This window comes from Paraburkholderia sp. BL10I2N1 (assembly GCF_004361815.1).
Lineage (GTDB): Bacteria > Pseudomonadota > Gammaproteobacteria > Burkholderiales > Burkholderiaceae > Paraburkholderia.
On sequence record NZ_SNWA01000001.1, the window covers coordinates 1,141,601 to 1,198,603 of the forward strand.

Here is a 57,003-nt window from a genome sequence, read left to right on the forward strand (position 1 = left end):
GCTGTAGTGACGTCGGCGAGTCCGAAGCAGGTGCAGGCGACGTTAATGGACGGCAACACCATCACCATCCAGGGCGATGGTCTGCGCTTTGCGTCCTTCGCACTCGGCCCGCGTGCGCAACCTAACCAGCGCGTGCGGCCCGGAGCGATCATTCGCGTTGTCAGAAGCGATGACGACGGCTGGGCCATCACGCAGTTGCCGCAGCTGGAAGGCGCGTTCGTGTCGGCCATTCCGCAGGACGGCGCGATCCGCGCGCTCGTCGGCGGCTTCGACTTCAACAAGAACAAGTTCAACCACGTCACGCAAGCCTGGCGTCAACCGGGTTCGAGCTTCAAGCCGTTCATCTATTCCGCGTCTCTCGAGAAAGGACTTGGACCCGCAACGGTAATCAACGATGCCCCGCTTTTTTTTAGTGCTGCCGAAACTGGTGGCCAGGCCTGGGAGCCAAAGAACTACGGCGGCGGCTTCGACGGTCCGATGACGATGCGCACTGCGTTGCAAAAGTCGAAGAACATGGTGTCGATCCGCATCCTGAGCCACATTGGTACAAAGTACGCACAGCAGTACATCACGCGTTTCGGTTTCGACGCGGACCGTCATCCGGCCTATCTGCCAATGGCGCTAGGCGCCGGGCTCGTGACGCCACTGCAGATGGCGGGCGCGTTTTCGGTGTTTGCCAACGGCGGCTACCGGATCAACCCGTACCTGATTGCGGAAGTGACAGACCAGCGAGGTATCCTCGTCGCGCATGCGCAGCCGCTCGTTGCTGGTCAGAGCGCGCCGCACGCCATCGAACCGCGCAACGCCTACGTGATGAACAGCCTGCTGCTGAGCGTCGCGCAACGTGGCACCGGCGCCAGGAGCAATGTCCTGAAGCGCACCGACCTCGCGGGCAAAACGGGCACGACCAACGATTCACGCGACGCGTGGTTCGCCGGCTACCAGCACACGCTGACCGCGATCGCCTGGATCGGTTACGATAACCCGCGCAGTCTCGGCGACAAGGAAACGGGCGGAGGCCTCGCGCTACCGGTGTGGATTGAGTATATGGGCAACGCGATGAAAGGCGTGCCCGAGTACAAGATGCCGATGCCGGACGATGTCGTGACAATCGGCGATGAGCTGTATTTCGACGACCTCACGCCGGGTCACGGGTTCATTTCGACCGTCGGCGTCAGCCAGGCGACGCTTGACGAGGCAAACGGCGGCCCGTCGGGGGCCGCACCGCAGCAGGTGGGCGAGGAGGAAAAGCAGAACATCATGAACCTGTTCCGCGGTCACTAGACCCGACCGTCACCTGGCTGCTTCGAGGCCGCCGCGCACTCCTGCGCCGCGGCCTGCTTACTTTTCGGGGGCATGCCGGACGCCTGGAAAATCGCGCGCCGCCTGTTGCTCTCAGGGCTTGAACGTCACCGGTTCGCCGGCCTGTTGCGTCGCGTAGTCCGACAACGCAGCAAAAAACTCGGTGCTGCTGCGCGTGTCACGCCAGGCACCGTCGACGAACCGGAAATGGAAGCCGCCGGCTTTTGCCGCGATCCAGATCTCTTTCATCGGCGGTTGAAGATTCACGATGATCTTCGTCCGGTTCGCGAATTCGAGCGTCAGAACATTGCCGCTTCGTTCGAGTTCGATATCGGCATCCATATCGTCGATTGCGCGCTCCACGGCGGCCAGAACGGCCTCGGCGCGGGTCAGGTATTCACTGTCGGACATGCTAAACTCCAGCGATTAATTATTCAGGGACGGTCATGCGAGTCGTATTCAGGATGAGCGCGATTGTAGCGGCTTTGGCAATTCTCGCAGGCGCTGCACTCGGTGGTTGCGGACAACGCGGCGCGCTCTACTTGCCTACTGTTCCGCCGCTGCCACCGAAACCCAGCGCACAGACGCAGCCGGCTTCGCCCAACGAAGTACCTGGAACCGCTTCAGACGCAGCGCCTGCATCTGCTGCTGTCTTCGGTACTGTGCCTGATACGTCAGGTAACGCGCTTTCGTTGTCGCCGGATACCGAGCTTCGCACGACACCAGGTTCAGGCGAAACGCCTTCGACCGTACACCCGGCTTCCGGTGCGTCCACCGATCAATAAGACTTTCGCATGACTTCATCCGCATTTGCTTACGTCGACGGCGTCCTGCACGCCGAAGGCGTGCCCGTCGTCTCGCTCGCCGAACGGTTCGGCACGCCGCTCTACGTCTATTCGCGCGCGGCGCTCACCGCGGCGTGGCAAGCCTACGCGGGTGCCTGCGCGGGACGTCGCGCAGCCATTCACGTTGCCGTGAAAGCAAACAGCAACCTCTCCGTCCTCAACGTGTTCGCACGCCTCGGCGCAGGTTTTGACATCGTATCCGGCGGCGAACTCGCACGCGTACTGGCAGCCGGCGGCAAAGCGGAGAATGTCGTGTTTTCTGGCGTCGGCAAAAGCGCGGACGAAATGCGTGAAGCGCTTGCGGCTGGAGTGAAGTGCTTCAACGTTGAATCGATTCCCGAGCTGGATCGCCTGAACGAAGTGGCCGGTTCGATGAGCAGGAAGGCGCCCGTGTCCCTGCGCGTGAATCCTGACGTCGACGCGAAAACGCACCCGTACATTTCCACCGGCCTCAAGTCGAACAAGTTTGGCGTCGCGTTCGACGACGCGCGCACAACCTATCGCGCCGCCGCTGCCATGCCAAATCTTGAAGTCGTCGGGATCGACTGCCACATCGGTTCGCAGATCACTGAAGTCGAGCCCTATCTCGACGCGATCGACAAGCTGCTCGAACTCGTCGAACAGATCGAATCGGATGGGGTGAAGATTCGCCACATTGATGTGGGCGGCGGCCTTGGCATCACGTACGACGATGAAACGCCGCCGGACATCGGCGTATTTGTGCGCACGCTGCTCGACCGGATCGAAGAACGCGGTCACGGTCATCGTGAAGTGTATTTCGAGCCAGGCCGGTCGCTAGTCGGCAATGCGGGCGTGCTGCTCACGCGCGTGGAATTCCTGAAGCCGGGCGCGGAGAAGAACTTCGCGATCGTCGACGCGGCAATGAACGACCTCGCCAGGCCGGCAATGTACGAAGCCTTCCACAAGATCGAACCGGCCGTGAAGCGCGATACCGAAGCGCACGTGTATGACGTCGTCGGGCCGGTCTGCGAAAGCGGCGACTGGCTCGGCCGCGAGCGGCAACTCGCCGTCGAAGCGGGTGACCTTCTGGTGATCCGCTCGGCGGGCGCCTATGGTTTCGTGATGAGTTCGAACTACAACACGCGCCCGCGTGCCGCGGAAGTCATGGTCGATGGTGACAAGGTACACGTTGCACGCGTGCGCGAAGAAGTCGCGCAACTATTTGCTGGCGAGTCGGTTCTGCCAGGCTGATGGCAACTGCCGCATTGAAAAAGGCGATGCGTTCAATGCATCGCCTTTTTTTGTTAATTCAGCGCCGTCGCTCGATCTCGTCGTTGACACCGCGCATCGCCATCCGACCACGCAGCCACTCGACCAGTCGCCAGCCCAGCAACGCAATGACGATCGCACCGTAGATCCTGGGCAGCAGCAGATCGTGCTTGCCCGCCTTCATCCACCAGAAGTGCAGGATTGCCAGCACGCCGATTAAATAGATCGCCCGGTGCAACGTCTGCCAACGACGCCCGAGCTTGCGCACCATTGCCTTCGGCGACGTCACAGCCAGCGGGATCAGCAGCACGAACGCGGCAAAGCCTACGGTGATGAACGGACGCTTGCCGATGTCTTTCAGCATCGCCGCGACATCGAACCACTTGTCGAACCAGATATAAGTCGTGAAGTGCAGCGTCGCGTAGAAGAATGCATAGAGGCCGAGCATGCGGCGAAAGCGCGCCAGCGCGTTCAAGCCCGACAGCCGTCGCAGTGGTGTGACAGCGAGCGTGATGCAAAGGAAAACGAGCGTCCAGAGACCGGTCGAACGCGTGACGAATTCGATCGGATTCGCGCCGAGACGGTCCGTCAGACCGAAGAAGACAATGCGTGCGAGCGGATACCACGCCGCCACAAACACGGCGACTTTTGCCGGCACAATCCAGCGGCTGCCGCCGGCTGCGGGACGCCGCGCAGCCGCAGGTCCGGCACGGAGGGGGCCTGAATCGGCGACAGATTGCGTATCGATAGCCATAGCCGTGCCAGTCAGAAGTTCTTCTTCAGGTCCATGCCCTGATAGAGCGACGCAACCTGGTCGCCGTAACCGTTGAACATCAGCGTCTTGCGCTTCGGCGTGAAGAAACCATCCTCGCCGATACGCCGCTCGGTCGCCTGGCTCCAGCGCGGGTGGTCGACATTCGGGTTCACGTTCGAATAGAAACCGTACTCCTGCGAAGCGTACGTGTTCCAGCTGGTCGGCGGTTGTTTGTCGACAAAGCGGATTTTCACCAGCGATTTCGCGCTCTTGAAGCCGTACTTCCAGGGCACGACGACCCGCACCGGCGCACCGTTCTGGTTCGGCAGCACCTGGCCGTAGACGCCCATCGTAAGGAGCGTCAGCGGATTCATCGCTTCGTCCATCCGCAGGCCTTCTGAATACGGCCAGTCGAGTATTGGCTGCGACAGACCCGGCATCTGCGACGGGTCGGCCAGCGTGATGAACTGCACGTATTTCGCGTTGCCCGTCGGCTGCGCACGCTTGATCAGTTCCGACAGCGACACGCCAACCCACGGAATTACCATCGACCAGCCTTCGACACAACGATGCCGATACACCCGTTCCTCAAGCGGCGCCAGCTTTAGCAGGTCGTCGATATCGTAGACTTTGGCGTTCTTCACCTCGCCTTCGACGCTCACGCGCCACGGCCGCGGTCGCAGTGTCCCGGCGTTCTGCGCGGGGTCCCCCTTGTCGGTGCCGAATTCGTAGAAGTTGTTGTAGGTCGTGATGTCCTTGAACGGCGTGACCTTGTCCGGCACGACGAGTTTCGGGTTCGTTTTGGCCGGGAGCTTCTGCGCCTTTCCGTCCGGCGACGTGTACGCGGCCAGCGCCTCACCATTGACGCCGATCAGTCCCCCCATTGCTGCTGCACCGGCGGCCTGCAGAATGCGCCGACGGTTCTCGAATATCGGACGCGGCGTAATTTCGCTGCGCGGGATGTCATCCCCGCTGAGTCGAATCCGCTCGTTTCGTTTGATCCACATGGTGCTGCTCCTCAATGGCCCTCGGGGCCACGTTGATGATCGTCGACTTTGCATGCACGGGTACTACCCCGACAAACAATCTGGGTGCACGAAAATTCCGTTCTGCAATAAAAAAAACCGCCGGCGCGAAGCGCCCGGCGGTTTTAAGTCGGCGGAAACCGGCAAATCTTACAGTTTTCCGTAGCTATGCAGCCCCGACAGGAACATATTCACGCCGAGGAAGGCGAACGTGGTGACCAGCAGCCCCGTCAGCGCCCACCAGGCGGCGACGTGGCCGCGCAGGCCCTTCATGAGCCGCATATGCAGCCAGGCTGCGTAGTTCAGCCAGACGATCAGCGCCCACGTTTCCTTCGGGTCCCAGCTCCAGTAGCCGCCCCACGCTTCGGCCGCCCACAGCGCGCCGAGAATCGTCGCAATCGTGAAGAATGCGAAACCAACCGCAATCGACTTGTACATGACGTCATCGAGCACTTCCAGCGCCGGCAGGCGGTCCGCCAGCACGCCGCGCTGCTTCATCAGGTACGCCACACCCACCATTGCCGACAACGCGAAGCTGCCATAACCGATGAAGTTGGCCGGGACGTGGATCTTCATCCACCAGCTTTGCAGCGCGGGCACGAGCGGCTGGATCTGCTGTGCGTCGCGCGCGATCGAATACCACATCAGGAAGCCGACGGCCGCGCTGATCACGAGCAGCACGAATGCGCCGAGCGCACGCGTGCTGTAGTGCTGCTCGTAGTACAGGTAGAAGAGCGCCGTGATCAGGCTGAACAGCACGAACACTTCGTAGAGGTTCGAGATGGGAATATGGCCGACGTCCGCACCGATCAGGTATGACTCGTACCAGCGCACCATCAGCCCGACGAAGCCCATCAGCACGGCGGCCCAGGTCATCTTCGAGCCGATCGCGGCGCCCGTCGCCGAGCGCGACAGCATGCCGATCCAGTAGAAGAGCGTCGCGAGGACGAACAGCGAACTCATCCACAGGATCGCCGACTGGCTCGACAGGAAATATTTCAGGAAGAACGCGTTATCCGCACGGGCGAGATCGCCGTGATACAGCTGGATGGCAAACAGCGACAGCACGGCGATACCCGCGATCAGCAGACGCGCGGGCTTCCAGCGCCAGCCGAGCACCACGAAAACCGGCACAGCGCACACCAGCACCAGCTTGTCGTAATAATTCATGTACGGGTAATACCGCGAAAGCGCAAAACCCGCACCGGCAACCATCGCAAGCGCGAACAGCCAGTCGAAAACGCCAAGACGCTTCAAAAACGGACGATCGTCAAGGAGCGCTGCGTGATCCGCCATATCGGCGAGGCCGCTGCGACGCGAAGACGTAGGGGGGGATGAAGAAACCTGAGACAAGTCCATGATCTTACCGGGTCGAATCGTGTGAGCCTGCCGACTTCGGCGCACCCTCAGGCGCGGTGGCGGCGGATGCATCGGTGGGGTTGACGCCCAGCACGACGCCGACTGCGTCGCGTGTCTGAGCAAATTCTCTCTCGAAATCGAGTGTCTTGCGCGCGCTCGACATCGCCATCACGACGTTCACGCCGTGTTCAGTATCTTTGAGCCAGAACCAGAGGCGCCTTTCACGCACGTAGAACATCGAGAAGATGCCCAACACGAGGAGCAAGCTGCCAAGATACACGACTTTTTTGCCGGGCGCGCGCGTCAGCTGGAATACCGAGGCCTGGATCTGCTTGAAGGAATCAAGCTGCAGGTAGACCGGCGATCCATACAAAAAGCTGTCAGATAGCGCATTGATCGAGCTTTGCACGAAGCGGGTGGCGTCCGCATCCGGCTTCACATCCGGTTCACCGGCCTGTTCGCGGGACAGTTGCCACAGATCCCACATCGAGCCTTCCAGCATGCGCAGAAGCAGGCCTGCAGCCTTTTCCTGCTCGGCCTTCGGTATCGAATGGTCAATGAACGCAGCAATCGCCTGGAATCCGCCAACGATCTGCCGGTTTGAAGCCTTGCCTTCAGTTTCGTCCGCGCCCGCAAAGAGGGTCAGCACGCGGGATGCGCTTTCTTCGAGATGCTGTTGGAGCTCCTGATTCGAGCCCGGCACCGAGCGCTGTGCAAAGCGGTGTGCGGCTTGCGCGCGCATCGTCGGGTTTTCGAGCGTCGCGCGCAGATTCATCCATTCCTTGACGGTGCCGCCGGCGTCGGCGGGAATGCGGAGGTAGCGGAACGGATCGTCCGGATTCGTGCGCATGCCGGCGAGGAACATGCGCTCGCCATTCACATCGACGGGCAGCATGTAATTGTTGTACTCGCGCGCCTGGCCGTCCTTGTCGCGCACCTTATACTGCACCGACGGTCCGACGTTGTGCAGATCCATCGGCTTCGATGACTTCGCGCCGGAGCCGAGGCGCTCGTCAAACGCTTCCTTCAGCGAGTGATGCGCGGCCACGCCGCGCACGTCGTTCGCGCCACTGCCGTTCGAGATATTTTCGACGTTGATCGCACGGAAATCGGTAAACTCGACCGTCTGTCCATCCGCGCCTGGCGTCGACGCGATGAGCGGAGCCGTGCCGCCGATCGCGCCGCCGAACGGCTCGGTCTTCGCGGTGTTACCCGTCATCGGGTAGGCCGTCATCTGCATTTGTGAGCCGCCGTCCTGGAAGCTGGACTGATAGATCGACACGCCGTCGTATTCGAACGGCTTGTTCACCTCGACGCGCGCGGGAATGCGCGCGCCGGTCTTATGATCGATCACGACGATATCGCTCGCGAAGAGCTTCGGCATGCCGGTCGAGTAGTAGTCGACGATGAACTTGTTCAGTTCGATCGAGAACGGCAGGTCCTGAATCAGCGAGCCGTCCTGCTGGTTCAGGATCGCCGTCGATACGTGTTGCCCTTCCGGCACCCAGGCGTAGCCGCGGAACGTCGGATTCGACTGCGACATGCGGTGTTCAGGCGGGATGTCGTTGATGACAGTGTTGCTGCGGATCGGCGTCTTGTCGAAGAGCCACATCTGCAGCTTGATCGGCAGGTTGCTGTCAAGCAGACCGCCGAGACAGATCACGACAATCGCAAGGTGCGCAAAGATGTAGCCGATCCGGGTCATCGCCCCGCGCTTCGCCGCGATCAGCGTGGCGCCGTCCGTTTCGCGCGTAACGAATTTATAGCCGAGTTTGCCCGACAGCTTCGTCAGCAGTGCGGCGGTCTGCGCACGCGTGCCGTGCGCCGCGAACTCGCCCTTGTGATGAAACGCGCGAAGGCTGCCTTCGCGGACCTTGACCTTCCAGCTCTTCATGTCAGCGATCATTTTCGGTGCGTTGCGGATCACGCACAGCGAGACCGACACGATGAGAAAACCGAGGATCAGCATGAACCACCAGGCGCTGTACACGTTGTACAGGCTCAGCGAGCGGAAGATGTCTGCCCAGAAAGGGCCGAACTGATTGACGTAGTTGGGATATGGATCGTCCTGGGTGAGAACGGTGCCGATAACGCTCGCGATCGCAAGAATCACGAGCATTGCAATGGCGAAGCGCATCGAACTCAACAACTCGACCGCTCTGCGCATCGCGCGGTGGCCCGACTTCAACTGCAAACCCGACGTGGTGACGCTCATTCAAACTCCGACTGAACAGCAAAAAAGGGTGGAGGGCCATCGCCTCGTGACGACGCCCCCACCCTTTTCTTGTTTTTACCGGCCTGGATGGGCCAGTTGCACCTGCGTGCGGACTTCCTAATGCAAGCCCGCGATGTAATCAGCGACTGCCTTGATCTCGCTATCCGACAGGCGGTTCGAGACCGTGTGCATCGCTTCGTTGTTGTTGCGAGCACCGGGCCCCTGCTGGAACGCAGTCAGCTGCGCGACCGAGTAATCCGACCACTGTCCCGACAGACGCGGGTACTGGGACGGAATCCCCTGCCCCGTCGGGCCATGACAGCTCGCACACGCCGGCACACCCTTGTCCGCAATACCGCCGCGATAGATCCGCTGACCCATCGGAACCGTATTCTTGTTGTGTGCGTAGCCGGGTTTCGGTACCTGTGCTGCGAAGTACGTGGCCACGTTGATCATGTCCTGATCGGATAGCGCGGCTACCATGCCCGCCATGATCGCATTGTTGCGCGCCGGCTGCTTTGCGCCGGGCTGAGTCTTGAAATCCATGAGCTGCTTCACGAGGTACTCGGGATGTTGACCCGCGAGCTTCGGATACGAACCACCGGCACTGTTACCGTCCGCACCGTGACACGACGCGCAAACCTGCGCCGCAATTGCCTGCCCCCGATTCACGTCCGGTTTTGCCGGATCTGCTGCTCTTGCCCCCGCTACCCAACCCAAACCTGAAAGACCTGTCGCTACCTGAAGCACCATCAGAGACTTGAACAGTCGATTCATTCGCACACCCTGTTTCGTCTTGTGGGAATTAGAGGTTCTGCAAAATACGACGGCGACCGCTTGAAATGCACTGCATGAAACAGATCAACGCTTGCACGGTTTTTACCGCTGATTTTCACCGCGGAGGCTCGCTCCTCGCCCCACAGGTCTTCAGTAAACCGCCGTATTGTACAATAACTCGCTAATCGCGAAGACGCCAGTCGGGCTTGTCCCGTCCCCAATCCGGGCCACCGGGCGTCTCACACCCTGGTTCCCTCATGTCCTTCCTGCTCCACCAAGCCCGCTTCTTCACGACCGTCAATCATCTGCGTGATCTGCCGGCGACGTCTCAACCCGAGGTCGCCTTTGCCGGGCGCTCCAATGCCGGGAAGTCGACCGCCATCAACCTCCTGTGCAACCAGAAGCGCCTCGCCTTCGCCAGTAAAACGCCAGGGCGCACCCAGCACATCAACTATTTCTCAGTGGGGCCCGCGGCCGAGCCGGTCGCTCATCTGGTCGATCTGCCAGGCTATGGCTATGCGGAGGTTCCCGGCGCTGCGAAGACGCACTGGGAAGCGCTCCTGTCCGCTTATCTGCAATCGCGAGCCCAGTTGCGCGGCATGATTCTGATGATGGATTCGCGTCGCCCTCTGACCGACCTCGATCGAACGATGATCGAATGGTTTGCACCTACCGGCAAGCCGATCCATACCCTCTTGACGAAGTGCGACAAATTGACGCGCCAGGAAAGCGTGAATGCGCTGCGTTCGACACAAAAGGGGCTCGCCGAGTATCGCGCCGCCGGCTATCAAGGCGAGCTGACTGTACAGCTGTTTTCCGCCTTGAAACGCATTGGGCTGGACGAAGCGCACGAGCTGATCGAAAGCTGGGTGGCGCCCACGTCGGCCGACGAAGCCGTTGCGGCGGAATAAGCTGGCACTACTTTTCGTCGCCCATAAAAAAACCCGCCGCTAGTGACGGCGGGTCAAACAGCCTAATCGAAAAAACGACAGGCACCCGCTCAGGGAGGAGAAGCGGGGAGGTCAGCGCAAGGCGCCTTGCTCGAACGCTATGATATACCATTGTCTCAAAAAGGTTTCGGGAAGGCGGAGGGGCAGGTTTTTCTTCAATCTCCACGCACGACATTCGATATGAGCTTCTATCCGCACCACCGTCCACGCCGCATGCGCCGTGACGATTTCTCGCGTCGCCTGATGCGCGAAAGCATTCTCACTACCAACGACCTGATCTATCCGGTGTTTGTCGTCGAAGGCACGAACGTGCGACAAGCTGTGCCTTCCATGCCGGGCGTCGAGCGCGTGTCGGTGGATCTGTTGATAGGCGTGGCCGAACAATGTGTCGAACTTGGCGTGCCGGTCATTTCGCTGTTCCCGGCCATCGAGCCATCGCTGAAGACGCCGGATGGGCGCGAAGCCACCAACGCGGCGGGCCTGATTCCGCGCGCGGTCCGTGAACTGAAAAAGCATTTCCCCGACCTTGGCGTGCTGACGGACGTGGCGTTGGACCCGTATACGAGCCACGGCCAGGATGGCGTACTCGACGAATCGGGCTACGTGATCAACGACCAGTCCGTCGAGATCCTGGTCGAGCAGGCGCGTGCGCAAGCTGAAGCGGGCGTTGATATCGTCGCTCCGTCGGACATGATGGACGGCCGGATCGGCGCGATTCGCGAGATGCTTGAAAGCGAAGATCACATTCACACGCGGATCATGGCTTATTCGGCCAAGTTTGCGTCTGCCTTTTACGGTCCGTTCCGTGACGCCGTCGGTTCAGCGACGAACCTCGGCAAGAGCAACAAGATGACGTATCAGATGGACCCGTCGAATTCCGACGAAGCCCTGCGCGAAGTGCGCATGGATATCGAGGAGGGCGCGGACATGGTGATGGTGAAGCCGGGTATGCCGTACCTCGACATCGTCCGCCGTGTGAAGGATGAGTTCCGTTTTCCGACCTACGTGTATCAGGTGAGCGGCGAATACGCGATGCTTAAGGCCGCATCGCAGAATGGCTGGCTCGATCACGACAAGGCGATGATGGAGTCGCTGCTGGCATTCAAGCGCGCAGGTGCCGATGGCGTGCTCACATACTTCGCGCTCGATGCAGCGAGGATCCTGCGCTCGCAGAAGTAATCGCGCGGCTCGCGTTGACCGATTAATGCATGTAAAGAGGCGTTTCGCTCAGAGCGAAACGCCTCTTTTTTCGCGCTGTTAGGGTTGCCAGGCGGGGTCGTCGCCCGGCCGATCGAAATCGACGGCTAGGACTTCGACGCTGCTGCGCGATCAAGACTGCGCAGGAAAACATCGGCTGGTTCATATCCCACCACGCGCAATACCTCCTTGCCGCCCCGATCGAAGAAGATGATCCCGGGCGGTCCAAACAGGTCGAAGCGCTTAAGCAACGCCTGATCGTCTGTGTTGTTGGCGGTGACGTCCGCCCGCAGCAGGTGAAGTTGCTGCAGTTTCGCGTGCACACGCGGGTCGTTGAAGGTGAATTTCTCCATTTCCTTACAGCTGACGCACCAATCCGCGTAGAAGTCGAGCATCGCCGGCTGAGCAGCTGTCCTGACCGCCAGATCCAGTTCCCCGGAAGAGCGAACTGGCGCGAACGCGGGTTCGTCCACTCGCGCGCCGGCAGGCGCCTGGCCACGCGCCGCAAGCACAGCCAGCGGACGCAGCGGATCGGACGAACCGGCGGCAACGCCGACCAGCAATACCGCCGCCCAGATAGCGAGCGCCGCGCCCACGCCGCGGCCGAGCCTGCGCCATATTGAGCTTCCACCCGCGTTCGGCGTGAAAAGTCCCAGCGCGGCGGCCGCCACCAGCAGCCAGAGCGCGCTCAGCAGCATTTGGGCCGCTGACGCAAGCACGGGCCAGACGATCCACAGTGCAGCCGCGAGCAATACGACCCCGAAGAATACCTTCACGCCGTCCATCCACGTGCCGGCGCGCGGCAACAACGTCCCTGCGCCAACTCCGATGACCAGAAGCGGCACGCCAAGTCCTATGCCCATCGAAAACAGCGCGGCACCGCCAAGCACTGCGTTGCCCGTGTGTGCAATGAACGCAAGAACGGCGAATAGGGGCGCCGTCATGCACGCACCGACCACGAGTGCCGATAACGCGCCCATCCCCGCCACGGCCACGAATTTGCCTCCCGAGCGCCCTTGTGATACCCGCGATGCGCCATCCTGCCAACGCTGAGGAAGCGCGAGGTCGAAACCCGCGATCAACGTGAGCGCAAAGGCCGTGAGCAGCACCGCGAACGCCCCCAGCACCCAGGGATTTTGCAACCACGCCCCGAGGCTCTGTCCGACAAGCGCAGCGGCAACCCCAAGCGCCGTGTAGACAAGCGCCATACCGATTACGTAAGAGAGCGACAGCGCGAACCCGCGCGCCCGCGTTACCTTGGCGCCCTCGCCGATGATGATTGCTGAGAGGATCGGAATCATCGGATACGAACACGGAAGAAGGCTCAACACGACGCCCGCGACGAAATACAGCCCCATGATGGCAATGAAACCGCCTCCTTGCAGCAGGGATGCCGCGTAGTCGGCGCTCGTCGCGCGTTGATACCAGGATTCCCCTTCGGACGGTTCCGAGGCGGTGGTGAGCGACGACGCGCCGGCAACAGCGTTTGCGGCCGGATCGACCGCCTTCAGTGCTGCGCCGGTCACGTGATACGCGCGTTCCATCGGCGGATAACAGATACCCGCATCGGCGCATCCCTGCGAGGTGACCGCCAGATCAAAAGCACCTGAGGCCGATTTGACCGGGATATGGATCGTCAGGTCACCGCGATACGTTTCAACGTTTTTCTGAAATGTATCGTCGAACTTGACGTGCCCGGCAGGCAAGCGGGCGTTGCCGAGGCTCACGGTTCCGTTACGTGTCGCGAAGTTGAAGCGCTCACGGTACATGTAGTAACCGTCGGCGATTTTGTAGTGAACAACGACTTCGCCGGGTTGCTCGCTCGCGCTGAATTTGAAAGCGACGTCTGGGTCGAGAAAATCGTCCGCAGCGTGGACTGCGCCGGCAAACGGCAGCGCGAGCAGGAAACACAGTGACAATGCGACGGCACGCAACACTACGCGCGCATGCCGGTTCAGGCGGTTAAACATGGAGAGAGCGTTGAGTTTCGGCATTGACCCACTGGCCGTATCCGGCTGAGGCTGTCGCTTGCCACGAAACGATTTCGGGTGTGTCGTACGGATGAAGCGTCTGGATCAACTGTTCGAGTTCCAGCGCCCGTGCGACGCCTGTTTTGAAGAGCAACTGGATTTCATCGGCGGATTCGAGCTTGCCCTGCCAGCGATAGTTCGAACGCACCGAGCCGATTTGTGTCACGCATGCAGCGAGCCGGGTGCTCAACGCCGCGGACGCGAGTTTTTGCGCAGTTTCCGCATCAGGCACAGTCGTCAGGATCAACGTCACATTCACGCTCACAATCGGCTCCGCTGGGTCAGGAGGAATCCAGTGACCCTATCGTATCACCCGGAGCAACGACGCCGCTTCGAACCGCAGCAGCGCCATGTGGTCGCGGAAAGCAAAAAAGCCAGGCGAATGCCTGGCTTTCTTGTTGGGTATTGCCGCGATCCTTATTCCGCTTCCTGCACGTTGTCCGCTTCAACGACATCCGGGCGGTCCAGCAGTTCGACCAGAGCCATCGGCGCGTTGTCGCCTACGCGGAAACCGAACTTCAGGATGCGCAGATAGCCACCTGGACGATTCGCGAAGCGGGGACCGAGCACGTCGAACAGCTTCGTGACCGAGTCACGATCGCGCAGGCGGTTGAACACCAGACGACGATTTGCCAGCGACGGCTTCTTACCGAGCGTGATCAGCGGCTCGACGACTTTACGGAGTTCCTTCGCTTTCGGCAGCGTCGTCTTGATGACTTCGTGCTCGATGAGCGAGTTGGACATGTTACGGAGCATTGCCAAACGGTGGCTGCTCGTGCGGTTCAGTTTCCGCAGACCATGACGGTGACGCATTTCAATTTCCTTGATTCAAAGTTTTGGTCCAGCTCTTCTATCGCGCTCGCCCGATCCTGAGATCGGCGGACGCACGGGCCGGTAGTGAAATAGCAAAACGCGGATTCTAAAGGAAAATCCGCGTCTTTGCCAGTCGCGGTACAGCGTGCCACTTACTTGTCGAGGCCAGCCGGCGGCCAGTTTTCGAGCTTCATGCCGAGCGTCAGACCCCGCGAAGCGAGCACTTCCTTGATCTCGTTCAGCGACTTGCGACCCAGATTCGGCGTTTTGAGCAGCTCGTTTTCCGTGCGCTGGATCAGGTCGCCAATGTAGTAAATGTTCTCGGCCTTCAGGCAGTTCGCGGAACGAACCGTCAATTCGAGGTCGTCAACCGGACGCAGCAGGATCGGATCGATCTGCGGCGCACGCGACGGTGCTTCCGCCGTGGCTTCCGTGCCTTCCAGAGCTGCGAATACCGACAATTGATCAACCAGAATACGCGCCGATTGACGGATCGCTTCTTCGGGCGAAATCACACCGTTGGTTTCGATGTTCATCACGAGCTTGTCGAGATCGGTACGTTGTTCGACACGCGCGCTCTCCACTGCATAGCTCACGCGGCGAACCGGCGAGAAAGACGCGTCCAGCACGATGCGGCCGATGATCTTGGCCGACTCGTCGCCATAGCGACGCACGTTACCCGGCACATAGCCGCGGCCCTTTTCCACTTTGATCTGCACATCGAGCTTGCCGCCCTTCGACAGATGCGCAATCACGTGATCCGGGTTGATCACTTCGCAATCGTGAGCGAGTTCGATGTCGCCAGCGGTAACAACGCCTTCGCCTTCCTTGCGCAGTGTAACCGTCACTTCATCACGGTTATGCAGCTTGAACACGACACCCTTCAAGTTCAACAACAGGTTGACCACATCCTCCTGCACACCGTCGAGCGTCGAGTATTCGTGCACAACGCCTGCGATCGTAACTTCAGTCGGCGCGTAGCCAACCATCGACGAAAGCAACACACGCCGAAGCGCGTTACCCAAGGTGTGGCCGTAACCGCGTTCAAACGGTTCCATAACCACTTTCGCATGGCTCTCGCCGAGCGATTCGACTGCAATGATCTTGGGCTTCAACAAACTGGTTTGCATAGGTTTTCCTTTTCAATACCCTCGGCTCGTTACACCGATAAGGCTGACCGGTAACAACCTGAAAATAAACAGCCGAGGCTCCCCCTTGCGCAACGCAATCGGGGTGCCCCGGCCGTCAATCCGATTACCGCGAATACAATTCGACGATCAGGCTTTCGTTGATATCGCCAGCGATGTCGCTACGTTCCGGCATTTGCTTGAACGTACCTTCGAACTTCTTCGCATCGACAGCGACCCAGCTCGCCAGACCGCCCTGCTCAGCCAGCGACAGCGCTTCGACAATACGCGCCTGCTTCTTCGACTGTTCGCGCACGGCAACCACATCGCCCGACTTCACTTGCAGCGACGGAATGTTAGCGACCTGGCCATTCACCATGATTGCCTTGTGGCTCACGAGCTGGCGCGCTTCAGCACGCGTCGAGCCGAAGCCCATGCGGTACACGACGTTATCGAGACGCGACTCGAGCAATTGCAGCAGGTTTTCACCCGTGTTGCCCTTGCGCCGGTCGGCTTCGGCGAAGTAACGACGGAACTGGCGTTCGAGAACACCGTAGATACGCTTGACTTTTTGCTTTTCGCGCAGCTGCGTGCCGTAATCGGACGTACGGGCGCCCGAGGTGCGGCCATGTTGGCCCGGCTTGCTGTCAAGCTTGCACTTGTCAGCGAGCGAACGACGGGCGCTCTTCAGGAAGAGGTCAGTGCCTTCACGGCGGGAGAGCTTGGCTTTAGGGCCGATATAGCGTGCCACTTTGCATTCCTTCTATGATAAATCACGCGAATTTAAGTTCGCGCTAGTCCGAACCCTTTGGGTCGAACGGTGGGCTTAGTCAATTCAATAACGCGAGCAGCCTGCCGCCGCGTAAAGCGGCAACAGGCGCTAGCAAAAACGGCGTCTTAGATACGACGACGCTTCGGCGGACGGCAGCCGTTGTGCGGAACCGGCGTCACATCGGAGATCGCGGTGATCTTGATGCCAAGACCATGCAGCGCGCGCACCGCAGACTCACGACCAGGGCCCGGGCCCTTGATCCGCACTTCGAGGTTCTTTACGCCGTATTCCATCGCCACGCGGCCAGCCGATTCCGCTGCAACCTGCGCTGCAAACGGCGTCGACTTACGCGAGCCTTTGAAACCCTGGCCACCCGACGTTGCCCAGGCAAGTGCATTGCCTTGACGATCGGTGATCGTGATGATGGTGTTGTTGAACGACGCGTGAACGTGAACCACGCCCTCGGCGACGTTCTTCTTGACCTTCTTGCGAACGCGTTGCGCCGCGGAGTTGTTCGAAGCCTTAGCCATTACGTTTTCCTGTAACTGTCAGTTCCGCTTACTTCTTCAGCGATTGCGCTGCACGACGCGGACCCTTGCGCGTACGGGCATTCGTACGCGTGCGTTGGCCGCGCAGGGGCAGGCCCTTGCGATGGCGCACGCCACGATAGCAGCCGAGATCCATCAGGCGCTTGATGTTCATCGTCGTTTCACGGCGCAGATCGCCTTCAACGATGAACTTGCCGACTTCTTCACGCAGCTTTTCGAGATCTGCGTCGTTCAGGTCTTTGACCTTTTTCGAAAATGCCACACCAGCAGCGACGCAAATGTCGCGCGAGCGCGTGCGGCCGACACCGTAAATCGCCGTCAGGCCGATTTCGGTGTGCTGGTGGTTCGGGATGTTAACCCCTGCGATACGAGCCATTGTTTTTCCTCAAACAAAAAGCGCAAGCAAAAGCGCGGCGTTCAGCCTTGACGCTGTTTGTGGCGCGGATCAGAGCTGCAAATCACGCGCACAACGCCCTTGCGCTTGATGATCTTGCAATTGCGGCAAATGCGCTTAACCGATGCCATCACTTTCATGATATTACCCTTTTTTCAAATCACTTCGCCCGGAACACGATCCGCGCACGCGACAGATCGTAAGGCGTCAATTCAACCGTCACCTTGTCGCCCGGCAGAATACGGATATAGTGCATCCGCATCTTGCCGGATATGTGTCCCAATACGACATGGCCGTTTTCCAGCTTTACCCTGAAGGTAGCGTTAGGCAGGTTTTCGATGACTTCACCCTGCATCTGGATTACATCGTCTTTGGCCATAAGTCCTTTCAACGCATCGGGACGCCGCCGCCTTTGAAATTGGCTTTCTTCAGCAGCGATTCATACTGTTGCGACATAACGTACGACTGCACCTGCGCCATGAAGTCCATTGTGACGACGACAATGATCAGCAGCGACGTTCCACCAAAATAAAACGGCACGTTCCAGCGCAGCACCAGAAACTCCGGCAGCAAGCAAACGAACACGATGTAGATCGCACCGGCCAGCGTCAGACGCGTGAGGATGCGGTCAATATATCGCGCCGTCTGATCGCCCGGACGGATGCCCGGAACGAAAGCGCCGCTTTTCTTCAGGTTGTCGGCCGTTTCCCTGCTGTTGAACACCAGTGCGGTGTAGAAAAAACAGAAGAACACGATCGCCAACGCGTACAACAACACGTACACCGGTTGGCCAGGCTTGACGGCCTCGGCCACGTTATGCAGCGTGTCACCGAACCAGCCGGTACGCGACCCTGAACTAAACCAGTTCAGGATGGTTGCCGGGAAGAGAATGATCGACGATGCAAAGATCGGCGGAATCACACCCGACATGTTCAGCTTCAGCGGCAAATGCGAAGACTGGCCGCCGTAAATCTTGTTGCCGACCTGGCGCTTGGCGTAATTCACAAGAATCTTGCGCTGGCCGCGTTCGATGAACACCACCAGATACGTCACAGCAGCAATCAGAAACACCACAATGATCGCGGAGATGATGCTCATCGAGCCGGTTCGCACCAGTTCGAACAGACCACCAATTGCGTTCGGAAAACCGGCCGCAATCCCGCCGAAAATAATGATCGAGATGCCGTTGCCGAGCCCGCGTTCTGTGATTTGCTCACCCAGCCACATCAGGAACATCGTGCCCGTGACAAGCGTCACAACTGTCGTCAACCGAAACACCATGCCCGGATCGAGTACCAATCCCGGCTGGTTTTCCAGCGCGACTGCAATGCCAAACGCCTGGAAGGTTGCCAGCAACACAGTGAAGACCCGCGTGTACTGCGTAATCTTCCGCTGACCTGCCTGCCCTTCCTTCTTCAACGCTTCGAGCTGCGGCGAAACAATCGCCAGCAACTGCATGATGATCGACGCCGAGATATACGGCATGATCCCAAGCGCGAAAATCGTGAACCGCGAAAGTGCGCCACCCGAAAACATGTTGAACATGCCAAGGATGCCGCCCGACTGGCTTTGGAACAGCTTCGCCAGTTGGTCCGGGTCAATACCCGGCACCGGAATATGCGCACCGATACGGTAGACGATCAGCGCCATGAGCAAAAAAACTGCCCGTCGACGCAGATCGCCAAACTTCGCCGCGCTTCGACCGGGTTTTGCGAGACTCGGGCTGTTAGCCAAGTACGTTCTCCGATGCAAATGCTAGTGACGGCAATCGACTTGCGCGTTACTCGGCAAATGAGCCGCCGGCCGCTTCGATAGCAGCGCGCGCACCCTTCGTCGCACCCAGACCCTTCACAACGATCTTGCGCTTCAGCTCGCCCGTCGCGATGATCTTGGCGCTCCTCGTCAGCTCGCCAACCAGACCGGCTTGCTTCAGAGCCAGCAAGTCGATTTCGTCGACCGGCAGCTTTTCCAGATCAGCGAGACGCACTTCACCGACGAATTCCTTCGTCAGCGACGTGAAGCCACGCTTCGGCAGACGACGTTGCAGCGGCATTTGACCGCCTTCGAAGCCAACCTTGTGGAAACCGCCCGAACGCGATTTCTGACCCTTGTGACCACGACCTGCGGTCTTGCCGAGGCCGGAGCCGATGCCGCGACCAACGCGACGCTTTGCGTGCTTCGCGCCTTCAGCCGGCTTCAGGTTATTCAATTCCATTATCAACTCCTTGAGTCCCGGTCAGCCGCTTAGCTGATGACCTTAACGAGGTACGAAACCTTGTTGATCATGCCGCGCACAGCCGGCGTGTCCTGCAACTCGCTAACCGAGTTGAGTCGGCGCAGGCCCAGACCACGCACCGTCGCACGATGCGTTTCGCGGGTGCCGATCAGGCTCTTGACGAGCTGGACCTTGACAGTTTTATCAGACATGATGTCCACCTTTAGCCCAGAATATCTTCGACGGACTTGCCACGCTTCGCCGCGATGTCGCCCGGCGTCGACTGCTTGCGCAGACCGTCGAGCGTTGCACGAACGAGGTTGTACGGGTTCGTCGAACCGTGGCTCTTGGCCACAACGTTCTGCACGCCCATCACGTCGAACACAGCGCGCATCGGGCCGCCAGCGATCACACCGGTACCGTCCTTCGCCGGGGCGAGGAGGACCATCGATGCGCCGTGCTTACCGTGCACTTCGTGCTGCAGGGTGCCGTTTTTGAGCGGCACCTTGAACATGTTGCGGCGAGCCTGTTCCATTGCCTTCTGGACAGCGACCGGCACTTCCTTCGCCTTGCCCTTGCCCATACCGACGCGGCCATCACCGTCGCCAACCACGGTCAGCGCGGCGAAACCGAGAATCCGGCCACCCTTCACGACCTTGGTCACGCGGTTGACCGAAATCATCTTTTCGCGAAGGCCGTCGTCGCGTTCGTCAGCCTGAACTTTCGCTTGCATCTTTGCCATGACGAATTCCTTCCCTTAGAACTTGAGCCCGGCTTCGCGCGCCGCATCAGCCAGCGCCTTCACGCGGCCGTGGTAGCGGAAACCCGAGCGGTCGAAGGCGACGGATTCGATGCCGGCAGCCTTAGCCTTTTCTGCAATGCGCTTACCGATCAGGGTAGCAGCAGCAACGTTGCCGCCCTTACCCGTCTTGTCGGCCAGTTGCGCACGCACTTCGGCTTCGAGCGTCGACGCGCTGGCGAGCACCTTGGTGCCGCACGGCGAGAACACTTGCGCATAGATGTGCGTGTTCGTGCGATGCACGGCGAGACGCGCGACCTGCAGCTCAGCGATCTTGATACGCGTCTGACGAGCGCGGCGCAGGCGAGATTGAGTCTTATCCATGATTGCGCACCCTTACTTCTTCTTCGTTTCTTTGAGGATCACAACCTCGTTGGCGTAACGCACGCCCTTGCCCTTGTAGGGCTCCGGCGGACGATAGCCGCGCACTTCTGCCGCGACCTGGCCAACTTGTTGCTTACTGATCCCCTTGATCACGATTTCGGTTTGCGTCGGGGTTTCAGCCTTGACGCCTTCCGGCATCTGGTGCACCACGGGGTGCGAGAAACCCAGCGACAGGTTCAGCTTGTCGCCTTGCGCCTGTGCGCGGTAACCGACGCCAACCAGCGTCAGCTTGCGCTCGAAACCCTTCGTCACGCCGTTCACCATGTTCGCAACCAGTGCGCGCATCGTGCCCGACATCGCATTCGCTTCGCGGCTGTCGTCAACGGGCTCGAACTTCAGCGTGCCGTTGTCGTTCACCACTTTAACGAGGCGGTTTGCAGCCTGTGTAATCGTACCCAGCGGGCCCTTCACGGTGATACGCTCATCGCTCAGAGCCACTTCTGCGCCTTGCAGCGCGACAGGGCTTTTACCTACTCGAGACATGTTTCTCTCTCCTTTCGGCCTTAAGCGACGTAGCAGATGACTTCGCCGCCAACGCCCGTAGCGCGCGCCTTGCGGTCCGTCATCACGCCCTTCGGCGTCGATACGATTGCCACGCCGAGGCCATTCATGACCTGCGGGATGTCGTTACGGCCGCGGTATACGCGCAGACCAGGCTTCGAGACGCGCTCAAGGCGCTCGATAACCGGACGGCCAGCGTAGTACTTCAACGCGATGTTCAATTCCGACTTCGCACCTTCGGACTTCACTGCGAAATCGTCGATATAGCCTTCGTCCTTCAGGACCTGCGCAATCGCAACCTTGACTTTCGACGAGGGCATCGTCACCGAAACCTTCTCGACCATCTGCGCATTGCGGATGCGAGTCAGCATATCGGCGATAGGATCACTCATGCTCATTTACGTTTCTCCTATTACCAGCTCGCCTTGGTCAGGCCAGGGATCTCGCCGCGGAACGCGATTTCGCGAATCTTGTTACGCGCCAGCCCGAATTTACGGAACGTACCGCGCGGACGACCAGTGATAGCGCAACGGTTGCGCTTACGGGTCGGGTTAGAATTACGCGGCAGTTGCTGCAGTTCCAGACGGGCTGCATAACGCTCTTCATCCGACTTGCTTTGGTCGTCGATGACGGCCTTCAGCTCAGCGCGCTTGGGAGCGAACTTTGCAGCAAGGCGAGCACGCTTCTTTTCACGTTCGATCAGTGCCAGTTTAGCCACGGTAACCTCAGTTTCTGAACGGGAACTTGAAGCTGGCGAGCAGAGCCTTTGCTTCGTCGTCGGTCTTCGCAGTCGTCGTGATGCTGATGTTCAGCCCACGCAGCGCGTCGATCTTGTCGTAATCGATTTCGGGGAAAATGATCTGCTCTTTCACACCGATGTTGTAGTTGCCACGACCGTCGAACGCACGACCCGACACGCCACGGAAGTCGCGCACACGGGGGAGCGCGACCGTCACGAAACGGTCCAGAAATTCGTACATCGCCTGACCACGCAACGTGACCATCGCACCGATCGGATAGCCCTGACGGATCTTGAAGCCAGCGATTGCCTTGCGTGCCTTCGTGATAACCGGCTTCTGGCCAGCAATCTTTGTCAGGTCGCCAACGGCGTTTTCGATGACTTTCTTGTCCGCGATTGCTTCACCGACACCCATGTTCAGGGTGATCTTGGTGATGCGCGGCACTTCCATCACGGACTTGTAACCGAACTTCTCGATGAGGCCGGGTACAACCTTCTCTTTGTAAAATTCTTGCAAACGAGCCATTTTTTACTCCGCTGCGTCAGGCGCTCAGCTCGGCACCGGTCGTCTTAAGGAAACGAACTTTCTTGTCTCCTTCGACCTTGATGCCTACACGCGACGCCTTGCCATTCGCGTCGACCAATGCGACGTTCGAAATTTGCAGCGGCATCGTCTTGGCTTCCACACCGCCCGTCGTACCCTTCATCGGGTTCGGCTTGACATGCTTCTTGACGAGGTTGATACCCTCGACTGTCACATGATTCTCGCCAACGGACAGCACGATGCCGCGCTTGCCCTTGTCCTTGCCGGTGATGACGATAACTTCGTCACCTTTGCGAATCTTGTTCATCGCGACTCCTTACAGCACTTCCGGTGCCAGCGAAACGATCTTCATGAATCGTTCGCTACGCAACTCACGCGTGACCGGCCCAAAAATGCGGGTGCCGATAGGCTCGAGCTTGGTATTCAAAAGCACGGCGGCGTTGCCATCGAACTTGATCAGCGAGCCGTCCTGACGGCGCACGCCCTTGGCGGTGCGAACCACCACGGCGTTGTAAATCTCGCCTTTCTTCACGCGCCCGCGCGGCGTTGCCTCTTTGACGGTCACCTTGATGATGTCGCCAATGCTGGCATAACGACGCTTCGAGCCGCCGAGCACCTTGATGCACATGACTTCACGCGCACCCGTGTTGTCGGCCACTTCAAGCCGAGTTTCGGTCTGGATCATGGTTTATCTTTCCCAACTTAATCCGGTCGCACCACCATGGCGCACCCGGTCAGTCTTGGTCCCGTCAGCCAATCGGCTGCTTGGGTTAGAACAGCAGCGACGGCAAACGAAACCCGCCATCGCAATCCGGTGAATCCTTCGGAACAAGCTGACGCCTGAACCGCTTCCCCCACCAACTTCGCCCGCGACGGGGCTCCCACAAAGAGGGAAGACCGAAATTATAACAAATAATCTCGGTCTTGCAAGCGAAACTTACTGCGATTTCAACTACTTCTACAACTTTGCGGCGTCAGATGACGCGAGCAGCCTCGACCAGGCGGGACACAACCCAAGCTTTCGTCTTCGAAATCGGACGCGTTTCCTGGATTTCAACGAGATCACCCTCGTTGTACGTGTTCGCGTCGTCGTGCGCGTGGTACTTCTTCGAACGCACAACGTACTTGCCGTAGATCGGGTGCTTCACGCGGTGCTCGACCAGCACGGTGACCGTCTTGTCCATCTTGTTGCTGACGACCTTGCCGACCAGCGTCCGCTTGAGCGAGGTTTTTACGCTATCGTTCATTTCTGGTTCGCCTTCTCAGTCAGGACGGTCCGCACACGTGCGATGTCGCGACGAACCTTCTTCAGCTGGCTCGTGTTCGTGAGCTGCTGGGTCGCGAGTTGCATGCGCAGGCCGAATTGCGCCTTCAACAGGTCCGACAGCTCCTTGTTGAGCGCGGCCTGATCTTTCTGGTGAAGTTCGGAAGCCTTCATCACTTACTCCTTAGGCGCCAAGCTGGCGCACGATGAACGTCGTCTTCAGCGGCAGCTTCGCTGCAGCCAGACGGAACGCTTCGCGTGCCAGCTCTTCGGTTACGCCGTCCATTTCGTACAGCATCTTGCCCGGTTGAATCTCCGCGACGTAATACTCCGGGTTACCTTTACCGTTACCCATACGTACTTCCGCCGGCTTGTGCGAGATCGGCTTGTCCGGGAAGATGCGGATCCAGATGCGGCCACCACGCTTGATGTGGCGGGTCATGGCACGACGCGCCGCTTCAATCTGGCGCGCGGTCAGACGGCCGCGACCGATAGCCTTCAGACCGAATTCACCGAACGACACCGCGTTGCCGCGGGTTGCGATACCGGTGTTACGACCTTTCTGCTCTTTGCGATACTTTCTGCGTTTCGGTTGCAGCATCGTTATTCTCCAGTCTTCCCGTCGCCACCAGCGCGACGAGGAGCGCCACGGCGTGCACCTGCCGGGCCACCACCTTCACCATCGCGACGCGGACGGCGATCGCCACCCGGACGTGCGTTGCGGCGCGGACGCTTTTCTTCGGCGACTTCTTCCACCACCGGTGCGTCATTGCGGCCGAGGGTATCGCCCTTGTAGACCCACACCTTGACACCGATGATGCCGTAGGTCGTCTTCGCTTCCGAAGTTGCGTAGTCGATATCGGCGCGCAGCGTATGAAGCGGCACGCGACCTTCGCGATACCATTCCGTACGGGCGATTTCGATACCATTCAGACGGCCAGCGCTCATGATCTTGATGCCCTGAGCACCCAGACGCATTGCGTTTTGCATCGCACGCTTCATCGCGCGGCGGAACATGATCCGGCGCTCGAGCTGTTGCGTGATCGAATCGGCGATCAATTGCGCATCGGTTTCCGGCTTGCGGATTTCCTCGATGTTGACGTGGACCGGAACGCCCATGCGGCGCTGCAGTTCCGTCTTCAGCAGTTCAATATCCTCGCCCTTCTTGCCGATGACCACACCCGGACGCGAGCTGTAAATCGTGATGCGCGCGTTTTTCGCCGGACGCTCGATGACGACGCGGCCAACCGAAGCGTTCTTCAGCTTCTTCTTCAGGTATTCACGAACACCGATGTCTTCCTGCAACATCGCCGCGAAATTGTTGTTGTTCGCGTACCAACGCGAAGCCCAATTGCGGCTGACGGCCAAACGGAAGCCAGTCGGATGAATTTTCTGTCCCATCGTATGACTCCTTAATTCCCGACCGTCACAGTGATGTGACAGGATTGCTTCTCGATGCGGTTACCGCGGCCTTTAGCGCGCGCAGTAAAACGCTTGAGAGAGGCCGCCTTGTCGACGTAGATGCTCGTAATCTTGAGCTCGTCGATATCGGCGCCTTCGTTGTGCTCCGCATTCGCGATCGCCGACAGCACGACCTTTTTCACGATTCCCGCAGCCTTCTTCGGCGAGAACGTCAGAACGTTCAGCGCCTTGTCGACCGGCAAACCGCGGATCTGGTCAGCCACAAGGCGCGTTTTCTGCGCCGAGATGCGGGCACCGCGATGAATTGCTTTCACTTCCATCTTGATAGCCCCTTATTTCTTGGCCTTCTTGTCGGCCGCGTGACCCTTGAACGTCCGGGTCAATGCGAACTCGCCAAGCTTGTGGCCGACCATGTTTTCCGAGATGTACACCGGAACGTGCTGACGGCCGTTGTGCACGGCAATCGTCAGACCGATGAAATCCGGGAGGATCGTCGAACGACGCGACCAGGTTTTGATCGGCTTCTTGTCACGCGAAGCTGCAGCCGCCTCAACTTTCTTCAGCAAATGGGCGTCGCAGAACGGACCTTTTTTTACAGAACGTGCCATTGCCTACTCCTTAACGCTTGTGACGGCGCTGGACGATCATTGTCGTCGTGCGCTTGTTGCTACGGGTGCGATAACCCTTCGTCGGCGTGCCCCACGGGCTCACCGGATCGCGACCTGCAGCCGTCTTGCCTTCACCACCACCGTGCGGGTGATCGACCGGGTTCATTGCAACGCCACGCACCGTCGGGCGGATACCGCGCCAGCGGTTCGCGCCAGCCTTACCGATTTGACGGAGGCTATGCTCCTCGTTGCCCACTTCACCAATCGTCGCGCGGCACTCAACGTGAACACGGCGGATTTCGCCCGAACGCAGACGAACCTGCGCGTAGGTGCCTTCACGAGCCAGCAACATCGCCGACGTACCAGCCGAACGCGCCATTTGCGCGCCCTTGCCCGGCAGCATTTCGATGCAGTGGATCGTCGTACCAACCGGAATGTTGCGGATCGGCAGCGTGTTACCTGCGCGGATCGGAGCTTCCGAACCCGACATCAGTTGCTGTCCAATCATCACACCCTTCGGAGCGATGATGTAGCGACGCTCGCCGTCTGCGTACAGAACCAACGCAATGTTTGCGCTACGGTTCGGGTCATACTCGAGACGCTCAACCTTTGCAGGAATGCCATCTTTCGCACGACGGAAGTCGACAATACGATACTGCTGCTTATGACCACCACCCTTGTGACGGGTCGTGATGTGGCCGTTGTTGTTGCGGCCGGCGGTCACGCTCTGCGAATCAAGCAGGGGCGCGTACGGCTTGCCCTTATGCAGATCCTTGTTGACCACCTTGACCATCGCGCGGCGGCCCGGCGAAGTCGGCTTAACTTTAACGATTGCCATGATTACTTGGCCTCCGCTTCAAAGTTGATTTCCTGGCCGGGCTTCAGGCAGACGTATGCCTTCTTCACGTCCTTGCGCTTGCCCATGAAGCGGCCAAAACGCTTGGCTTTACCCTTCTGGACGAGCACATTGACGGAATTGACTTCCACCTTGAACAGCAGCTCAACGGCAGCCTTCACTTCCTGCTTCGTGGCATCCGGCGCGACTTCGAACACAACCTGCTCGTTCTTGTCGGCCACCAGCGTCGCCTTTTCGGAGATCACCGGCGCGAGCAGGACCTGCATCAAACGATGATCGTTCTTGCGAATCTCGCTCATGACAGCAACTCCTCGATCTGGGCGACCGCAGCCTTCGTAATCAGGATCTTCTTGAAGTAGATCAACGAGAGCGGGTCGGCGTAACGCGGCTCGACAACCGCCACGTGGGCGAGGTTGCGAGACGCGAGGTACAGGTTTTCGTCAACCGTGTCGGTGATGACCAGCACGGAGTCGAGACCCATCGCCTTGAATTTTTCGGCCAGCAGCTTTGTCTTCGGTGCTTCGAGCGTCAGCTCGTCGACCACCGAGATACGGCCTTCGCGGGCCAGCTGCGAGAAGATCGAGCAGAGACCCGCACGATGCATCTTCTTGTTGACCTTGTGCGAAAAGTTTTCTTCCGGCGAATTCGGGAAAATGCGACCACCGCCGCGCCACAACGGGCTCGACGACATACCGGCACGGGCACGACCCGTACCCTTCTGGCGCCACGGCTTCTTGGTCGTGTGCTTGACCTGCTCACGATCCTTCTGCGCGCGGTTGCCGCTACGGGCATTCGCCTGGTAGGCCACTACGACCTGGTGAATCAGGGCTTCGTTGTAGTCACGGCCGAACACGACGTCCGACGCGCTAACAGCCGCACCTTCCTGACCATTGGCATTCAGGAGCTTAAGTTCCATTATTTCGCTCCTTTCACGGCACGAGCCTTCACAGCCGGCGTCACGAAAACCTTGCCGCCCTTCGCACCGGGAACAGCACCCTTGACCAGCAACAGCTTGCGGTCTGCGTCGATACGAGCGATTTCGAGGTTTTGCACCGTTACCGTATCGTCACCCATGTGACCGGTCATGCGCTTACCCGGGAAAACGCGACCCGGGTCCTGCGCCATACCGATCGAGCCCGGCACGTTGTGCGAGCGCGAGTTACCGTGCGATGCACGGCCGGATGCGAAGTTGTAACGCTTGATGGTACCGGCGTAGCCCTTACCAATCGACACGCCTTGCACGTCGACCTTCTGGCCCACTTCGAAAAGGTCGGGACCAACCACGGTGCCGCTCGACAGCTCGGCGGCCTTGGCGGCATCGATCTTGAATTCTTTGAGGATTTCACCGGCTTCAACACCGGCTTTGGCGAGATGACCGGCCAGCGGCTTCGTCACACGCGATGCACGGCGCGTACCGAATGCAACCTGAACGGCCGTGTAGCCGTCGGTTTCAACAGTCTTGATCTGCGTCACGCGGTTGTCGGACACGTCCAGCACGGTAACGGGAATCGAATCCCCTTCAGCCGTGAAGATACGGGTCATGCCAACCTTGCGACCTACGAGTCCAAGGCTCATCGTTTTCTCCATTCCCGACTGCGATTGGTCGGGGCTAATTTACAAAATGCCAGCGTTTTTCGACTTGAAACGCACCGGCTTTTTTGCGCGAATGCGCGAAAAGCCTAATATTATAGCAAGGCTTTTCGTTTTCCGCAAGCAATCAAAGACTTAGCGACACCCAACAAGCCGGATGTCGGCAGGAAGCCTTACTGCAGCTTGATCTCCACGTCCACGCCAGCCGGCAGGTCAAGCTTCATCAGCGCGTCGACGGTCTTGTCCGTCGGGTCGACGATGTCCATCAGGCGTTGGTGAGTACGGATTTCGAGCTGGTCGCGCGACGTCTTGTTGACGTGCGGCGAACGCAGGATGTCGAAACGCTGGATACGGGTCGGCAGGGGCACCGGACCGCGAACGATAGCGCCAGTCCGCTTTGCCGTATCAACGATTTCGGCTGCCGATTGATCGATCAGACGATAGTCGAAAGCCTTCAGGCGAATGCGGATTTTCTGGTTCTGCATGACGATTCCTTGTAAAGAGCGAGGCGGCGTTGCGCCACCAAACGAAAAAAGAACGTAGGACCAGACACCCACTGAGGGCGGGCGCCCGGTCCCGGGCACCAATTACTGCAACTACAAAGTTCTCGATTTTACTCGATGATCTTGGCGACGACACCGGCGCCGACGGTACGGCCACCTTCACGGATGGCGAAGCGCAGGCCTTCTTCCATCGCGATCGGCGCGATCAGCTTCACCGTGATCGACACGTTGTCGCCCGGCATCACCATTTCCTTGTCCTTCGGCAACTCGATCGAACCCGTCACGTCCGTCGTCCGGAAGTAGAACTGCGGGCGATAGTTGTTGAAGAACGGCGTATGACGACCGCCTTCGTCCTTGCTCAGCACGTACACTTCTGCCGTGAAGTGCGTGTGCGGCGTGATCGAACCCGGCTTGGCCAGCACCTGACCACGCTCCACGTCTTCGCGCTTCGTGCCGCGCAGCAGGATACCCACGTTGTCGCCGGCCTGACCCTGGTCGAGCAGCTTGCGGAACATTTCCACGCCCGTGCAGGTCGTCTTCACCGTCGGCTTGATACCGACAATTTCGATTTCCTCGCCGACCTTCACCACGCCACGCTCCACGCGGCCCGTCACCACCGTGCCACGACCCGAGATCGAGAACACGTCTTCCACCGGCATCAGGAACGCACCGTCAACTGCGCGCTCCGGCGTCGGGATGTACGTGTCCAGCGCGTCAGCCAGGTTCATGATCGCCACTTCACCCAGTTCGCCCTTGTCGCCTTCCAGCGCCAGCTTGGCCGAACCCTTGATGATCGGCGTCTCGTCGCCCGGGAAGTCGTACTTCGACAACAGCTCGCGCACTTCCATTTCCACCAGCTCGAGCAGCTCGGCGTCGTCCACCATGTCGCACTTGTTCAGGAACACGATGATGTACGGCACACCAACCTGACGCGCCAGCAGGATGTGCTCACGCGTTTGCGGCATCGGACCGTCTGCAGCCGAGCACACCAGGATTGCGCCGTCCATCTGCGCTGCGCCCGTGATCATGTTCTTCACATAGTCAGCGTGGCCCGGGCAGTCGACGTGGGCATAGTGGCGGTTCGCCGTTTCGTATTCCACGTGCGCCGTGTTGATCGTGATACCGCGTGCCTTTTCTTCCGGCGCCGCGTCGATCTGGTCGTATGCCTTCGCTTCGCCGCCGAACTTCGCGGTCAGAACCGTCGTGATCGCTGCCGTCAGCGTGGTCTTGCCATGATCAACGTGACCAATCGTGCCGACGTTCACGTGCGGCTTGGTCCGCTCGAATTTACCTTTAGCCATGTTTCTCTTCTTTCAAAAAAGTTGAATGGGATGTGACGTGTCGCCTGCTTACTTCGACTTCGCGTTGATGATCGCTTCGGAGACGTTACGCGGCGCTTCGGAGTAGTGCTTGAACTCCATCGTGTACGTCGCACGACCCTGCGTCAACGAACGCAGCGACGTCGAGTAGCCGAACATTTCCGACAGCGGGACTTCTGCGCGAACGATCTTGCCACCGCCAACCATGTCGTCCATGCCCTGAACGATACCGCGACGACCCGACAGGTCGCCCATCACGTTGCCCATGTAGTCTTCCGGCGTTTCGACCTCGACGGCCATCATCGGCTCGAGGATAACCGGGCTCGCCTTGCGCATTGCTTCCTTGAACGCCATCGAACCGGCCATGCGGAACGCGTTTTCGTTCGAGTCAACATCGTGGTACGAGCCGAACGTCAGGTGAACCTTCACGTCAACGACCGGGAAACCTGCCAGCACGCCAGCCTTCAGCGTTTCCTGGATACCTTTGTCGACTGCCGGGATGTATTCACGCGGAATCACACCGCCCTTGATTTCGTCCAGGAACTCGTAGCCCTTGCCTTGCTCGTTCGGCTCGAGCGTGATGACCGCGTGGCCATACTGGCCGCGACCACCCGACTGCTTGACGAACTTGCCGTCGACGTCTTCCGCCTTGCTGCGGATCGTTTCGCGGTAAGCCACCTGCGGCTTGCCGACCGTCGCTTCGACGCCGAATTCACGCTTCATCCGGTCGACCAGAATTTCGAGGTGCAGCTCGCCCATACCCGAAATAATCGTTTGCCCCGATTCCTCGTCCGTTTGAACACGGAACGACGGATCTTCCTGAGCCAGACGATTGAGCGCCAGACCCATTTTTTCCTGGTCCGGCTTCGTCTTCGGCTCAACAGCCTGCGAAATCACCGGTTCCGGGAAAATCATGCGTTCGAGCACGATCGGGTTTTGCGGATCGCACAGCGTGTCGCCGGTGGTCGCGTCTTTCAGGCCAACTGCCGCAGCGATGTCGCCTGCGCGCACTTCCTTGATTTCTTCGCGCTGGTTTGCGTGCATCTGCAGAATACGACCCAGACGCTCCTTCTTGTCCTTCGTCGCGTTCAGCACCGTGTCGCCAGAATTAACGACGCCGGAATACACGCGGAAGAAGATCAGCTGGCCGACGAACGGGTCGGTCATGATCTTGAATGCCAGTGCCGCGAACTTTTCGTCGTCAGCGGCGCGGCGCTCACCCTTTTCACCGTTTTCGAGCTCGCCGGTAACCGGCGGGATGTCGATCGGCGACGGCAGGAAATCGAGCACGGCGTCCAGCATCCGTTGCACGCCCTTGTTCTTGAAGGCGGTGCCGCACAGCATCGGCTGGATTTCGCAAGCGATCGTCCGGTCGCGCAAACCCTTGATGATTTCCTCTTCCGTCAGCTCACCCGACTCGAGGTACTTGTTCATCAGATCTTCGCTCGACTCAGCCGCAGCTTCGACCATCTTTTCACGCCATTCATTGCACGAGTCGACGAGTTCCGCCGGAATCTCTTCGTACGAGAACTTCGTGCCTTGGGACGCTTCGTCCCAAATGATCGCTTTCATTTTCAGCAGATCAACGACGCCCGTGAACGTTTCTTCAGCACCGATAGGCACCACGACCGGAACCGGGTTCGCCTTCAGACGCAGCTTCAGCTGGTCGTAGACCTTGAAGAAGTTCGCGCCGGTACGGTCCATCTTGTTGATGAATGCGAGACGGGGAACCTTGTACTTGTTTGCCTGGCGCCACACGGTTTCCGACTGCGGTTGCACGCCGCCCACTGCGCAGTACACCATGCATGCGCCATCGAGCACGCGCATCGAGCGCTCAACTTCAATCGTGAAGTCAACGTGGCCCGGGGTGTCGATGATGTTGATGCGGTGTTCAGGGCGATCGCCTGCCATGCCCTTCCAGAAGGCGGTCGTAGCAGCGGACGTGATGGTAATACCACGCTCCTGCTCCTGCTCCATCCAGTCCATTGTTGCTGCGCCGTCGTGCACTTCACCAATCTTGTGGTTCACGCCGGTGTAGAACAGGATGCGCTCGGTCGTCGTCGTTTTGCCGGCGTCGATGTGAGCGCTAATACCGATATTGCGGTAGCGCTCGATAGGTGTCTTGCGAGCCACTTTGATCCTCTATTGGGATGGCGCGATGCGAAAAGATACTCATCGCGCTGTAACACAAACGGGCGAGGCGCTTTGTAAGCGCACCCGCCCGGAATTTCTTTCCGATTTCTTCAGCTAACCCGGGGTCGGGAGGCTTAGAAACGGAAGTGCGAGAACGCCTTGTTGGCTTCTGCCATCCGGTGAACTTCGTCGCGCTTCTTCATCGCGCCACCACGGCCTTCGGCCGCTTCGCTCAGTTCACCCGCCAGACGCAGGGCCATCGACTTCTCGCTGCGCTTTTTCGCAGCCTCGCGCAGCCAACGCATCGCCAATGCCATACGACGCGACGGACGCACTTCGACCGGAACTTGATAGTTCGCACCACCAACGCGTCGGCTCTTCACTTCGACCACCGGCTTCACGTTGTTGAGCGCTACCGTGAACACTTCCAGCGGGTCCTTGCCACCCTTGGTCTGGATCTGTTCAAAAGCGCCGTACACGATACGCTCGGCAACCGACTTCTTGCCGGAGAGCATCAGCACGTTCATGAACTTGGCTACATCTACGTTACCGAACTTCGGATCCGGCAACACTTCCCGCTTGGGGACTTCGCGACGACGCGGCATGTTTCTTCCTTTACCTTTTCAGTTGGAGCTATTTCAGCCCCGCGGCCACCAACTAACCCGATTCATCTCTTACGACTTACCAGCCTGGTCGGGTGACCACTTACTCGACAGCACCGGCTAATCCGGCACCACCGCCATTACCGCCCTTTCAGGCGACCTGAAACTTCTGACTGGCAGCTTACTTGCCGGCCTTGGCACGCTTCGCACCGTACTTCGAGCGAGCCTGCTTACGATCCTTGACGCCCTGGGTATCCAGCGAGCCACGAACCATGTGGTAACGCACGCCCGGCAAGTCCTTCACACGGCCGCCGCGAATCAGCACGACCGAGTGTTCCTGCAGGTTGTGGCCTTCACCACCGATGTACGAAATCACTTCGAAGCCGTTCGTCAGACGCACCTTGGCGACCTTACGAAGTGCCGAGTTCGGCTTCTTCGGCGTCGTGGTGTACACACGGGTGCACACGCCGCGACGCTGGGGGCAGTCCTGCAAAGCCGGGCTCTTGCTCTTCACTGTTTCCGAAGCGCGGCCTTTGCGAACCAGTTGATTGATGGTTGGCATTGTTTATTCCTGAAATTGAACAAAATCGACGCATCTGTTTCCGGGCAAAGCAGAAACGATTGCGCATCGAACTCCGATTCCCTACACCTGCTGCGAATCGACTTCGCACACAGGCATTCCAAGAACCGGAACCTAGCATAATATTCCGAAAATGCTAAGGGAGTCAACAGCTTGCGAGGATTTGCGCCTCCGCCGGTAGCCGGTCCGTGTCAATCGGCGCCGACGACTTCGAGCAACTCCTCCCCGAACCGGTCGAGTTTGCGAGCGCCCATGCCCGGAATGTGGCGCAAATCGTCTATCGTCCCCGGATCGCTGCGCGCGATTTCAGCGAGCGTGGCATCGTGAAAAATCACGTAAGCGGGCACACCGTCGCTTTTGGCAGTTTCGGTCCGCCATGCGCGTAGTCGCTCCCAGCGGGCTCGCTCGCGCGGGCCCATGCCGAGCGTCGGATCGGCGCGTTCACTTGTACGGCCGGACGACTGGCGGGTCCGGACAGGTTTTACGTAACGGCGCAGGGTGACCTTCTGTTCGCCCTTCAGTACCGCTTTGCTCGCCTCGGTGAGCACAAGGGAGCCGTAGCCCTCGTGATCCACTGTCAGAAAACCGAATGCGACCAGTTGCCGGAAGACGGCACGCCATTCCGGTTCCGAAAGCGCCGCGCCTATGCCAAATGTACTCAACTGGTCGTGTCCGCGCTGCAGAATCTTCTCACTGCGATTCCCGCGCAGGATGTCGATCAGGTGGCCGGCGCCGAAATGGAAGCCGCTCGCGCGCTGCGCCCGGAATACGCACGAAAGGGCCATCTGCGCCTCACGTGTCGCGTCCCATGCGGCTGGCGGCTCAAGGCAAGTATCACAGTTGCCGCAAGGTTGACTCGATTCGCCGAAATAGGCGAGCAGGCGCACCCGCCGGCACGATGCCGTTTCGCACAAACCGAGCAGCGCGTCCAGCTTGCCGGTCTGAACGCGTTTGTGGGCATCGTCAGCGTCGGATTCGTCGATCATCTTGCGCTGCTGCACGACATCCCCGAGACCGTACGACATCCAGGCGTTCGCTGGCATACCGTCGCGACCGGCGCGGCCGGTTTCCTGGTAATAGCCCTCGACGCTCTTCGGCAGATCCAGATGCGCGACGAAACGAACGTCGGGTTTGTCGATGCCCATGCCGAAAGCGATCGTTGCGCACATGACGATCCCCTCTTCCCGCTGGAACATCTCCTGGTGCTTCTGACGGACTTCGAAGTCCATTCCGGCGTGATAGGGCAACGCGCGCACGCCCTGCCCCTTCAACCAGTCGGCGGTTTCCTCCACCTTGCGGCGCGACAGACAGTAGACGACGCCAGCGTCGGTCGTTCCGTCTGGCTTCGAATGTTCTGCTCGAATGAAGTCCAGCAACTGCGCACGCGCGTTGTCCTTTTCCGCGATCCGGTATCGGATGTTTGGCCGATCGAAGCTGGACACGAAGATTCGGGCGTCCTCCAGCGCGAGACGCTGCACGATCTCTTCGCGCGTAATCGCGTCTGCTGTGGCTGTCAGCGCAATGCGCGGCACCGCCGGAAACCGCTCATGCAGCACCGACAACTGAATGTATTCGGGACGGAAATCGTGTCCCCATTGCGACACGCAATGTGCTTCGTCGATCGCGAAGAGTCCAATGCGCGCCCGCTCGAGCAATTCAAGAAAGCGCGGCGTCATCAAACGCTCCGGTGCAACGTAGAGCAGGTCGATCTCACCCTCGCGCAACGCTCGCTCTGTGGCGGCCGCTTCGGCACCGGACAGCGTCGAATTGAGGTAAGCCGCTCGCACGCCAACTTCAGTGAGCGCCGCGACCTGATCCTGCATCAGTGCGATGAGCGGTGACACGACAATACCGGCGCCCAGCCCCGCCTCGCGACGAACCAGTGACGGAATCTGGTAGCAGAGCGATTTGCCGCCGCCCGTCGGCATCAGGACGAGCGAATCTCCGCCGGCCGCGACGTGTTCGACGATCTCGCCCTGCTGCCCTCGGAACGCGGGGTAACCAAAAACTTCGTTAAGAATTTCGAGGGAGCGGGACATGAATTAGGAAGGAGACAACCAATTGCCGATGAGCCGGATTTTACCAACGCATTTGGCTCCCGCCCGCACGTCGTGCGAACGTTAGTCAACTGGCCGATAAACGGGAGCAAAAGCGGGCATAAAAAAAGCCGCTCAGTCGAAACTGAGCGGCTTCGCTGGCTGGTGAGGCCAGGCGGCTTGCGCCGCCCGGACTTACTCGCCGGAGTGCTGCTGTTCGGCCGCCGGGGTTTCCGGTGTACCAAACTCGAAGGCCTCTTCGGCCGCGATCTGGTCGAAACGCTCGCGGTCGGAAAGCTCCTTGCTCTTGCGTGCCTTGTGGAACGCGAGACCCGTACCGGCCGGAATCAGACGGCCCACGATCACGTTTTCCTTCAGGCCACGCAGATCGTCGCGCTTGCCCATGATCGCCGCTTCGGTCAGCACGCGGGTCGTTTCCTGGAACGACGCCGCAGAGATGAACGAATCGGTCGACAGCGACGCCTTCGTGATACCGAGCAGTACGTTTTCGTACGTCGCCGGACGCTTGTCTTCCGCGATCATCCGGTCGTTTTCGTCGAGCATGTCCGACCGCTCCACCTGTTCGCCCGGGATGAAACGCGTATCGCCGTTGTCCACGATCTGCACGCGACGCAACATCTGACGCACGATCACTTCAATGTGCTTGTCATTGATCTTCACGCCCTGCAGACGGTACACGTCCTGCACTTCGTCCACGATGTAACGCGACAGCGCTTCAACGCCCTGCAGACGCAGGATGTCGTGCGGATCCGCCGGCCCGTCGACAATCATTTCGCCCTTGTTGACGACCTGACCATCGTGCACCAGAACCTGCTTTTCCTTCGCGATCAGGAACTCGTGCTGGTTGCCTTCGAGGTCCGTGATAACGAGACGCTGCTTGCCCTTCGTGTCCTTACCGAACGACGTCGTACCCGTGACTTCCGCGAGAATGCCGGCGTCCTTCGGCGAACGTGCTTCGAACAGTTCCGCCACGCGCGGCAGACCACCGGTAATGTCACGCGTCTTCTGCGATTCAGTCGGGATACGTGCGAGCACTTCACCGACCTGCACCTGCTGACCGTCCTTCACCGTGATCAGAGCGCCGACCTGGAAGCCGATCTGCACCGAATGCTCGGTGTTCGGAATCTTCACTTCCTCGCCGTTCGCGTCGAGCAGTTTCACCTGCGGTCGCACGCTCTTCGAGGCCTGCGAACCGCGGCGCTTCACGTCGATCACGACGAGCGTCGAAAGACCCGTCACGTCGTCGATCTGCTTGGCGACCGTCACGCCTTCCTCGACGTTTTCGAACTTCACCGTACCACCGTACTCAGTGATGATCGGACGCGTCATCGGATCCCACGTGGCCAGCTGCGTGCCTGCCTTGATCTGCGCACCGTCGAGCTGCAGCAGCGTCGCACCGTACGGGACTTTGTGGCGTTCACGCTCACGGCCGTGGTCGTCGGTGATCATTGCTTCGCCTGAACGCGAGATGACGATCTGCTCGCCCTTCGCATTCGTCACGTAACGCATCGTCGACGTGAAACGAACCGTACCGTTCGACTTGGCTTCAACCGACGAAGCCACGGCCGCACGAGATGCCGCACCACCGATGTGAAACGTACGCATCGTCAGCTGCGTGCCCGGTTCACCAATCGACTGCGCAGCGATCACGCCGACTGCTTCACCGACGTTGACCGACGAGCCGCGGCCCAGGTCGCGACCGTAGCAGGCCGCGCACAGACCATAACGCGTTTCGCAGGTAAGCGGCGTGCGCACGCGCACCTCATCGATGCCGAGGCGCTCGATTTCTTCCACTGCATCTTCGTCGAGCAGCGTGCCCGATTCGTACAGCGTTTCCTGCGTTTCCGGATTGACGACGTCGGCCACCGCAACGCGACCGAGGATACGGTCACGCAGCGCTTCGACGACTTCACCGCCTTCGACCAGTGCCTTCATCGCTACGCCGTTCGACGTACCGCAATCGTCTTCGACCACGACGAGATCCTGCGTCACGTCGACGAGACGACGCGTCAGGTAGCCCGAGTTCGCCGTCTTCAGTGCCGTATCAGCCAGACCCTTACGTGCACCGTGGGTCGAGATGAAGTACTGCAACACGTTCAGGCCTTCGCGGAAGTTCGCCGTAATCGGCGTCTCGATAATCGAACCGTCCGGCTTCGCCATCAGGCCACGCATACCGGCCAGCTGACGGATCTGGACTGCGGAACCCCGCGCGCCCGAGTCGGCCATCATATAGATGGAGTTGAACGACTCCTGACGCGTCTCGTTGCCGTCGCGGTCCGTCACCGGCTCCGTCGACAGCTGCTCCATCATCGCCTTGCCGACCGCTTCAGACGTTGCCGACCAGATGTCGACCACGTTGTTGTAGCGTTCCTGTGCGGTGACGAGACCCGACATGTACTGACGGTCGTATTCCTTCACCTTCTTCGCCGCATCGCCGACGATCGTTTCCTTCTGCGGCGGCACGAGCATGTCGTCGACACAGATCGAAATACCGGCGCGCGTTGCCAGACGGAAACCCGACTGCATCAACTGGTCGGCGAAAATCACCGTCTCGCGCAGACCGCACTTGCGGAATGCCGTGTTGATGAGGCGCGAGATTTCCTTCTTCTTCAGCGGCTTGTTCAGCACCGAGAACGGCAGGCCCGGCGGCAGAATCTCGGAGAGGATCGAGCGGCCGACGGTGGTCGCGTACAGCGCGATTTTCGGCACGAATTTCGGCGCACCTTCGGACGTGTCTTCGTTATGGACCATTTCCGTGATCCGAACGTTGACGCGCGAGGCCAGCTCGACTTCCTTGTTTTCGTACGCACGCAGCACTTCGGACACGCCGGTGAACGTCAGGCCTTCGCCCTTGGCGTTCACAGCTTCACGCGTCGCGTAGTACAGGCCGAGCACGATATCCTGCGACGGCACGATCGACGGATCGCCGTTGGCCGGGAACAGGACGTTGTTCGACGCCAGCATCAGCGTGCGCGCTTCCATCTGCGCTTCAAGCGACAGCGGCACGTGAACGGCCATCTGGTCACCGTCGAAGTCGGCGTTGAACGCCGCGCAGACGAGCGGGTGCAGCTGGATAGCCTTGCCTTCGATCAGCACCGGCTCGAAAGCCTGAATGCCAAGACGGTGCAGCGTCGGCGCGCGGTTCAGCATCACCGGATGTTCGCGGATCACCTCTTCGAGGATGTCCCACACGACCGGCGTCTGGTTCTCGACTTCCTTCTTCGCAGCCTTGATGGTCGTCGCGACGCCCATCACTTCCAGCTTGTTGAAGATGAACGGCTTGAACAGTTCGAGCGCCATCAGCTTCGGCAGACCGCACTGATGCAGCTTCAGCGTCGGGCCGACCACGATGACCGAACGGCCCGAGTAGTCAACGCGCTTGCCCAGCAGGTTCTGACGGAAACGACCGCCCTTACCCTTGATCATGTCGGCGAGCGACTTCAGCGGACGCTTGTTCGCGCCCGTCATCGCCTTGCCGCGACGACCGTTGTCGAGCAGCGAATCGACGGCTTCCTGCAGCATCCGCTTTTCGTTGCGGACGATGATTTCAGGCGCCTTCAGTTCGAGCAGACGCTTCAACCGGTTGTTACGGTTGATCACGCGGCGATACAGGTCGTTCAGGTCCGACGTCGCGAAACGGCCGCCGTCGAGCGGCACCAGCGGACGCAGTTCCGGCGGCAGCACCGGCAGCACTTCGAGCACCATCCAGTCAGGCTTGATGCCCGAACGCTGGAACGCCTCGAGTACCTTCAGGCGCTTCGCGTACTTCTTGATCTTCGCTTCCGAACCGGTGTTCTTCAGTTCCGTGCGCAGCAGTTCGACCTGCTCGTCGATGTTGATCGCGCGCAGCAGTTCGCGCACGCCTTCCGCGCCCATTTCGGCACGGAATTCATCACCGTATTCTTCGACCTTGTTGTAGTAATCCTCCTCGGTCATGATCTGCCGCGCTTTCAGCGGCGTCATGCCCGGATCGATCACCACATATGCTTCGAAGTACAGCACGCGTTCGATGTCGCGCAACGTCATGTCGAGCACCATGCCCAGACGCGACGGCAGCGACTTCAGGAACCAGATGTGCGCAACCGGCGAGGCCAGTTCGATGTGGCCCATCCGTTCACGACGCACCTTCGCGAGCGTCACTTCAACGCCGCACTTCTCGCAGATCACGCCACGGTGCTTCAGGCGCTTGTACTTGCCGCACAGACATTCGTAGTCCTTGATCGGCCCGAAAATCTTCGCGCAGAACAGACCATCGCGCTCCGGCTTGAACGTGCGGTAGTTGATGGTTTCCGGCTTCTTGACTTCACCGAAGGACCACGAACGGATCTTGTCCGGCGAGGCCAGACCGATCTTGATCGCGTCAAAAACTTCTTCTTGTTGGACTTGCTTGAATAGATCGAGCAGAGCTTTCATTGCCTTCTCTCCGTAGTCCGATTAGTTGCGGTCGAGGTCGATGTCGATACCGAGCGAGCGGATTTCCTTCACCAACACGTTGAAGGATTCCGGCATGCCGGCGTCGATCACGTGATCGCCCTTGACCAGGTTCTCGTACACCTTGGTCCGGCCCGTCACGTCGTCCGACTTCACCGTCAGCATTTCCTGCAGCACGTACGATGCGCCGTACGCTTCGAGCGCCCACACTTCCATTTCACCGAAACGCTGGCCACCGAACTGCGCCTTACCGCCCAACGGTTGCTGCGTCACGAGCGAGTACGGACCTGTCGAACGCGCGTGCATCTTGTCGTCGACCAGGTGGTGCAGTTTCAGGTAGTGCATGTAGCCGACCGTGACAGTGCGCTCGAACGCTTCACCCGTGCGGCCGTCGTACAGACGCACCTGGTTCTTCGACTTCGTCATGCCGAGTTGCTTCGCGATGTCGTCCGGGAATGCCAGATCCAGCGCGCGCGACATTTCTTCTTCGGTCGCACCGTCGAACACCGGTGTTGCGAACGGCACGCCTTCGCGCAGGTTCTTCGCCAGTTCGACGATTTCGTCGTCTGAGAAGCTGTCCAGCTCTTCGGAGCGGCCCGACTCGTTGTAGATCTTCGTCAGGAATTCGCGCAGTTCAGCAATCTTCGCCTGACGCTGCAGCATTTCGCCGATACGCCAGCCGAGACCCTTCGCGGCCCAACCCAGATGCACTTCGAGAACCTGACCCACGTTCATCCGCGACGGCACGCCGAGCGGATTTAGCACGACGTCGGCCGGACGGCCGTCTGCCATGTACGGCATGTCTTCGATCGGCACGATCTTCGACACCACACCCTTGTTACCGTGACGGCCGGCCATCTTGTCGCCGGGCTGCAGACGACGCTTCACAGCCAGATACACCTTGACCATCTTCAGCACGCCCGGCGGCAATTCGTCGCCCTGCGTGAGCTTCTTGCGCTTCTCTTCGAAGGCGAGGTCGAACTGGTGACGCTTCTGTTCGATCGAATCCTTGATCGCTTCGAGCTGTGCCGCCGCGTCTTCGTCCGCGAGGCGGATGTCGAACCAGTGGTAATGATCCAGATCCTGCAGATACGCCTGCTCGATCTTCGTACCCTTCGCGAGCTTCTTCGGACCACCGTTCGCAACCTTGCCTTCCAGCATACGTGCGAGACGCTGGAACGCGTCGCCTTCCACGATACGCAACTGGTCGTTCAGGTCGAGGCGATAACGCTTCAGTTCATCGTCGATGATCTGTTGCGCGCGCTTGTCGCGCTGGATGCCTTCACGCGTGAACACCTGCACGTCGATCACGGTGCCGCTCATGCCCGACGGCACGCGCAGAGACGTATCCTTCACGTCCGAAGCCTTCTCGCCGAAAATCGCGCGCAGCAGCTTTTCTTCCGGCGTCAGCTGGGTTTCGCCCTTCGGCGTGACCTTGCCGACCAGCACGTCGCCCGCTTCGACTTCGGCGCCGATATACACGATGCCCGACTCGTCCAGACGGCCGAGTTGCACTTCAGCCAGGTTCGAGATGTCGCGCGTGATTTCTTCCGGCCCGAGCTTCGTGTCGCGAGCGACGACGTTCAGTTCTTCGATGTGGATCGACGTGTAACGATCGTCAGCCACGACCTTTTCGGAGATCAGGATCGAGTCTTCGAAGTTGTAGCCGTTCCACGGCATGAACGCGACCAGCATGTTCTGGCCGAGAGCCAGTTCGCCGAGGTCGGTCGATGCACCATCTGCCAGCACGTCGCCACGCGACACGAGGTCGCCGACCTTTACGATCGGGCGCTGGTTGATGTTCGTGTTCTGGTTCGAACGCGTGTACTTGATCAGGTTGTAGATATCGACACCCACTTCGCCGGCGACTGCTTCGTCGTCGTTCACGCGAATCACGATACGGCCTGCATCGACGTAGTCGACGACGCCGCCGCGGAATGCCTGAACCGTCGTACCCGAGTCGACTGCCACCGTGCGTTCGATACCCGTACCGACCACGGCCTTTTCAGGACGCAGGCACGGCACAGCCTGACGCTGCATGTTCGAGCCCATCAATGCGCGGTTCGCGTCATCGTGCTCGAGGAACGGAATCAGCGATGCTGCCACCGACACGATCTGCGACGGCGCCACGTCCATGTACTGGATGCGGTCCGGCGTAACCATCAGCGTTTCACCCGCTTCACGCGACGAAACCAGCTCGTCGGTAAGCGTGCCATCGTCGGCCACCGCCGCGTTCGCCTGGGCGATCACGTAACGGCCTTCTTCGATCGCCGACAGGTAATCGATTTGATCGGTCACCTTGCCGTCCGTCACCTTGCGATACGGCGTTTCGAGGAAGCCATATTCGTTCAGGTGCGCATACAACGCGAGCGAGTTGATGAGGCCGATGTTCGGACCTTCCGGCGTTTCAATCGGGCACACGCGGCCATAGTGGGTCGGGTGAACGTCGCGGACTTCAAAGCCAGCGCGCTCACGCGTCAGGCCGCCCGGGCCAAGTGCCGAAACACGGCGCTTGTGGGTGATTTCCGACAGCGGGTTGGTCTGGTCCATGAACTGCGACAGCTGCGACGAACCGAAGAACTCGCGGATCGCCGACGAAATCGGCTTCGAGTTGATCAGGTCGTGCGGCATCAGGTTTTCGCTTTCAGCCTGACCCAGACGCTCCTTGACCGCGCGCTCGACGCGCACGAGACCGGCGCGGAACTGGTTTTCCGCCAATTCGCCGACACAACGCACACGACGGTTGCCCAGGTGATCGATGTCGTCGACTTCGCCCTTGCCGTTACGCAGTTCAACGAGGATCTTGATCGTGGCGAGGATGTCATCATCCTGCAGCGTCATCGGCCCAACGATTTCGTCACGGCCGACCCGGCGGTTGAACTTCATACGGCCGACCTTCGACAGGTCGTACGCGTCTTCGCTATAGAACAGACGGTTGAACAGCGCCTCGACTGCTTCTTCGGTCGGCGGTTCGCCCGGGCGCATCATGCGGTAGATCGCGATGCGAGCAGCCATGCGGTCAGCCGTTTCGTCGATGCGCAGCGTCGACGAAATGTATGGGCCCTGATCCAGATCGTTCGTATACAGCGTCTGGATATCCTTGACCTTCGCTTCGCGCAGCTTTTCGAGAACGGTTTCGGTGATTTCGTCGTTCGCGTTCGCAATGACTTCACCGGTTTCACCGTCGACAACGTTCTTCGCAAGTACGCGGCCGAGAAGATAATCTTCGGGAACCGAAATGAATTTCGTCTTCGCGTTTTCGAGGTCGCGAATGTGCTTGGCGTTGATCCGCTTGTCCTTCTGGACAATCACGTTCCCATCACGATCCGTAATGTCGAAACGCGCGACTTCACCGCGCAGACGCTCCGGCACGAACTCCATCTGGGCGCCTTCTGGCATCAGCGTGAAGTTGTCGAACACGAAGAAGTTTGCGAGGATCTGTTCCGGCGTGAGGCCAATGGCCTTCAGCAGGATCGTGACCGGCATCTTGCGGCGACGGTCGACGCGGAAGTACAGCACGTCCTTCGGGTCGAACTCGAAATCGAGCCACGAACCGCGGTAAGGAATGATACGTGCAGAGAACAGCAGTTTGCCCGAGCTGTGCGTCTTGCCCTTGTCGTGCTCGAAGAACACGCCCGGCGAACGGTGCAGCTGCGAAACGATCACGCGCTCCGTGCCGTTGATGACAAACGAACCGGTCGGCGTCATGAGCGGAATTTCGCCCATGTACACTTCCTGTTCCTTCACTTCCTTGACGACCGGCTTGCTCGGCGATTCCTTGTCGAGCAAAACCAGACGTACCTTCGCGCGCAGGGCCGAACAGTACGTCAAACCGCGCTGCTGACACTCCTTGATGTTGAATGCCGGCGGCGACAGCATGTAGCTGACGAACTCTAGACGAGCGAAGCCGTTGTGAGAAACAATGGGGAAAACTGACGTGAACGCCGCTTGCAGACCCTCCGGCTTGCGTTGCGTCGATGACGTGTCTGCTTGCAGAAACGTGCTGAATGATTCAAGCTGGGTAGCCAGCAGGAAAGGAACCTGGTGAACGATGGGGCGCTTCGCAAAACTCTTGCGAATACGCTTCTTCTCGGTGAAGGAATATTGCATACGATCTCCGAATCACGGCGGGCATTGTTGTCGAGGCAGGATACCTTGATGAGACAACCCGAGTGTTCACCGACTGAGACCCGATGGCCGTCCGATGGCTTGAACGAGCCTAGAAGCTTGGTGGTTGGCCGCTACCAACCGCTGGCTGACGGCAGCGGATGCCTATGTTGCCCGCTACCCGACCAAACTTGCCTTCTGCAGTCGCTTCAGAAGACAAAGAGAAACGCCAGTCAACATTACCGAAAGGCGGTTTTCTTTGGCTTCTAGGGCTACGTTCTTGCTGAATTAACCACGCAAAAACGACGTCCCCACAAAGCACAAAAAGGCCGGCGGTGGAAAACCGCCAGCCTTCGCACAGCGCGCTGAAACTTACTTGATTTCAGCCTTCGCGCCTGCTTCTTCCAGCTTCTTCTTGGCTTCTTCAGCTGCAGCCTTGGCAACACCTTCCTTAACAGGCTTCGGTGCGCCGTCGACCAGGTCCTTCGCTTCCTTCAGGCCGAGACCAGTCAGTTCGCGAACAGCCTTAATCACCGAAACCTTGTTCGCGCCGACTTCCGTCAGGTTGACCGTGAATTCGGTTTGCTCTTCAACTGCAGCAGCAGCGCCGCCGCCAGCCGGGCCTGCCACTGCAACAGCAGCTGCCGACACGCCAAACTTTTCTTCGAACGCCTTGACCAGTTCGTTCAGTTCCAGAACCGACATCGAGCCTACGGCTTCGAGGATGTCATCTTTTGCGATTGCCATTTGAAATACTCCTAATTTGAATTCGGATACAGCCAGCGATCAATTACGCCCAACTGAAATGCGTTAAGCAGCTTCGCTCTGCTTCTTTTCTGCCAGCGCGGCAAGAGCGCGCGCAAAGCCGGAAACAGGTGCTTGCATAACGAACAGCAGCTTGGAGAGCAGTTCCTCGCGACTCGGGATGTTGGCGAGCGCTTGCACGCCAGCCTTGTCCATCACCTTGCCTTCGTAGGCACCAGCCTTGATGACCAACTTGTCATTGCCCTTTGCGAAGTCGTTAACAACCTTCGCAGCAGCAATGGCATCTTCCGAGATGCCGTAGATCAGCGGACCGGTCATCTGCTCAGCCAGCGGAGCAAACGGGGTACCTTCGACAGCGCGACGCGCCAGCGTGTTCTTCAACACGCGCAGGTACACCTGTTGCTCGCGCGCTTTCGCGCGCAGCTTGGTCAGATCGCCAACCGCAATCCCACGATACTCAGCCAGAACGACGGTCTGGGCTTTCGCGACTTGCGCGGAAACCTCAGCGACGACGGCCTGCTTACTTTCTTTGTTGAGTGGCACGGTTAGCCTCCAGATTCGATACACGCAGCGTGCGCCTTGTGTACCGCGTTCAACAACGGCGTCCGACGTGTCAGGAGTATTTCGGCCAGTTGGGTGTTCGCATCGCTGCGAACGACAACCGGCGTCATCACTACAAAACCATTTCGGGTTCGCCATCTGCGTTGGCTTTGCATTAAGGGAGCGCCTGCCTGCTGCGATCCCGCCAACGGTCTTTGATAACCGGTCGTTGGATGGATACTGCCATCTCACGACCGCCCAAAGCCCTTAAATCTGCCCCGGCTCGCGCCAGGGCAGAGAATCTTTTTACTGTGCGGCCAGCGAAGCCTGATCGACGCGAACACCCACGCCCATCGTGCTCGACAGCGCAACCTTACGCAGGTAAACGCCCTTGCTCGTAGCCGGTTTGGCCTTTTGCAACGCGTCGACCAATGCGTTCAGGTTCGTACGCAGTGCAGTCGGTTCAAACGAAGCGCGGCCGATGGTCGCGTGGATGATCCCTGCCTTGTCGACGCGGAATTGCACCTGACCAGCCTTGGCATTCTTGACTGCAGTCGCAACGTCCGGCGTGACCGTGCCGACCTTCGGGTTCGGCATCAGGCCGCGGGGACCGAGAATCTGACCCAACGTACCGACAACGCGCATTGTGTCCGGCGAAGCGATCACGATATCGAAGTTCAGGTTACCGGCTTTGACCTGTTCAGCCAGGTCTTCCATGCCGACGATTTCCGCGCCAGCGGCACGAGCCTGCTCGGCCTTTTCGCCTTGCGCAAACACAGCGACGCGGACCGACTTACCGGTACCGGCCGGCAGAACCACCGAACCACGAACGACCTGGTCCGACTTCTTCGCATCGATGCCGAGTTGCACTGCGACGTCGATCGACTCATCGAACTTTGCGCTCGCGCATTCCTTCACCAGCGAGAGAGCCTCGTCGATCGCGTACAGCTTCTGACGGTCGACCTTTTTTGCAAATGCTTGCAGACGCTTAGAAAGCTTAGCCATTTACACGCCCTCCACGGTGATGCCCATCGACCGGGCGCTGCCAGCGATCGTGCGGACCGCTGCGTCCAAATCAGCTGCCGTAAGATCCGGCATCTTGGTCTTCGCGATGTCTTCAGCCTGCGCACGGGTGATCTTGCCAACCTTGTCGGTATGCGGCTTGCTCGAACCCTTGTCGATCTTTGCTGCCTTCTTGATCAGCACGGTTGCCGGCGGCGTCTTAAGAACGAACGTGAAACTCTTGTCCGCAAATGCGGTGATCACGACCGGAATCGGGAGACCCGGTTCCATTGCTTGAGTCTGCGCGTTGAACGCCTTGCAGAACTCCATGATGTTCAGACCACGCTGACCCAAGGCCGGACCGACCGGTGGCGACGGGTTGGCTTTACCTGCAGGAATCTGCAGCTTGATAAAGCCGATGATTTTCTTTGCCATTTTGAAAACCTCGTTGGAACGCGTTCGCGTTCGGTGAGTAGTAACGCGCTTTCGCCGGATGGGTTACTTGCGCTCCTCAACGGTCATTACGCGGACCGTAAGCGCGAAGACGGATCGAGCCACATGGCACGATCCGCAAAATCTGGATTACAACTTCTCGACTTGGCCGAATTCCAGTTCCACCGGCGTGGCGCGGCCGAAAATCGTGACGGAAACGCGAACGCGTGACTTCTCGTAATTCACTTCTTCTACGCTTCCGTTGAAATCCGTGAACGGACCATCCTTCACACGGATCATCTCACCCACTTCAAACAGTGTCTTTGGACGCGGCTTCTCCACGCCTTCCTGCATCTGCGACATGATCTTCTCGACTTCCCGAGGGGAAATCGGGCTTGGACGGTTGCGCGCGCCGCCGACAAAGCCGGTCACCTTTGCTGTGTTCTTTACGAGATGCCACGTTTCGTCGGTCATTTCCATCTCGACGAGCACATAGCCCGGAAAGAAGCGGCGTTCTGTCACCGATTTGTGACCGCCCTTTACCTCGACGACTTCTTCTGTCGGGACAAGAATCTGGCCAAATTTGTCTTGCATGCCGGCGCGCTCAATGCGCTCCTGAAGCGCACGTTGCACGCTCTTCTCCATGCCGGAGTACGCGTGCACGACGTACCAACGCTTACCGCTCGGGGATACCGGAGTATCATTCATGTCATTTCCAACCCAGAATCACCGAGAAAATCGCCCATTCAATGGATTTGTCGCTAATCCAGAGAAACAGCGCCATAACGAGCACGAACCCGAATACCACCAGCGTCGTTTGTGTCGCCTCTTTGCGAGTCGGCCAGACGACCTTGCGGACTTCCTTGTACGAGTCCTTGGCGAATGCGATGAACCCTTTGCCGGGAGCAGACAGAAGACCGACTGCCACACCCGCAATCGCGCCAACAGCCAATGCCGCGCCGCGAATGTACCATTCCTGGCCGGTGAGCCAGAAGAACCCCACGAACCCGGCCAAGACCAACAATACGCCCGCGACGAGCATCAGCTTGTCGCCGGAAGTATTCACAGTTTCGACGGAAGGATTCGCCATAACACCTTAACGAGCGCCATATGCGGCGCGAGAGTTGGCAGGGGCAGAGGGAATCGAACCCCCAACCTTCGGTTTTGGAGACCGACGCTCTGCCAGTTGAGCTATACCCCTAAACCATTTTGGGGCTGACGACACCGCCAACCCCGAAACAACCGATCAGCGAGAACTAGCTGGCTTTACTCGATGATCTTGGCGACGACACCGGCGCCGACGGTACGGCCACCTTCACGGATGGCGAAGCGCAGGCCTTCTTCCATCGCGATCGGCGCGATCAGCTTCACCGTGATCGACACGTTGTCGCCCGGCATCACCATTTCCTTGTCCTTCGGCAACTCGATCGAACCCGTCACGTCCGTCGTCCGGAAGTAGAACTGCGGGCGATAGTTGTTGAAGAACGGCGTATGACGACCGCCTTCGTCCTTGCTCAGCACGTACACTTCTGCCGTGAAGTGCGTGTGCGGCGTGATCGAACCCGGCTTGGCCAGCACCTGACCACGCTCCACGTCTTCGCGCTTCGTGCCGCGCAGCAGGATACCCACGTTGTCGCCGGCCTGACCCTGGTCGAGCAGCTTGCGGAACATTTCCACGCCCGTGCAGGTCGTCTTCACCGTCGGCTTGATACCGACAATTTCGATTTCCTCGCCGACCTTCACCACGCCACGCTCCACGCGGCCCGTCACCACCGTGCCACGACCCGAGATCGAGAACACGTCTTCCACCGGCATCAGGAACGCACCGTCAACTGCGCGCTCCGGCGTCGGGATGTACGTGTCCAGCGCGTCAGCCAGGTTCATGATCGCCACTTCACCCAGTTCGCCCTTGTCGCCTTCCAGCGCCAGCTTGGCCGAACCCTTGATGATCGGCGTTTCGTCGCCCGGGAAGTCGTACTTCGACAACAGCTCGCGCACTTCCATTTCCACCAGCTCGAGCAGCTCGGCGTCGTCCACCATGTCGCACTTGTTCAGGAACACGATGATGTACGGCACACCAACCTGACGCGCCAGCAGGATGTGCTCACGCGTTTGCGGCATCGGACCGTCTGCAGCCGAGCACACCAGGATTGCGCCGTCCATCTGCGCTGCGCCCGTGATCATGTTCTTCACATAGTCAGCGTGGCCCGGGCAGTCGACGTGGGCATAGTGGCGGTTCGCCGTCTCGTATTCCACGTGCGCCGTGTTGATCGTGATACCGCGTGCCTTTTCTTCCGGCGCCGCGTCGATCTGGTCGTATGCCTTCGCTTCGCCGCCGAACTTCGCGGTCAGAACCGTCGTGATCGCTGCCGTCAGCGTGGTCTTGCCATGATCAACGTGACCAATCGTGCCGACGTTCACGTGCGGCTTGGTCCGCTCGAATTTACCCTTGGCCATTTTCGACTCCTAAGAGGATTTTTCCGTACGTTGCGCCGGGCGCAAACAATCACCGATTACTTCTGGTGCCCATGGGCAGGATCGAACTGCCGACCTCTCCCTTACCAAGGGAGTGCTCTACCACTGAGCCACATGGGCGCTGCATCTAATACTGGAGCGGGTGAAGGGAATCGAACCCTCGTCGTAAGCTTGGAAGGCTTCTGCTCTACCATTGAGCTACACCCGCATTGACCTTTCGATTCCCTTTCGCTACAGCTTGCATTCTGGTGGAGGAGGTTGGATTCGAACCAACGTAGGCGTAAGCCAACAGATTTACAGTCTGCCCCCTTTAGCCACTCGGGCACCCCTCCGCAGAGAACTGATGATTATGATGAAGAACAGACACAATGTCAAGCAACGCTTGATACGTCCAACTCATCGGCTCTCACATATAGTGAGTCTTGTAAACGCAGAAACCCCACCTTTTCGGGGTGGGGTTTCTGGTGCTGCAGGGGAGCCTGACGATTACCTACTTTCACACGGGCAATCCGCACTATCATCGGCGTGGAGTCGTTTCACGGTCCTGTTCGGGATGGGAAGGGGTGGTACCGACACGCTATGGTCATCAGGCATGACTTGTTGTCGCGCTGCGGGGGTTCTGGGCCCGGGGCAGCACAACCAATCGGGAAGAAGTAGTTGCCGATGATGGCTCATCAGCGGGATGCGGGCTGTGATGTGTCGGGCACAACACCGGTCTCAACCTGAGCGCGTTACCCCCTTCGGGGGTGGGATCACTGTAAGCGCTGAAGCGCTAACATTGATCGACACAAAACACACTGGTTATAGGATCAAGCCTTACGGGCAATTAGTATCAGTTAGCTTAACGCATTACTGCGCTTCCACACCTGACCTATCAACGTCCTGGTCTTGAACGACCCTTCAAGGGGCTCGAAGCCCCGGGGATATCTCATCTTAAGGCGAGTTTCCCGCTTAGATGCTTTCAGCGGTTATCTCTTCCGAACATAGCTACCCGGCGATGCCACTGGCGTGACAACCGGTACACCAGAGGTTCGTCCACTCCGGTCCTCTCGTACTAGGAGCAGCCCCCTTCAAATATCCAGCGCCCACGGCAGATAGGGACCAAACTGTCTCACGACGTTTTAAACCCAGCTCACGTACCTCTTTAAATGGCGAACAGCCATACCCTTGGGACCGGCTACAGCCCCAGGATGAGATGAGCCGACATCGAGGTGCCAAACACCGCCGTCGATATGAACTCTTGGGCGGTATCAGCCTGTTATCCCCAGAGTACCTTTTATCCGTTGAGCGATGGCCCTTCCATACAGAACCACCGGATCACTATGACCTGCTTTCGCACCTGCTCGACTTGTCGGTCTCGCAGTTAAGCACGCTTATGCCATTGCACTATCAGCACGATTTCCGACCGTACCTAGCGTACCTTCGTACTCCTCCGTTACACTTTGGGAGGAGACCGCCCCAGTCAAACTGCCTACCATGCACTGTCCCCGACCCGGATCACGGGCCAAGGTTAGAACCTCAAACAAGCCAGGGTGGTATTTCAAGGACGGCTCCACGCAAACTGGCGTTCACGCTTCATAGCCTCCCACCTATCCTACACAGACCGGTTCAAAGTCCAATGCAAAGCTGCAGTAAAGGTTCATGGGGTCTTTCCGTCTAGCCGCGGGGAGATTGCATCATCACAAACACTTCAACTTCGCTGAGTCTCGGGAGGAGACAGTGTGGCCATCGTTACGCCATTCGTGCAGGTCGGAACTTACCCGACAAGGAATTTCGCTACCTTAGGACCGTTATAGTTACGGCCGCCGTTTACCGGGACTTCAATCAAGAGCTTGCACCCCATCATTTAATCTTCCGGCACCGGGCAGGCGTCACACCCTATACGTCCACTTTCGTGTTTGCAGAGTGCTGTGTTTTTATTAAACAGTCGCAGCCACCAGTTTATTGCAACCCCTTCACCCTTCTGGCGCAGGCCAGTCAAGCTACCGGGGCGTACCTTATCCCGAAGTTACGGTACCAATTTGCCGAGTTCCTTCTCCCGAGTTCTCTCAAGCGCCTTAGAATACTCATCTCGCCCACCTGTGTCGGTTTGCGGTACGGTCATCGTGAAACTGAAGCTTAGAGGCTTTTCCTGGAACCCCTTCCAGTTGCTTCGCCGCCTAAGCGGCTCGTCCCATGCCCTTGAATTACGCGCCCGGATTTGCCAAAGCGCCTTCTCCAACACAGGAACCGGGACTTCCAACACCCGGACAACCTTCCGCGATCCGTCCCCCCATCGCATTTCACAATGGTGCAGAAATATTAATCTGCTTCCCATCAGCTACGCATTTCTGCCTCGCCTTAGGGGCCGACTCACCCTACGCCGATGAACGTTGCGTAGGAAACCTTGGGCTTACGGCGAGGGGGCCTTTCACCCCCTTTATCGCTACTCATGTCAGCATTCGCACTTCCGATACCTCCAGCACACTTTCCAGTGCACCTTCGCAGGCTTACGGAACGCTCTCCTACCATGCACATTGCTGTGCATCCGCAGCTTCGGTATATTGCTTAGCCCCGTTACATCTTCCGCGCAGGACGACTCGATCAGTGAGCTATTACGCTTTCTTTAAAGGGTGGCTGCTTCTAAGCCAACCTCCTGACTGTTTTAGCCTTCCCACTTCGTTTCCCACTTAGCAATATTTGGGGACCTTAGCTGGCGGTCTGGGTTGTTTCCCTCTTGACACCGGACGTTAGCACCCGATGTCTGTCTCCCGTGATTGCACTCTTCGGTATTCGGAGTTTGCTATGGCGAAGTAATCCGCAATGGACCCTTCAACCATGACAGTGCTCTACCCCCGAAGGTGATACACGAGGCACTACCTAAATAGTTTTCGGAGAGAACCAGCTATTTCCAGGTTTGTTTAGCCTTTCACCCCTATCCACAGCTCATCCCCTAACTTTTCAACGTTAGTGGGTTCGGACCTCCAGTACGTGTTACCGCACCTTCATCCTGGCCATGGATAGATCACCTGGTTTCGGGTCTACACCCAGCGACTGAACGCCCTGTTCGGACTCGCTTTCGCTACGCCTGCCCTAATCGGTTAAGCTTGCCACTGAATGTAAGTCGCTGACCCATTATACAAAAGGTACGCCGTCACCCCGCTTTAAGCGCTCTCGCGCTTAAATCCGCCCTAAGCGCGCAGCTGTCCTGTTTCAGACTCGATGTCTTTTGACGCACTCACTTCGTGAGCGCGCCCAAAGCGCTTAAAGCGGGGCTCCGACTGTTTGTATGCATGCGGTTTCAGGATCTGTTTCACTCCCCTCCCGGGGTTCTTTTCGCCTTTCCCTCACGGTACTGGTTCACTATCGGTCGATCACGAGTATTTAGCCTTGGAGGATGGTCCCCCCATCTTCAGACAGGATTTCACGTGTCCCGCCCTACTTCTCGTACACCCAGTTCTTCCTCGCTGTTTTCGCCTACAGGGCTATCACCTGCTATGGCCGCACTTTCCAGAGCGTTCGGCTAACAACAAAGATAAAGAGTACAGGCTGCTCCCATTTCGCTCGCCACTACTCTGGGAATCTCGGTTGATTTCTTTTCCTGCGGTTACTTAGATGTTTCAGTTCACCGCGTTCGCTTCACATGGCCTATGTATTCAGCCATGGATACCTCAAAAGAGGTGGGTTTCCCCATTCGGACATCTTCGGATCAAAGCTCGTTTGCCAGCTCCCCGAAGCTTTTCGCAGGCTACCGCGTCCTTCATCGCCTGTGATCGCCAAGGCATCCACCACATGCACTTGTTCGCTTGACCCTATAACGAGTGTGTCTTCCCGGGCCCCGACGGGGACCGTGTCCTCACACACATTACAGGTTGAGTATTCGTGTTGCGCCGTATTCCAAAGCAATCTTTCGATCACCTTTAAAATACATCGATACAATCACAACCCTGATTCACCTACTCGGACACCCATCTCGAGGCACCCTTTCGTGAATCTCTTTACTACTTCTTCCTGATTGTTAAAGAACGACAGCCGATAGCATGATCACCGATCACCTATCACTCTGACTGGCTCAATCGCCAATGCAAAACGCTCTGCACCGCATACCGCCGGCAGAACACTGCGCATTGAGGATTGGTGGAGGATGACGGGATCGAACCGACGACCCCCTGCTTGCAAAGCAGGTGCTCTCCCAGCTGAGCTAATCCCCCAGTCATGCACGCACACCGCTGTGCGCATCCGCTACCCCAGGGGTGCACCGATCAGCCACCGCAGACAATGGTGGGTCTGGATGGATTCGAACCATCGACCCCCGCCTTATCAAGACGGTGCTCTAACCGACTGAGCTACAGACCCCTGAGTCTGTCTTTTTCACAGCCGATAAGCGTGAGCGCTCAACGTTGAACACGTGTTGGCTCGAGAAAGGAGGTGATCCAGCCGCACCTTCCGATACGGCTACCTTGTTACGACTTCACCCCAGTCATGAATCCTACCGTGGTGACCGTCCTCCTTGCGGTTAGACTAGCCACTTCTGGTAAAACCCACTCCCATGGTGTGACGGGCGGTGTGTACAAGACCCGGGAACGTATTCACCGCGGCATGCTGATCCGCGATTACTAGCGATTCCAGCTTCACGCAGTCGAGTTGCAGACTGCGATCCGGACTACGATCGGTTTTCTGGGATTGGCTCCCCCTCACGGGTTGGCAGCCCTCTGTTCCGACCATTGTATGACGTGTGAAGCCCTACCCATAAGGGCCATGAGGACTTGACGTCATCCCCACCTTCCTCCGGTTTGTCACCGGCAGTCTCCCTAGAGTGCTCTTGCGTAGCAACTAGGGACAAGGGTTGCGCTCGTTGCGGGACTTAACCCAACATCTCACGACACGAGCTGACGACAGCCATGCAGCACCTGTGCGACGGTTCTCTTTCGAGCACCCCGGCCTTTCAGCCAGGCTCCGTCCATGTCAAGGGTAGGTAAGGTTTTTTCGCGTTGCATCGAATTAATCCACATCATCCACCGCTTGTGCGGGTCCCCGTCAATTCCTTTGAGTTTTAATCTTGCGACCGTACTCCCCAGGCGGTCAACTTCACGCGTTAGCTACGTTACCAAGTCAATGAAGACCCGACAACTAGTTGACATCGTTTAGGGCGTGGACTACCAGGGTATCTAATCCTGTTTGCTCCCCACGCTTTCGTGCATGAGCGTCAGTATTGGCCCAGGGGGCTGCCTTCGCCATCGGTATTCCTCCACATCTCTACGCATTTCACTGCTACACGTGGAATTCTACCCCCCTCTGCCATACTCTAGCCCGCCAGTCACAAATGCAGTTCCCAGGTTAAGCCCGGGGATTTCACATCTGTCTTAACGAACCGCCTGCGCACGCTTTACGCCCAGTAATTCCGATTAACGCTCGCACCCTACGTATTACCGCGGCTGCTGGCACGTAGTTAGCCGGTGCTTATTCTTCCGGTACCGTCATCCCCCCGCCGTATTAGGGCTGAGGTTTTCTTTCCGGACAAAAGTGCTTTACAACCCGAAGGCCTTCTTCACACACGCGGCATTGCTGGATCAGGGTTGCCCCCATTGTCCAAAATTCCCCACTGCTGCCTCCCGTAGGAGTCTGGGCCGTGTCTCAGTCCCAGTGTGGCTGGTCGTCCTCTCAGACCAGCTACAGATCGTCGCCTTGGTAGGCCTTTACCCCACCAACCAGCTAATCTGCCATCGGCCGCCCCTTGAGCGCGAGGTCTTGCGATCCCCCGCTTTCCTCCTCAGAGCGTATGCGGTATTAATCCGGCTTTCGCCGGGCTATCCCCCACTCCAGGACACGTTCCGATGTATTACTCACCCGTTCGCCACTCGCCACCAGGGTTGCCCCCGTGCTGCCGTTCGACTTGCATGTGTAAGGCATGCCGCCAGCGTTCAATCTGAGCCAGGATCAAACTCTTCAGTTCAAACCTGTTACTGTTTTTCGGTTGTTTTACCAACCGGTCGCTCACTCAACGTACTGACGAATGATCCAACCGTCTCGCGACGGCCAAACCTTCCTTTCATTACTGTGTGAGACTTGATACCTTCGCCTGTCCTGACCGGCCCCGAAGGACCCGCCAGCGCGTCGCCATCAAGCGCCCACACTTATCGGCTGTTAGTTTTTAAAGATCGATCCGCCTCGCGCGCCGCACCGGTCAGACCACCCTCCGGTACCGCCTCGCCCTGCGTCGCTGCATCAGCAGCAGAGAAACGAGATTATGAAGCAACTTTTTCGCTTCGTCAACAACATTTTTTCGCTTTCACTTAAAACCTGATGACGTTGCGGCCGCTGATTTTTGCAGCGGCCCTCGTTTGCAAACGAGGAGGCGAATAGTAGACGAACATCCCTCTGACGACAAGCGAATAAGGCGAATCTTTTTCGCCCCTCATTTCCGCGTCGCACTCATCACCGCCTCGAGCGGCATCGCATCAGCCATTGCCGCGTAGCCAGCATCGCTCGGATGAATGTGATCGCCACTGTCATAAGTGCGTTGCAGGCGTTCAGGTTGCGCCGGATCACGCAATGCGGCGTCGAAATCAACGACACCGTCGAACGCGCGCCCCGTCCGGATCCACTGATTGACAGCCAGCCGGATGCTTTCCCGCTGCGGAGGAAGCGCGGCCGGCGTCAGCGTGGCTCCAAAAACCCGGACGCCGTGCTTGTGAGCTGCGGCGATAACCCTCTGATAACCATCGATCAAAGCGGCCGCGCTCACCGGCGTGTGAGGAGAATCACAATCCAGCCCGGCGTGAGGCGGCATGTCGGCAAAATTGATGTCGTTGATGCCGATCAGCAAGATCGCCGTTTTTACTCCCGGGCGCTCGAGCACATCGCGGTCGAATCGCTTGACCAAAGCGTCGCCGTAGCACGGTGAGTCACTAAGCAAGCGATTTCCGCTGATACCAAGATTGACGACCGCGACAGACCGATCGCCCGAGTGGGCAAGTTTGCGCGCAAACGCGTCCGGCCAGCGGCGGTTCTGGTTCAGGCTCGAACGCATTCCGTCGGTGATCGAGTCGCCGATCGCAGCAACAGCAACGGCCGACGGCGCATCCACCGACAGACCCGTCACCCAGGCATATTGCGTAAACCGCGCATGAAACGCATCACCCGCCGAATCGCCGGCATGATTGCCTGGCGTAGAAACGTAATTGACCTGGTTTGAAACGCGATGCCACGCCGCGAGCCGCTGGTCCGGCCCCATGTACGAGCTGATCACATACGGCGCGCCATCGACGATATCGACAGGCACCGCGTCACTCTCCATCGCACCACCGGCGGGCACACTCACCGACGTTTTTTCCGCCAAAGGTGACACGAACGCCGCCCCCTTGCACCGCGGCGCCCCCGGCCGAACGGCTGATCCGCAGATCCCCGATGACGAGGGGTTCCTTGCCGTATTCGTTACTGATGTGCAAGCGAACGACGCTCCCGGACAGGGTCGGATAAACGATCTGTCTTACCGTGCGCCCCGCCACGTCCGGCGCGCGGTACAAGGGTGGCAAGTCGGCTCGCTGGGGAATCGGCTGAAGCGCGGTGGCCCAAGCGGTGACCCAATGCCCGGGGGTATCGGCGGCAAAGGAGACTAAGGGGATTGCAAACTGAGAGAGCAGAACGGCGCCACAGGCGGCGACCAGCGTACGGAGGCTCATTCGGATGATCGGTCGAAAGCAAAGCGCCCATTGTGCCCGATCGGCCGCGGCCCGACGGCGCAGCGGCGCGATCACGTCACGGAAAGAGCTGCCGGACGAAAAACGACACGCCTAAGTAGCACATCCCTGCGCAGGC

At 59.0% G+C, this 57,003-nt stretch carries 56 protein-coding genes, 6 tRNA genes, 3 rRNA genes and 1 pseudogene (1 of these 66 running past the window's edge); 5 read left to right on the forward strand and 61 right to left on the reverse strand.

Annotated elements, in window-relative coordinates:
• A protein-coding gene (locus tag B0G77_RS05345; RefSeq protein WP_133661187.1) for a penicillin-binding protein 1A crosses the window boundary here: on the forward strand, window positions 1-1,284 show its 3' portion. 1,116 nt of this gene lie to the left of the window's left edge; the window shows 1,284 of its 2,400 coding nt (coding positions 1,117-2,400); the start codon falls outside the window, past its left edge; its stop codon occupies window positions 1,282-1,284.
• A gap of 111 nt (window positions 1,285-1,395) precedes the next feature.
• Here the strand turns inward: B0G77_RS05345 and cyaY are convergent, their stop codons facing one another.
• Entirely contained in the window at window positions 1,396-1,713 is a 318-nt protein-coding gene (cyaY, locus tag B0G77_RS05350) for an iron donor protein CyaY (protein ID WP_133661188.1), read from the reverse strand.
• A 35-nt stretch (window positions 1,714-1,748) separates the two neighbouring features.
• Between cyaY and B0G77_RS05355 the strand changes: the two genes are divergently transcribed.
• Window positions 1,749-2,087 carry a lipoprotein gene (locus B0G77_RS05355; protein WP_133661189.1) on the forward strand — a complete coding sequence of 113 codons (339 nt, stop codon included), beginning with the start codon at window positions 1,749-1,751 and terminating at the stop codon, window positions 2,085-2,087.
• Between the two features lie 9 nt (window positions 2,088-2,096).
• Window positions 2,097-3,359, forward strand: a complete 1,263-nt coding sequence (gene lysA, locus B0G77_RS05360) for a diaminopimelate decarboxylase (protein WP_133661190.1) — start codon at window positions 2,097-2,099, stop codon at window positions 3,357-3,359.
• A gap of 58 nt (window positions 3,360-3,417) precedes the next feature.
• On the opposite strand, the gene msrQ is transcribed toward lysA, so the two are convergent.
• From msrQ to B0G77_RS05385, 5 genes are all read right to left on the reverse strand, one after another.
• Complete coding sequence (gene msrQ, locus B0G77_RS05365; RefSeq protein ID WP_133661191.1) at window positions 3,418-4,131, reverse strand: protein-methionine-sulfoxide reductase heme-binding subunit MsrQ; 714 nt, start codon at window positions 4,129-4,131, stop codon at window positions 3,418-3,420.
• 11 nt (window positions 4,132-4,142) lie between these two features.
• Window positions 4,143-5,138 carry a protein-methionine-sulfoxide reductase catalytic subunit MsrP gene (gene msrP, locus B0G77_RS05370; RefSeq protein ID WP_133661192.1) on the reverse strand — a complete coding sequence of 332 codons (996 nt, stop codon included), beginning with the start codon at window positions 5,136-5,138 and terminating at the stop codon, window positions 4,143-4,145.
• Window positions 5,139-5,306: 168 nt separating this feature from the next.
• Window positions 5,307-6,515: a c-type cytochrome biogenesis protein CcsB gene (ccsB, locus tag B0G77_RS05375; RefSeq protein ID WP_133661193.1), complete on the reverse strand. Its 1,209-nt coding sequence runs from the start codon at window positions 6,513-6,515 to the stop codon at window positions 5,307-5,309.
• A gap of 4 nt (window positions 6,516-6,519) precedes the next feature.
• Window positions 6,520-8,730 carry a cytochrome c biogenesis protein ResB gene (locus tag B0G77_RS05380; RefSeq protein WP_133661194.1) on the reverse strand — a complete coding sequence of 737 codons (2,211 nt, stop codon included), beginning with the start codon at window positions 8,728-8,730 and terminating at the stop codon, window positions 6,520-6,522.
• A gap of 117 nt (window positions 8,731-8,847) precedes the next feature.
• A complete protein-coding gene (locus B0G77_RS05385) occupies window positions 8,848-9,507 on the reverse strand; it encodes a c-type cytochrome (RefSeq protein WP_133661195.1) in 660 nt (219 codons plus the stop codon).
• A gap of 257 nt (window positions 9,508-9,764) precedes the next feature.
• Between B0G77_RS05385 and yihA the strand changes: the two genes are divergently transcribed.
• On the forward strand, window positions 9,765-10,418 hold the full coding sequence (gene yihA, locus B0G77_RS05390; protein ID WP_133661196.1) for a ribosome biogenesis GTP-binding protein YihA/YsxC: 654 nt from the start codon (window positions 9,765-9,767) through the stop codon (window positions 10,416-10,418).
• 219 nt (window positions 10,419-10,637) lie between these two features.
• Window positions 10,638-11,636 (forward strand): porphobilinogen synthase, encoded by a 999-nt coding sequence (hemB, locus tag B0G77_RS05395; RefSeq protein ID WP_133661197.1) that lies wholly within the window; start codon window positions 10,638-10,640, stop codon window positions 11,634-11,636.
• A 125-nt stretch (window positions 11,637-11,761) separates the two neighbouring features.
• On the opposite strand, the gene dsbD is transcribed toward hemB, so the two are convergent.
• The 55 genes and pseudogenes from dsbD to B0G77_RS05670 all read right to left on the reverse strand — a co-directional run bounded on the left by dsbD (window position 11,762) and on the right by B0G77_RS05670 (window position 56,867).
• Entirely contained in the window at window positions 11,762-13,624 is a 1,863-nt protein-coding gene (gene dsbD / locus B0G77_RS05400) for a protein-disulfide reductase DsbD (RefSeq protein WP_133661198.1), read from the reverse strand.
• Window positions 13,617-13,943 (reverse strand): divalent-cation tolerance protein CutA, encoded by a 327-nt coding sequence (gene cutA / locus B0G77_RS05405; protein WP_208116449.1) that lies wholly within the window; start codon window positions 13,941-13,943, stop codon window positions 13,617-13,619. Before cutA ends, dsbD begins: the two co-directional genes overlap by 8 nt.
• 158 nt (window positions 13,944-14,101) lie before the next feature.
• Window positions 14,102-14,497 carry a 50S ribosomal protein L17 gene (rplQ, locus tag B0G77_RS05410; RefSeq protein WP_133661200.1) on the reverse strand — a complete coding sequence of 132 codons (396 nt, stop codon included), beginning with the start codon at window positions 14,495-14,497 and terminating at the stop codon, window positions 14,102-14,104.
• 152 nt (window positions 14,498-14,649) lie between these two features.
• Window positions 14,650-15,627, reverse strand: a complete 978-nt coding sequence (gene rpoA, locus B0G77_RS05415) for a DNA-directed RNA polymerase subunit alpha (protein ID WP_133661201.1) — start codon at window positions 15,625-15,627, stop codon at window positions 14,650-14,652.
• A gap of 124 nt (window positions 15,628-15,751) precedes the next feature.
• The gene (gene rpsD, locus B0G77_RS05420; protein WP_133661202.1) at window positions 15,752-16,375 is read right to left on the reverse strand and encodes a 30S ribosomal protein S4; all 624 of its coding nucleotides are present in this window, start codon (window positions 16,373-16,375) and stop codon (window positions 15,752-15,754) included.
• Window positions 16,376-16,521: 146 nt separating this feature from the next.
• On the reverse strand, window positions 16,522-16,926 hold the full coding sequence (gene rpsK / locus B0G77_RS05425) for a 30S ribosomal protein S11 (protein WP_006052224.1): 405 nt from the start codon (window positions 16,924-16,926) through the stop codon (window positions 16,522-16,524).
• A gap of 28 nt (window positions 16,927-16,954) precedes the next feature.
• Window positions 16,955-17,320, reverse strand: a complete 366-nt coding sequence (gene rpsM / locus B0G77_RS05430) for a 30S ribosomal protein S13 (protein WP_012434566.1) — start codon at window positions 17,318-17,320, stop codon at window positions 16,955-16,957.
• A 41-nt stretch (window positions 17,321-17,361) separates the two neighbouring features.
• Window positions 17,362-17,478, reverse strand: a complete 117-nt coding sequence (gene rpmJ / locus B0G77_RS05435) for a 50S ribosomal protein L36 (RefSeq protein ID WP_004199844.1) — start codon at window positions 17,476-17,478, stop codon at window positions 17,362-17,364.
• Window positions 17,479-17,498: 20 nt separating this feature from the next.
• Window positions 17,499-17,717, reverse strand: a complete 219-nt coding sequence (infA, locus tag B0G77_RS05440) for a translation initiation factor IF-1 (RefSeq protein ID WP_004521905.1) — start codon at window positions 17,715-17,717, stop codon at window positions 17,499-17,501.
• An 8-nt stretch (window positions 17,718-17,725) separates the two neighbouring features.
• Window positions 17,726-19,072 carry a preprotein translocase subunit SecY gene (secY, locus tag B0G77_RS05445; protein ID WP_133661203.1) on the reverse strand — a complete coding sequence of 449 codons (1,347 nt, stop codon included), beginning with the start codon at window positions 19,070-19,072 and terminating at the stop codon, window positions 17,726-17,728.
• Window positions 19,073-19,118: 46 nt separating this feature from the next.
• Window positions 19,119-19,553, reverse strand: coding sequence for a 50S ribosomal protein L15 (rplO, locus tag B0G77_RS05450; protein ID WP_133661204.1), 435 nt, complete (start codon window positions 19,551-19,553; stop codon window positions 19,119-19,121).
• A 29-nt stretch (window positions 19,554-19,582) separates the two neighbouring features.
• Window positions 19,583-19,765: a 50S ribosomal protein L30 gene (gene rpmD, locus B0G77_RS05455; protein WP_007180126.1), complete on the reverse strand. Its 183-nt coding sequence runs from the start codon at window positions 19,763-19,765 to the stop codon at window positions 19,583-19,585.
• Window positions 19,766-19,776: 11 nt separating this feature from the next.
• Entirely contained in the window at window positions 19,777-20,295 is a 519-nt protein-coding gene (rpsE, locus tag B0G77_RS05460) for a 30S ribosomal protein S5 (protein WP_006052219.1), read from the reverse strand.
• A 15-nt stretch (window positions 20,296-20,310) separates the two neighbouring features.
• On the reverse strand, window positions 20,311-20,676 hold the full coding sequence (gene rplR / locus B0G77_RS05465) for a 50S ribosomal protein L18 (protein ID WP_094778387.1): 366 nt from the start codon (window positions 20,674-20,676) through the stop codon (window positions 20,311-20,313).
• 12 nt (window positions 20,677-20,688) lie between these two features.
• On the reverse strand, window positions 20,689-21,219 hold the full coding sequence (gene rplF / locus B0G77_RS05470) for a 50S ribosomal protein L6 (RefSeq protein WP_133661205.1): 531 nt from the start codon (window positions 21,217-21,219) through the stop codon (window positions 20,689-20,691).
• 20 nt (window positions 21,220-21,239) lie between these two features.
• Complete coding sequence (rpsH, locus tag B0G77_RS05475) at window positions 21,240-21,635, reverse strand: 30S ribosomal protein S8 (protein ID WP_133661206.1); 396 nt, start codon at window positions 21,633-21,635, stop codon at window positions 21,240-21,242.
• A 14-nt stretch (window positions 21,636-21,649) separates the two neighbouring features.
• Window positions 21,650-21,955, reverse strand: coding sequence for a 30S ribosomal protein S14 (gene rpsN, locus B0G77_RS05480; RefSeq protein WP_133661207.1), 306 nt, complete (start codon window positions 21,953-21,955; stop codon window positions 21,650-21,652).
• Window positions 21,956-21,962: 7 nt separating this feature from the next.
• A complete protein-coding gene (gene rplE / locus B0G77_RS05485) occupies window positions 21,963-22,502 on the reverse strand; it encodes a 50S ribosomal protein L5 (protein WP_133661208.1) in 540 nt (179 codons plus the stop codon).
• Between the two features lie 16 nt (window positions 22,503-22,518).
• Window positions 22,519-22,827, reverse strand: coding sequence for a 50S ribosomal protein L24 (gene rplX / locus B0G77_RS05490; protein WP_074262701.1), 309 nt, complete (start codon window positions 22,825-22,827; stop codon window positions 22,519-22,521).
• 9 nt (window positions 22,828-22,836) lie between these two features.
• Window positions 22,837-23,205 (reverse strand): 50S ribosomal protein L14, encoded by a 369-nt coding sequence (rplN, locus tag B0G77_RS05495; protein ID WP_006998478.1) that lies wholly within the window; start codon window positions 23,203-23,205, stop codon window positions 22,837-22,839.
• Between the two features lie 289 nt (window positions 23,206-23,494).
• Entirely contained in the window at window positions 23,495-23,767 is a 273-nt protein-coding gene (gene rpsQ, locus B0G77_RS05500) for a 30S ribosomal protein S17 (RefSeq protein ID WP_133661209.1), read from the reverse strand.
• Window positions 23,764-23,958, reverse strand: a complete 195-nt coding sequence (gene rpmC, locus B0G77_RS05505; protein WP_007180130.1) for a 50S ribosomal protein L29 — start codon at window positions 23,956-23,958, stop codon at window positions 23,764-23,766. The genes rpsQ and rpmC overlap by 4 nt, the downstream gene beginning before the upstream one ends.
• Window positions 23,959-23,968: 10 nt before the next feature.
• Entirely contained in the window at window positions 23,969-24,385 is a 417-nt protein-coding gene (gene rplP / locus B0G77_RS05510; RefSeq protein WP_007180131.1) for a 50S ribosomal protein L16, read from the reverse strand.
• Window positions 24,386-24,387: 2 nt separating this feature from the next.
• On the reverse strand, window positions 24,388-25,185 hold the full coding sequence (gene rpsC / locus B0G77_RS05515; RefSeq protein WP_133661210.1) for a 30S ribosomal protein S3: 798 nt from the start codon (window positions 25,183-25,185) through the stop codon (window positions 24,388-24,390).
• Window positions 25,186-25,196: 11 nt separating this feature from the next.
• The gene (rplV, locus tag B0G77_RS05520) at window positions 25,197-25,526 is read right to left on the reverse strand and encodes a 50S ribosomal protein L22 (protein WP_007730533.1); all 330 of its coding nucleotides are present in this window, start codon (window positions 25,524-25,526) and stop codon (window positions 25,197-25,199) included.
• 12 nt (window positions 25,527-25,538) lie between these two features.
• Entirely contained in the window at window positions 25,539-25,814 is a 276-nt protein-coding gene (gene rpsS / locus B0G77_RS05525) for a 30S ribosomal protein S19 (RefSeq protein WP_004199273.1), read from the reverse strand.
• Window positions 25,815-25,824: 10 nt separating this feature from the next.
• On the reverse strand, window positions 25,825-26,652 hold the full coding sequence (gene rplB / locus B0G77_RS05530; RefSeq protein WP_133661211.1) for a 50S ribosomal protein L2: 828 nt from the start codon (window positions 26,650-26,652) through the stop codon (window positions 25,825-25,827).
• Between the two features lie 2 nt (window positions 26,653-26,654).
• Complete coding sequence (gene rplW, locus B0G77_RS05535) at window positions 26,655-26,969, reverse strand: 50S ribosomal protein L23 (protein WP_028199567.1); 315 nt, start codon at window positions 26,967-26,969, stop codon at window positions 26,655-26,657.
• Window positions 26,966-27,586, reverse strand: coding sequence for a 50S ribosomal protein L4 (gene rplD, locus B0G77_RS05540; RefSeq protein WP_090537177.1), 621 nt, complete (start codon window positions 27,584-27,586; stop codon window positions 26,966-26,968). The genes rplW and rplD overlap by 4 nt, the downstream gene beginning before the upstream one ends.
• Window positions 27,586-28,245: a 50S ribosomal protein L3 gene (rplC, locus tag B0G77_RS05545; RefSeq protein ID WP_133661212.1), complete on the reverse strand. Its 660-nt coding sequence runs from the start codon at window positions 28,243-28,245 to the stop codon at window positions 27,586-27,588. Before rplC ends, rplD begins: the two co-directional genes overlap by 1 nt.
• A 188-nt stretch (window positions 28,246-28,433) precedes the next feature.
• A complete protein-coding gene (gene rpsJ, locus B0G77_RS05550) occupies window positions 28,434-28,745 on the reverse strand; it encodes a 30S ribosomal protein S10 (RefSeq protein WP_006998489.1) in 312 nt (103 codons plus the stop codon).
• A 128-nt stretch (window positions 28,746-28,873) separates the two neighbouring features.
• Window positions 28,874-30,064: an elongation factor Tu gene (gene tuf, locus B0G77_RS05555; RefSeq protein WP_133661213.1), complete on the reverse strand. Its 1,191-nt coding sequence runs from the start codon at window positions 30,062-30,064 to the stop codon at window positions 28,874-28,876.
• 48 nt (window positions 30,065-30,112) lie between these two features.
• Window positions 30,113-32,215, reverse strand: coding sequence for an elongation factor G (gene fusA, locus B0G77_RS05560; protein WP_133661214.1), 2,103 nt, complete (start codon window positions 32,213-32,215; stop codon window positions 30,113-30,115).
• Between the two features lie 134 nt (window positions 32,216-32,349).
• Window positions 32,350-32,820, reverse strand: coding sequence for a 30S ribosomal protein S7 (gene rpsG, locus B0G77_RS05565; protein WP_006053291.1), 471 nt, complete (start codon window positions 32,818-32,820; stop codon window positions 32,350-32,352).
• 178 nt (window positions 32,821-32,998) lie between these two features.
• A complete protein-coding gene (gene rpsL, locus B0G77_RS05570) occupies window positions 32,999-33,379 on the reverse strand; it encodes a 30S ribosomal protein S12 (RefSeq protein ID WP_035935550.1) in 381 nt (126 codons plus the stop codon).
• Between the two features lie 209 nt (window positions 33,380-33,588).
• A complete protein-coding gene (gene recQ, locus B0G77_RS05575) occupies window positions 33,589-35,436 on the reverse strand; it encodes a DNA helicase RecQ (RefSeq protein ID WP_133661215.1) in 1,848 nt (615 codons plus the stop codon).
• Window positions 35,437-35,628: 192 nt separating this feature from the next.
• On the reverse strand, window positions 35,629-39,867 hold the full coding sequence (gene rpoC / locus B0G77_RS05580) for a DNA-directed RNA polymerase subunit beta' (protein WP_133661216.1): 4,239 nt from the start codon (window positions 39,865-39,867) through the stop codon (window positions 35,629-35,631).
• Between the two features lie 21 nt (window positions 39,868-39,888).
• Window positions 39,889-43,995: a DNA-directed RNA polymerase subunit beta gene (rpoB, locus tag B0G77_RS05585; protein WP_133661217.1), complete on the reverse strand. Its 4,107-nt coding sequence runs from the start codon at window positions 43,993-43,995 to the stop codon at window positions 39,889-39,891.
• Window positions 43,996-44,364: 369 nt separating this feature from the next.
• Window positions 44,365-44,739, reverse strand: coding sequence for a 50S ribosomal protein L7/L12 (gene rplL / locus B0G77_RS05590; RefSeq protein WP_133661218.1), 375 nt, complete (start codon window positions 44,737-44,739; stop codon window positions 44,365-44,367).
• A 63-nt stretch (window positions 44,740-44,802) separates the two neighbouring features.
• Window positions 44,803-45,300, reverse strand: coding sequence for a 50S ribosomal protein L10 (gene rplJ / locus B0G77_RS05595; RefSeq protein WP_133661219.1), 498 nt, complete (start codon window positions 45,298-45,300; stop codon window positions 44,803-44,805).
• 303 nt (window positions 45,301-45,603) lie between these two features.
• Window positions 45,604-46,302, reverse strand: a complete 699-nt coding sequence (gene rplA, locus B0G77_RS05600) for a 50S ribosomal protein L1 (protein ID WP_133661220.1) — start codon at window positions 46,300-46,302, stop codon at window positions 45,604-45,606.
• Window positions 46,303-46,734: a 50S ribosomal protein L11 gene (gene rplK, locus B0G77_RS05605; protein ID WP_042329781.1), complete on the reverse strand. Its 432-nt coding sequence runs from the start codon at window positions 46,732-46,734 to the stop codon at window positions 46,303-46,305.
• A gap of 147 nt (window positions 46,735-46,881) precedes the next feature.
• Complete coding sequence (gene nusG, locus B0G77_RS05610) at window positions 46,882-47,439, reverse strand: transcription termination/antitermination protein NusG (RefSeq protein WP_133661221.1); 558 nt, start codon at window positions 47,437-47,439, stop codon at window positions 46,882-46,884.
• Window position 47,440: 1 nt separating this feature from the next.
• Window positions 47,441-47,821 carry a preprotein translocase subunit SecE gene (gene secE, locus B0G77_RS05615; protein WP_133661222.1) on the reverse strand — a complete coding sequence of 127 codons (381 nt, stop codon included), beginning with the start codon at window positions 47,819-47,821 and terminating at the stop codon, window positions 47,441-47,443.
• 35 nt (window positions 47,822-47,856) lie between these two features.
• A tRNA-Trp gene (locus B0G77_RS05620) sits at window positions 47,857-47,932 on the reverse strand.
• A gap of 65 nt (window positions 47,933-47,997) precedes the next feature.
• Window positions 47,998-49,188 carry an elongation factor Tu gene (tuf, locus tag B0G77_RS05625; RefSeq protein ID WP_133661213.1) on the reverse strand — a complete coding sequence of 397 codons (1,191 nt, stop codon included), beginning with the start codon at window positions 49,186-49,188 and terminating at the stop codon, window positions 47,998-48,000.
• Window positions 49,189-49,251: 63 nt separating this feature from the next.
• Window positions 49,252-49,326 (reverse strand) — tRNA-Thr (locus B0G77_RS05630).
• 14 nt (window positions 49,327-49,340) lie between these two features.
• Window positions 49,341-49,414, reverse strand: a tRNA-Gly gene (locus B0G77_RS05635).
• Window positions 49,415-49,452: 38 nt separating this feature from the next.
• A tRNA-Tyr gene (locus tag B0G77_RS05640) sits at window positions 49,453-49,538 on the reverse strand.
• A 145-nt stretch (window positions 49,539-49,683) separates the two neighbouring features.
• Window positions 49,684-49,797 (reverse strand): 5S ribosomal RNA (rrf, locus tag B0G77_RS05645).
• Between the two features lie 214 nt (window positions 49,798-50,011).
• Window positions 50,012-52,997 (reverse strand): 23S ribosomal RNA (locus tag B0G77_RS05650).
• Window positions 52,998-53,320: 323 nt separating this feature from the next.
• Window positions 53,321-53,396, reverse strand: a tRNA-Ala gene (locus B0G77_RS05655).
• A 68-nt stretch (window positions 53,397-53,464) separates the two neighbouring features.
• Window positions 53,465-53,541: transfer RNA gene (locus B0G77_RS05660), tRNA-Ile, on the reverse strand.
• A gap of 65 nt (window positions 53,542-53,606) precedes the next feature.
• Window positions 53,607-55,138: ribosomal RNA gene (locus tag B0G77_RS05665) — 16S ribosomal RNA — on the reverse strand.
• The 16S, 23S and 5S rRNA genes sit together here with 5 tRNA genes alongside, the layout of an rRNA operon.
• A 462-nt stretch (window positions 55,139-55,600) precedes the next feature.
• Window positions 55,601-56,867: pseudogene (locus tag B0G77_RS05670) on the reverse strand (SGNH/GDSL hydrolase family protein).
• Between the last annotated feature and the right edge of the window lie 136 nt (window positions 56,868-57,003).

Excerpts from the sequence above, each read along its gene's own strand:
- infA (WP_004521905.1), bottom strand. The coding sequence starts at position 17,717 with ATGGCCAAAGACGATGTAATCCAGATGCAGGGTGAAGTCATCGAAAAC.
- rplQ (WP_133661200.1), bottom strand. The coding sequence starts at position 14,497 with ATGCGTCACCGTCATGGTCTGCGGAAACTGAACCGCACGAGCAGCCAC.
- secE (WP_133661222.1), bottom strand. The coding sequence starts at position 47,821 with ATGGCGAATCCTTCCGTCGAAACTGTGAATACTTCCGGCGACAAGCTG.
- rpsL (WP_035935550.1), bottom strand. The coding sequence starts at position 33,379 with ATGCCAACCATCAATCAACTGGTTCGCAAAGGCCGCGCTTCGGAAACA.
- rplN (WP_006998478.1), bottom strand. The coding sequence starts at position 23,205 with ATGATCCAGACCGAAACTCGGCTTGAAGTGGCCGACAACACGGGTGCG.
- rplK (WP_042329781.1), bottom strand. The coding sequence starts at position 46,734 with ATGGCAAAGAAAATCATCGGCTTTATCAAGCTGCAGATTCCTGCAGGT.
- hemB (WP_133661197.1), top strand. The coding sequence starts at position 10,638 with ATGAGCTTCTATCCGCACCACCGTCCACGCCGCATGCGCCGTGACGAT.
- rplR (WP_094778387.1), bottom strand. The coding sequence starts at position 20,676 with ATGGATAAGACTCAATCTCGCCTGCGCCGCGCTCGTCAGACGCGTATC.
- rpsE (WP_006052219.1), bottom strand. The coding sequence starts at position 20,295 with ATGGCAAAGATGCAAGCGAAAGTTCAGGCTGACGAACGCGACGACGGC.
- msrP (WP_133661192.1), bottom strand. The coding sequence starts at position 5,138 with ATGTGGATCAAACGAAACGAGCGGATTCGACTCAGCGGGGATGACATC.
- rplW (WP_028199567.1), bottom strand. The coding sequence starts at position 26,969 with ATGAGCGAGATTCGCAAGAACGATCATCGTTTGATGCAGGTCCTGCTC.
- rplO (WP_133661204.1), bottom strand. The coding sequence starts at position 19,553 with ATGGAATTGAATAACCTGAAGCCGGCTGAAGGCGCGAAGCACGCAAAG.
- B0G77_RS05355 (WP_133661189.1), top strand. The coding sequence starts at position 1,749 with ATGCGAGTCGTATTCAGGATGAGCGCGATTGTAGCGGCTTTGGCAATT.
- rplE (WP_133661208.1), bottom strand. The coding sequence starts at position 22,502 with ATGGCTCGTTTGCAAGAATTTTACAAAGAGAAGGTTGTACCCGGCCTC.
- rplF (WP_133661205.1), bottom strand. The coding sequence starts at position 21,219 with ATGTCTCGAGTAGGTAAAAGCCCTGTCGCGCTGCAAGGCGCAGAAGTG.
- rplA (WP_133661220.1), bottom strand. The coding sequence starts at position 46,302 with ATGGCTAAGCTTTCTAAGCGTCTGCAAGCATTTGCAAAAAAGGTCGAC.
- tuf (WP_133661213.1), bottom strand. The coding sequence starts at position 49,188 with ATGGCCAAGGGTAAATTCGAGCGGACCAAGCCGCACGTGAACGTCGGC.
- msrQ (WP_133661191.1), bottom strand. The coding sequence starts at position 4,131 with ATGGCTATCGATACGCAATCTGTCGCCGATTCAGGCCCCCTCCGTGCC.
- lysA (WP_133661190.1), top strand. The coding sequence starts at position 2,097 with ATGACTTCATCCGCATTTGCTTACGTCGACGGCGTCCTGCACGCCGAA.
- B0G77_RS05380 (WP_133661194.1), bottom strand. The coding sequence starts at position 8,730 with ATGAGCGTCACCACGTCGGGTTTGCAGTTGAAGTCGGGCCACCGCGCG.
- rpsQ (WP_133661209.1), bottom strand. The coding sequence starts at position 23,767 with ATGAACGATAGCGTAAAAACCTCGCTCAAGCGGACGCTGGTCGGCAAG.
- rpsG (WP_006053291.1), bottom strand. The coding sequence starts at position 32,820 with ATGCCGCGTCGTCGCGAAGTCCCCAAGCGGGAAGTGTTGCCGGATCCG.
- rplB (WP_133661211.1), bottom strand. The coding sequence starts at position 26,652 with ATGGCAATCGTTAAAGTTAAGCCGACTTCGCCGGGCCGCCGCGCGATG.
- rpmD (WP_007180126.1), bottom strand. The coding sequence starts at position 19,765 with ATGTCTGATAAAACTGTCAAGGTCCAGCTCGTCAAGAGCCTGATCGGC.
- rpmJ (WP_004199844.1), bottom strand. The coding sequence starts at position 17,478 with ATGAAAGTGATGGCATCGGTTAAGCGCATTTGCCGCAATTGCAAGATC.
- rpsH (WP_133661206.1), bottom strand. The coding sequence starts at position 21,635 with ATGAGCATGAGTGATCCTATCGCCGATATGCTGACTCGCATCCGCAAT.
- cyaY (WP_133661188.1), bottom strand. The coding sequence starts at position 1,713 with ATGTCCGACAGTGAATACCTGACCCGCGCCGAGGCCGTTCTGGCCGCC.
- rplC (WP_133661212.1), bottom strand. The coding sequence starts at position 28,245 with ATGAGCCTTGGACTCGTAGGTCGCAAGGTTGGCATGACCCGTATCTTC.
- yihA (WP_133661196.1), top strand. The coding sequence starts at position 9,765 with ATGTCCTTCCTGCTCCACCAAGCCCGCTTCTTCACGACCGTCAATCAT.
- rpoC (WP_133661216.1), bottom strand. The coding sequence starts at position 39,867 with ATGAAAGCTCTGCTCGATCTATTCAAGCAAGTCCAACAAGAAGAAGTT.
- rpoB (WP_133661217.1), bottom strand. The coding sequence starts at position 43,995 with ATGCAATATTCCTTCACCGAGAAGAAGCGTATTCGCAAGAGTTTTGCG.
- recQ (WP_133661215.1), bottom strand. The coding sequence starts at position 35,436 with ATGTCCCGCTCCCTCGAAATTCTTAACGAAGTTTTTGGTTACCCCGCG.
- rpsM (WP_012434566.1), bottom strand. The coding sequence starts at position 17,320 with ATGGCTCGTATCGCAGGGGTTAACATCCCGAACCACCAGCACACCGAA.
- rplL (WP_133661218.1), bottom strand. The coding sequence starts at position 44,739 with ATGGCAATCGCAAAAGATGACATCCTCGAAGCCGTAGGCTCGATGTCG.
- rplV (WP_007730533.1), bottom strand. The coding sequence starts at position 25,526 with ATGGAAGTGAAAGCAATTCATCGCGGTGCCCGCATCTCGGCGCAGAAA.
- rpsS (WP_004199273.1), bottom strand. The coding sequence starts at position 25,814 with ATGGCACGTTCTGTAAAAAAAGGTCCGTTCTGCGACGCCCATTTGCTG.
- rplX (WP_074262701.1), bottom strand. The coding sequence starts at position 22,827 with ATGAACAAGATTCGCAAAGGTGACGAAGTTATCGTCATCACCGGCAAG.
- rpmC (WP_007180130.1), bottom strand. The coding sequence starts at position 23,958 with ATGAAGGCTTCCGAACTTCACCAGAAAGATCAGGCCGCGCTCAACAAG.
- rpsC (WP_133661210.1), bottom strand. The coding sequence starts at position 25,185 with ATGGGACAGAAAATTCATCCGACTGGCTTCCGTTTGGCCGTCAGCCGC.
- dsbD (WP_133661198.1), bottom strand. The coding sequence starts at position 13,624 with ATGTTTAACCGCCTGAACCGGCATGCGCGCGTAGTGTTGCGTGCCGTC.
- nusG (WP_133661221.1), bottom strand. The coding sequence starts at position 47,439 with ATGAATGATACTCCGGTATCCCCGAGCGGTAAGCGTTGGTACGTCGTG.
- rpsK (WP_006052224.1), bottom strand. The coding sequence starts at position 16,926 with ATGGCTAAGGCTTCGAACAACTCCGCGGCGCAACGCGTTCGCAAGAAG.
- rplD (WP_090537177.1), bottom strand. The coding sequence starts at position 27,586 with ATGGAACTTAAGCTCCTGAATGCCAATGGTCAGGAAGGTGCGGCTGTT.
- rpsJ (WP_006998489.1), bottom strand. The coding sequence starts at position 28,745 with ATGCAGAACCAGAAAATCCGCATTCGCCTGAAGGCTTTCGACTATCGT.
- B0G77_RS05385 (WP_133661195.1), bottom strand. The coding sequence starts at position 9,507 with ATGAATCGACTGTTCAAGTCTCTGATGGTGCTTCAGGTAGCGACAGGT.
- rpoA (WP_133661201.1), bottom strand. The coding sequence starts at position 15,627 with ATGCAAACCAGTTTGTTGAAGCCCAAGATCATTGCAGTCGAATCGCTC.
- ccsB (WP_133661193.1), bottom strand. The coding sequence starts at position 6,515 with ATGGACTTGTCTCAGGTTTCTTCATCCCCCCCTACGTCTTCGCGTCGC.
- tuf (WP_133661213.1), bottom strand. The coding sequence starts at position 30,064 with ATGGCTAAAGGTAAATTCGAGCGGACCAAGCCGCACGTGAACGTCGGC.
- rplP (WP_007180131.1), bottom strand. The coding sequence starts at position 24,385 with ATGCTGCAACCGAAACGCAGAAAGTATCGCAAAGAGCAGAAAGGTCGT.